The organism is Citrobacter sp. wls714 (assembly GCF_005281025.1).
Lineage (GTDB): Bacteria > Pseudomonadota > Gammaproteobacteria > Enterobacterales > Enterobacteriaceae > Citrobacter > Citrobacter werkmanii.
This window is the reverse complement of the sequence record NZ_SZWZ01000025.1, coordinates 115,344-173,014: the sequence shown is the minus strand read 5'-3', so window position 1 is coordinate 173,014 and position 57,671 is coordinate 115,344. Positions and strand designations below refer to the sequence as shown.

General features: G+C 53.3%; 49 protein-coding genes (2 of these 49 cut by a window edge). 30 read left to right on the top strand and 19 right to left on the bottom strand.

Features of this window, described 5'->3' with window-relative positions:
• A protein-coding gene (locus FDX11_RS03690) for a TerC family protein (RefSeq protein WP_042307443.1) crosses the window boundary here: on the top strand, positions 1-1,167 show its 3' portion. It extends 417 nt beyond the left edge of the window; only the last 1,167 of its 1,584 coding nucleotides appear in the window; its start codon lies beyond the left edge, outside the window; it ends in the stop codon at positions 1,165-1,167.
• Positions 1,168-1,211: 44 nt separating this feature from the next.
• Here FDX11_RS03690 and asmA read toward each other — a convergent pair whose 3' ends face one another.
• The 3 genes from asmA to udk all read right to left on the bottom strand — a co-directional run bounded on the left by asmA (position 1,212) and on the right by udk (position 4,405).
• A complete protein-coding gene (gene asmA / locus FDX11_RS03685) occupies positions 1,212-3,065 on the bottom strand; it encodes an outer membrane assembly protein AsmA (RefSeq protein ID WP_042307441.1) in 1,854 nt (617 codons plus the stop codon).
• 25 nt (positions 3,066-3,090) lie between these two features.
• Positions 3,091-3,672 (bottom strand): dCTP deaminase, encoded by a 582-nt coding sequence (gene dcd / locus FDX11_RS03680; RefSeq protein WP_003834269.1) that lies wholly within the window; start codon positions 3,670-3,672, stop codon positions 3,091-3,093.
• Between the two features lie 91 nt (positions 3,673-3,763).
• On the bottom strand, positions 3,764-4,405 hold the full coding sequence (gene udk / locus FDX11_RS03675) for a uridine kinase (protein WP_003036776.1): 642 nt from the start codon (positions 4,403-4,405) through the stop codon (positions 3,764-3,766).
• Positions 4,406-4,720: 315 nt separating this feature from the next.
• On the opposite strand from udk, the gene FDX11_RS03670 reads away from it, so the two are divergent.
• Entirely contained in the window at positions 4,721-8,050 is a 3,330-nt protein-coding gene (locus FDX11_RS03670; RefSeq protein WP_137397505.1) for a diguanylate cyclase, read from the top strand.
• Here the strand turns inward: FDX11_RS03670 and alkA are convergent.
• Positions 8,018-8,887 (bottom strand): DNA-3-methyladenine glycosylase 2, encoded by an 870-nt coding sequence (gene alkA / locus FDX11_RS03665; protein ID WP_137397526.1) that lies wholly within the window; start codon positions 8,885-8,887, stop codon positions 8,018-8,020. The genes FDX11_RS03670 and alkA overlap by 33 nt on opposite strands.
• Before the next feature lie 136 nt (positions 8,888-9,023).
• Here alkA and yegD point away from each other — a divergent pair, with 136 nt between their 5' ends.
• On the top strand, positions 9,024-10,376 hold the full coding sequence (gene yegD, locus FDX11_RS03660) for a molecular chaperone (RefSeq protein ID WP_079223517.1): 1,353 nt from the start codon (positions 9,024-9,026) through the stop codon (positions 10,374-10,376).
• Between the two features lie 99 nt (positions 10,377-10,475).
• On the opposite strand, the gene FDX11_RS03655 is transcribed toward yegD, so the two are convergent.
• Positions 10,476-10,535, bottom strand: coding sequence for a type I toxin-antitoxin system Ibs family toxin (locus FDX11_RS03655; protein ID WP_137350000.1), 60 nt, complete (start codon positions 10,533-10,535; stop codon positions 10,476-10,478).
• Positions 10,536-10,814: 279 nt separating this feature from the next.
• Here FDX11_RS03655 and FDX11_RS03650 point away from each other — a divergent pair, with 279 nt between their 5' ends.
• From FDX11_RS03650 to yegQ, 7 genes are all read left to right on the top strand, one after another.
• A complete protein-coding gene (locus FDX11_RS03650) occupies positions 10,815-12,062 on the top strand; it encodes an MdtA/MuxA family multidrug efflux RND transporter periplasmic adaptor subunit (RefSeq protein WP_137397504.1) in 1,248 nt (415 codons plus the stop codon).
• On the top strand, positions 12,062-15,184 hold the full coding sequence (locus tag FDX11_RS03645; RefSeq protein WP_137397503.1) for an MdtB/MuxB family multidrug efflux RND transporter permease subunit: 3,123 nt from the start codon (positions 12,062-12,064) through the stop codon (positions 15,182-15,184). The genes FDX11_RS03650 and FDX11_RS03645 overlap by 1 nt, the downstream gene beginning before the upstream one ends.
• Positions 15,185-18,265: a multidrug efflux RND transporter permease subunit MdtC gene (mdtC, locus tag FDX11_RS03640; RefSeq protein ID WP_137397502.1), complete on the top strand. Its 3,081-nt coding sequence runs from the start codon at positions 15,185-15,187 to the stop codon at positions 18,263-18,265.
• Entirely contained in the window at positions 18,262-19,674 is a 1,413-nt protein-coding gene (locus tag FDX11_RS03635; protein WP_137397501.1) for an MFS transporter, read from the top strand. Before mdtC ends, FDX11_RS03635 begins: the two co-directional genes overlap by 4 nt.
• A complete protein-coding gene (gene baeS, locus FDX11_RS03630; RefSeq protein ID WP_137397500.1) occupies positions 19,674-21,077 on the top strand; it encodes a two-component system sensor histidine kinase BaeS in 1,404 nt (467 codons plus the stop codon). Before FDX11_RS03635 ends, baeS begins: the two co-directional genes overlap by 1 nt.
• Positions 21,074-21,796, top strand: a complete 723-nt coding sequence (gene baeR, locus FDX11_RS03625; RefSeq protein WP_137397499.1) for a two-component system response regulator BaeR — start codon at positions 21,074-21,076, stop codon at positions 21,794-21,796. The genes baeS and baeR overlap by 4 nt, the downstream gene beginning before the upstream one ends.
• Before the next feature lie 165 nt (positions 21,797-21,961).
• Positions 21,962-23,323, top strand: a complete 1,362-nt coding sequence (gene yegQ, locus FDX11_RS03620) for a tRNA 5-hydroxyuridine modification protein YegQ (RefSeq protein WP_042307426.1) — start codon at positions 21,962-21,964, stop codon at positions 23,321-23,323.
• A 269-nt stretch (positions 23,324-23,592) separates the two neighbouring features.
• Here the strand turns inward: yegQ and clpA are convergent, their stop codons facing one another.
• Complete coding sequence (clpA, locus tag FDX11_RS03615; RefSeq protein ID WP_042307424.1) at positions 23,593-25,869, bottom strand: ATP-dependent Clp protease ATP-binding subunit ClpA; 2,277 nt, start codon at positions 25,867-25,869, stop codon at positions 23,593-23,595.
• Positions 25,870-25,899: 30 nt separating this feature from the next.
• Positions 25,900-26,220, bottom strand: a complete 321-nt coding sequence (clpS, locus tag FDX11_RS03610; protein ID WP_042307420.1) for an ATP-dependent Clp protease adapter ClpS — start codon at positions 26,218-26,220, stop codon at positions 25,900-25,902.
• Between the two features lie 323 nt (positions 26,221-26,543).
• Here clpS and cspD point away from each other — a divergent pair, with 323 nt between their 5' ends.
• Positions 26,544-26,768, top strand: a complete 225-nt coding sequence (gene cspD / locus FDX11_RS03605; RefSeq protein ID WP_003036813.1) for a cold shock-like protein CspD — start codon at positions 26,544-26,546, stop codon at positions 26,766-26,768.
• A 74-nt stretch (positions 26,769-26,842) separates the two neighbouring features.
• Here cspD and macB read toward each other — a convergent pair whose 3' ends face one another.
• Entirely contained in the window at positions 26,843-28,789 is a 1,947-nt protein-coding gene (gene macB / locus FDX11_RS03600) for a macrolide ABC transporter ATP-binding protein/permease MacB (RefSeq protein WP_042307417.1), read from the bottom strand.
• On the bottom strand, positions 28,786-29,901 hold the full coding sequence (macA, locus tag FDX11_RS03595; RefSeq protein WP_042307415.1) for a macrolide transporter subunit MacA: 1,116 nt from the start codon (positions 29,899-29,901) through the stop codon (positions 28,786-28,788). Before macA ends, macB begins: the two co-directional genes overlap by 4 nt.
• 160 nt (positions 29,902-30,061) lie before the next feature.
• Here macA and FDX11_RS03590 point away from each other — a divergent pair, with 160 nt between their 5' ends.
• Positions 30,062-31,009, top strand: a complete 948-nt coding sequence (locus tag FDX11_RS03590) for a VirK/YbjX family protein (RefSeq protein WP_137349922.1) — start codon at positions 30,062-30,064, stop codon at positions 31,007-31,009.
• On the opposite strand, the gene FDX11_RS03585 is transcribed toward FDX11_RS03590, so the two are convergent.
• Complete coding sequence (locus tag FDX11_RS03585) at positions 31,006-32,664, bottom strand: ATP-dependent endonuclease (RefSeq protein ID WP_079223501.1); 1,659 nt, start codon at positions 32,662-32,664, stop codon at positions 31,006-31,008. The two genes, FDX11_RS03590 and FDX11_RS03585, sit on opposite strands and share 4 nt — an antisense overlap.
• A gap of 371 nt (positions 32,665-33,035) precedes the next feature.
• Between FDX11_RS03585 and aqpZ the strand changes: the two genes are divergently transcribed.
• The 4 genes from aqpZ (at position 33,036) to hcr (ending at position 37,561) form a co-directional block, all read left to right on the top strand.
• Positions 33,036-33,731 (top strand): aquaporin Z, encoded by a 696-nt coding sequence (gene aqpZ, locus FDX11_RS03580; RefSeq protein ID WP_042307410.1) that lies wholly within the window; start codon positions 33,036-33,038, stop codon positions 33,729-33,731.
• Positions 33,732-33,874: 143 nt separating this feature from the next.
• Positions 33,875-34,774, top strand: coding sequence for a lysine exporter LysO family protein (locus tag FDX11_RS03575; protein ID WP_042307409.1), 900 nt, complete (start codon positions 33,875-33,877; stop codon positions 34,772-34,774).
• A 155-nt stretch (positions 34,775-34,929) separates the two neighbouring features.
• Entirely contained in the window at positions 34,930-36,582 is a 1,653-nt protein-coding gene (hcp, locus tag FDX11_RS03570; protein ID WP_042307407.1) for a hydroxylamine reductase, read from the top strand.
• A 10-nt stretch (positions 36,583-36,592) separates the two neighbouring features.
• On the top strand, positions 36,593-37,561 hold the full coding sequence (hcr, locus tag FDX11_RS03565; RefSeq protein WP_042307404.1) for an NADH oxidoreductase: 969 nt from the start codon (positions 36,593-36,595) through the stop codon (positions 37,559-37,561).
• Positions 37,562-37,628: 67 nt separating this feature from the next.
• Here hcr and FDX11_RS03560 read toward each other — a convergent pair whose 3' ends face one another.
• Complete coding sequence (locus FDX11_RS03560) at positions 37,629-38,063, bottom strand: DoxX family protein (RefSeq protein ID WP_042307402.1); 435 nt, start codon at positions 38,061-38,063, stop codon at positions 37,629-37,631.
• 153 nt (positions 38,064-38,216) lie between these two features.
• Here FDX11_RS03560 and poxB point away from each other — a divergent pair, with 153 nt between their 5' ends.
• The 4 genes from poxB (at position 38,217) to FDX11_RS03540 (ending at position 43,525) form a co-directional block, all read left to right on the top strand.
• Positions 38,217-39,935, top strand: a complete 1,719-nt coding sequence (gene poxB / locus FDX11_RS03555) for a ubiquinone-dependent pyruvate dehydrogenase (protein WP_137397498.1) — start codon at positions 38,217-38,219, stop codon at positions 39,933-39,935.
• Positions 39,936-39,971: 36 nt separating this feature from the next.
• Positions 39,972-40,973: a low-specificity L-threonine aldolase gene (ltaE, locus tag FDX11_RS03550; RefSeq protein WP_038641868.1), complete on the top strand. Its 1,002-nt coding sequence runs from the start codon at positions 39,972-39,974 to the stop codon at positions 40,971-40,973.
• A 10-nt stretch (positions 40,974-40,983) separates the two neighbouring features.
• A complete protein-coding gene (locus tag FDX11_RS03545; protein ID WP_121529269.1) occupies positions 40,984-42,414 on the top strand; it encodes an SDR family oxidoreductase in 1,431 nt (476 codons plus the stop codon).
• Positions 42,415-42,511: 97 nt separating this feature from the next.
• Positions 42,512-43,525, top strand: coding sequence for an NAD(P)-dependent oxidoreductase (locus FDX11_RS03540; RefSeq protein WP_038641874.1), 1,014 nt, complete (start codon positions 42,512-42,514; stop codon positions 43,523-43,525).
• On the opposite strand, the gene FDX11_RS03535 is transcribed toward FDX11_RS03540, so the two are convergent.
• The 4 genes from FDX11_RS03535 to FDX11_RS03520 form a co-directional block, all read right to left on the bottom strand.
• On the bottom strand, positions 43,522-44,352 hold the full coding sequence (locus tag FDX11_RS03535; RefSeq protein WP_137397497.1) for an N-acetylmuramoyl-L-alanine amidase: 831 nt from the start codon (positions 44,350-44,352) through the stop codon (positions 43,522-43,524). The genes FDX11_RS03540 and FDX11_RS03535 overlap by 4 nt on opposite strands.
• Positions 44,349-44,672 (bottom strand): heavy metal-binding domain-containing protein, encoded by a 324-nt coding sequence (locus FDX11_RS03530; protein WP_001160725.1) that lies wholly within the window; start codon positions 44,670-44,672, stop codon positions 44,349-44,351. The genes FDX11_RS03535 and FDX11_RS03530 overlap by 4 nt, the downstream gene beginning before the upstream one ends.
• A 205-nt stretch (positions 44,673-44,877) precedes the next feature.
• Positions 44,878-45,072 (bottom strand): cold-shock protein, encoded by a 195-nt coding sequence (locus FDX11_RS03525; RefSeq protein ID WP_137397525.1) that lies wholly within the window; start codon positions 45,070-45,072, stop codon positions 44,878-44,880.
• Between the two features lie 10 nt (positions 45,073-45,082).
• Entirely contained in the window at positions 45,083-45,295 is a 213-nt protein-coding gene (locus FDX11_RS03520; protein ID WP_137397496.1) for a cold shock domain-containing protein, read from the bottom strand.
• 523 nt (positions 45,296-45,818) lie between these two features.
• Between FDX11_RS03520 and FDX11_RS03515 the strand changes: the two genes are divergently transcribed.
• From FDX11_RS03515 to yegS, 7 genes are all read left to right on the top strand, one after another.
• Positions 45,819-46,334 carry a lipoprotein gene (locus FDX11_RS03515; protein ID WP_137397495.1) on the top strand — a complete coding sequence of 172 codons (516 nt, stop codon included), beginning with the start codon at positions 45,819-45,821 and terminating at the stop codon, positions 46,332-46,334.
• A 227-nt stretch (positions 46,335-46,561) separates the two neighbouring features.
• Positions 46,562-47,290: an arginine ABC transporter ATP-binding protein ArtP gene (gene artP / locus FDX11_RS03510; protein ID WP_003027295.1), complete on the top strand. Its 729-nt coding sequence runs from the start codon at positions 46,562-46,564 to the stop codon at positions 47,288-47,290.
• 16 nt (positions 47,291-47,306) lie between these two features.
• On the top strand, positions 47,307-48,038 hold the full coding sequence (gene artI, locus FDX11_RS03505; RefSeq protein WP_003027298.1) for an arginine ABC transporter substrate-binding protein ArtI: 732 nt from the start codon (positions 47,307-47,309) through the stop codon (positions 48,036-48,038).
• Between the two features lie 6 nt (positions 48,039-48,044).
• On the top strand, positions 48,045-48,761 hold the full coding sequence (gene artQ / locus FDX11_RS03500; protein WP_006683859.1) for an arginine ABC transporter permease ArtQ: 717 nt from the start codon (positions 48,045-48,047) through the stop codon (positions 48,759-48,761).
• Positions 48,761-49,429, top strand: a complete 669-nt coding sequence (gene artM, locus FDX11_RS03495; protein WP_003844364.1) for an arginine ABC transporter permease ArtM — start codon at positions 48,761-48,763, stop codon at positions 49,427-49,429. Before artQ ends, artM begins: the two co-directional genes overlap by 1 nt.
• 178 nt (positions 49,430-49,607) lie before the next feature.
• Positions 49,608-50,339 carry an arginine ABC transporter substrate-binding protein ArtJ gene (artJ, locus tag FDX11_RS03490; protein ID WP_042307394.1) on the top strand — a complete coding sequence of 244 codons (732 nt, stop codon included), beginning with the start codon at positions 49,608-49,610 and terminating at the stop codon, positions 50,337-50,339.
• 129 nt (positions 50,340-50,468) lie between these two features.
• Positions 50,469-51,368, top strand: coding sequence for a lipid kinase YegS (gene yegS / locus FDX11_RS03485; protein WP_042307392.1), 900 nt, complete (start codon positions 50,469-50,471; stop codon positions 51,366-51,368).
• A gap of 21 nt (positions 51,369-51,389) precedes the next feature.
• On the opposite strand, the gene fbaB is transcribed toward yegS, so the two are convergent.
• The gene (fbaB, locus tag FDX11_RS03480) at positions 51,390-52,442 is read right to left on the bottom strand and encodes a class I fructose-bisphosphate aldolase (protein WP_006683855.1); all 1,053 of its coding nucleotides are present in this window, start codon (positions 52,440-52,442) and stop codon (positions 51,390-51,392) included.
• A gap of 251 nt (positions 52,443-52,693) precedes the next feature.
• On the opposite strand from fbaB, the gene FDX11_RS03470 reads away from it, so the two are divergent.
• Genes FDX11_RS03470 through FDX11_RS03460 form a run of 3 tightly spaced genes read left to right on the top strand, consistent with a single transcriptional unit; the run spans position 52,694 to position 55,937 of the window.
• Positions 52,694-53,971, top strand: a complete 1,278-nt coding sequence (locus tag FDX11_RS03470; protein ID WP_137397494.1) for a nucleoside permease — start codon at positions 52,694-52,696, stop codon at positions 53,969-53,971.
• Positions 53,968-54,972: an ADP-ribosylglycohydrolase family protein gene (locus FDX11_RS03465; RefSeq protein WP_042307388.1), complete on the top strand. Its 1,005-nt coding sequence runs from the start codon at positions 53,968-53,970 to the stop codon at positions 54,970-54,972. Before FDX11_RS03470 ends, FDX11_RS03465 begins: the two co-directional genes overlap by 4 nt.
• Complete coding sequence (locus tag FDX11_RS03460) at positions 54,969-55,937, top strand: PfkB family carbohydrate kinase (protein ID WP_137397493.1); 969 nt, start codon at positions 54,969-54,971, stop codon at positions 55,935-55,937. Before FDX11_RS03465 ends, FDX11_RS03460 begins: the two co-directional genes overlap by 4 nt.
• On the opposite strand, the gene FDX11_RS03455 is transcribed toward FDX11_RS03460, so the two are convergent.
• The 3 genes in view from FDX11_RS03455 to thiM are tightly spaced (at most 41 nt apart) and all read right to left on the bottom strand, a layout consistent with a single transcriptional unit that may run on beyond the window.
• Positions 55,911-56,657, bottom strand: a complete 747-nt coding sequence (locus tag FDX11_RS03455; protein ID WP_042307383.1) for a GntR family transcriptional regulator — start codon at positions 56,655-56,657, stop codon at positions 55,911-55,913. The two genes, FDX11_RS03460 and FDX11_RS03455, sit on opposite strands and share 27 nt — an antisense overlap.
• 41 nt (positions 56,658-56,698) lie before the next feature.
• A complete protein-coding gene (gene thiD, locus FDX11_RS03450) occupies positions 56,699-57,499 on the bottom strand; it encodes a bifunctional hydroxymethylpyrimidine kinase/phosphomethylpyrimidine kinase (RefSeq protein WP_137397492.1) in 801 nt (266 codons plus the stop codon).
• A protein-coding gene (gene thiM, locus FDX11_RS03445) for a hydroxyethylthiazole kinase (RefSeq protein WP_042307380.1) crosses the window boundary here: on the bottom strand, positions 57,496-57,671 show its 3' end. Its footprint extends 613 nt past the window's final position; only the last 176 of its 789 coding nucleotides appear in the window; its start codon lies beyond the right edge, outside the window; the stop codon is at positions 57,496-57,498. Before thiM ends, thiD begins: the two co-directional genes overlap by 4 nt.

Genomic DNA, 57,671 nt, shown 5'->3' with positions numbered 1-57,671 from the left:
TCTCTGGATTCAGTCATTACAGCCGTCGGGATGGTCGATCACCTGGCGGTGATGATGGCGGCGGTGATTATTGCCATCAGCCTGATGGTGCTCGCCAGCAAGTCGTTGACTCGCTTTGTCAACAGCCACCCAACCATCGTTATTCTGTGCCTGAGCTTCCTGCTGATGATTGGTTTCAGCCTGGTCGCCGAAGGGTTCGGTTTCCACATCCCGAAAGGTTATCTGTACGCCGCTATCGGCTTCTCGGTCATGATCGAAGCCTTGAACCAGCTGGCAATCTTTAACCGTCGTCGCTTCCTGTCAGCCAATCATACCTTGCGCCAGCGCACCGCCGAGGCGGTGATGAGGTTGCTGAGCGGTCAAAAAGAAGATGCCGAACTGGATGCCGAAACCGCTGCTATGCTGGCGGATCACCAGGAAGGACAGATTTTTGCGCCTCAGGAACGGCGGATGATTGAGCGCGTACTGAATCTAAATCAGCGTACCGTCAGCAGCATCATGACCTCACGCCACGACATTGAACACGTCGATCTCAACGCACCCGAAGCAGAAATTCGCGCTTTACTGGAAAAAAACCAGCATACGCGTCTGGTCGTTACCGGGGAAGACGAGCAGGAAGAACTGCTGGGCGTAGTGCATGTCATCGATCTGCTGCAGCAGTCTCTGCGCGGTGAGCCGCTCGACTTACGCGTTCTGATTCGTCAGCCGCTGGTGTTCCCGGAAACGCTGCCGCTGCTTCCGGCGCTGGAGCAGTTCCGTAATGCCCGCACGCACTTCGCTTTTATTGCTGATGAATTTGGTTCTGTAGAAGGGATCGTGACGCTCAGTGACGTGATGGAAACCATCGCCGGTAATCTGCCAAATGAAGTAGAAGAGATTGATGCCCGCCATGATATCCAGAAAAATGCCGATGGTTCGTGGACGGCTAACGGTCACATGCCGCTGGAAGATCTGGTGCAGTACGTCCCTATTCCGTTAGATGAAAAACGTGAATATCACACCATTGCCGGGCTTTTGATGGAATATTTACAGCGTATTCCGAAAACCGGAGAGGAAGTTCAGGTTGGTGACTACCGACTAAAAACCTTGCAGGTGGAAAACCATCGCGTGCAAAAAGTCCAGTTGATACCGCTACACGGTGAAGAAGAGATGGATTACGAGGTGTAAATCACCCGCCGGATGGCGCATCAGTCGCCATCCGGCAATTTGAATCAGAGTTTATCCAGCAACTTCTTAACATCTTTACCGTTGCGGGAGTCTTTATTGCGATCGGCCCAATCGTTCAGACGACGTTTCGCTTCATCCTGCAGATGCTTACGCAACAGCTGATCAACCTGCAAGTTATAGTTCAGCGCCTGCCACTGGCCATAAACCCTGAGAGGAACCGGCGTGGCTTTCAGGAACTTAATCAGCTTGCTTTCGCCATCCCAGCCGCCCAGCACGCGAATGTTAAACTGCGTGTCGCAATTCTGCTTCACCAGATCCAACGTCCCCTTGCCCGTCAGCGCAAGCATCGCAGACTCACCGGCCATATTATCCAGCGTAAGCTCGCCGTTATCCAGCGTCAGATCGGTTACAAAGCGATCCAGTCGGGTGACGTTATCCAGGTTTTGCTGTGATTTAACATCACCGCCGCTGCGTTCTACGGCTTGTTGTATCATCTGCTGGAAGTTCATCCCTTCCATTCGCGTATCGCTCATTTCGACATGGGCCTGGCCTTGCCAGCTATGACGAAACGCCTGGGCGTCAATATCTGAACCGGAAAAATCTCCCGCCAGTGACAGCTTGCCGGTCAGCGCGATGGGGTAGTTGAAGGCTTTCAGGATTGTGCCAATTTCTACACCTTCCAGTCGCGGATGAAAGACTGCTCGCGGCTCATCTTTTCTGGCGTCCAACGTACCGGGAAGCGAAACATGTCCACCGTCATTTTTCCCTTCCAGTTGCACGACCTTCAGTAAGCCGAACTGGTTATCTATTTTTGCCGAGACATTCTCAAACGCCATTTTACGCCACAATACCTTGTCAGCCTGTAACGTGATGTCTGCCGAGAATCCCTTGAGTCCCTGGTAAGAGACAGCATCAACCTGCGAAGCAATGACGGGACGCGCCAGCGTCGCCTGACCCTGGCCTTGCTGCACCTCACCGTTTGTCGCTGCCACGGCATCGCGTTGCACAATCAGATTGTCCAGATTGAGCTGACCAAATTTCAGGTCGACGAGCCATTCGGGTTTATCTAACAACGACACCTGGGCTTGCCCGGCGAGAGAGCTGTCGTTAGCGGTCAAATGAATCTGGCTAAACGCGAGCTGTTTTTTCTCTTCCAGCCACTGCGCCTGAAGTTGCCCCTCACCTTTAATTCCCTGCGACGGCAAATCGGCCCCCTGCAGTTGCCAGCTTAACTGCTCAATATTAGCGGATAAATTATGCGGGTAGTCGGAGGCATCGACGGTGCCGTTTAAGGATAACGCAAGGTCACGCTGATCGCGGTTCACGCGCCCGGAGAAATCAAACGTACCGCGGTGTTGGCTATCCTGTTCCATCTCCAGACGAATATCGCGAACCGTAACCTGCTCGTCGTCTTCATGCTGGAATACCAGAACGCTGTCGGCCACGCGCAGACTGGCGATATCAAACGACCATCCTTTGTCTTCCGCCAGATCGGGCAACGTATTGTCTTTGGGAGCAACGGGCGCATCTTGTCCACGCACCGCCTCAGTTTGCGGGGTCAGTTGAATCACAGCCCCCTTGAGCATCACCTGCTTCACGCTGAGCTGATGACTCAACAACGGCCACAACGCGACGTCGAGACGCATATTGTCGGCACGAATCAGGGGTTCACTGGCGCCTTCAGCGGTTAACACCATGCGTCCCGAGAGGATGCTCAGCTGAGGCCATACGTGCCAACGCAGAGGACCATCCAACTGCAGCTGATATCCGCTACGCACAGCAACCTGCTTGACCATATACGCACGGAAATCATTCGGATTCACCAACAGTACTAACGCAGAAAAACCGGCCACCAGCACGACCAGAAGGATCATCAGCGTCGTCAGAAATCGTCTCATGCTATCCCCAATGGACTGAAAACATTCAGTCTTTATCGATCCGGCTGGCAACAGCGCCCTGCTGATCGCGATACTTTGCATCCTGACGACGGTTGTAAGGTCGCGCAGCCGGACCGGAAAGCGGTTCGAAACTCAACGCGCCAATCGGCATGCCCGGGCGCAGGGCCAGCGGTAATTTTCCGGAGTTGTAAAATTCCAGTACGATGCACCCTGACCAGCCCGGATCGATACGGTGTGCGGTAACGTGTACCATCAGTCCCAGACGCGCTAATGAAGAACGTCCATCTAACCAACCGACGAGATCGGAAGGCAACGTCACGGATTCGAACGTCACCGCCAGCGCAAGTTCACCCGGATGCAGGAAAAATGCCTCGCCGTCCTTGAGGACGATTTCATCGCTCATTACACGATCCAGCGCGGCGCTGACTTCATCTTTCGGTCCACTCAAATCGATATACGCCGCCGTATGACCGCGGAACGTACGGAATTTGTTACCAAGACGCACATCTACCGTGGCGCCATTGATTCGCTCGACAGGAGGGCGTGGAGTGATCGACAGGCGACCTTCATCCAACCAGGCTTCAATATCTCGGTCACATAAACGCATGGCACTTTCTCCTTTCGTGCTTCAACCCCTTAATGCCAGGTGCGTTAAGGGTGAACCAGGTTATCACTGAACGGTACACAATTCGCTGAACTTATTCAAAGAACTGGCTGATTTTAGCCTTCAGAATATCGATGGCGATGCGGTTTTTACCCCCGCGCGGCACGATGATGTCGGCGTATTGTTTTGAAGGCTCAATAAATTGCAGGAACATTGGACGTACGGTTTTTTGGTATTGCGCCATCACCGAATCCATAGAACGACCACGCTCGTTCACATCCCGTTTAATACGGCGCATCAGGCAAATATCCAGCGGCGTATCAACAAAAATTGAGAAGTTCATCTCGTCACGCAAACGCGCGTCTGTCAGCAGCAGAATGCCTTCCAGGATGATCACTTTCTTGGGTTCGATATGAATAGTGTCTTGCGTGCGCGTATGCTCAACATAGCTGTAAACGGGGAGTTCAATGGCGCTTCCGCGTTTAAGCGTTTGTAGATGTTGAAACAGCAGACTGTGATCCATCGCGTTCGGATGGTCGTAGTTGGTTTTTACACGTTCTTCCATCGACAGATGGCTTTGATCTTTGTAATAGCTGTCTTCGGGAATAACGCCAATATGTTCGTCACCGACTTGTTCACGTAATTCGCGATAAAGCGTGCTGGCAATAAGACTCTTGCCGGAAGCCGATGCGCCGGCGATGCCGATAATGACGCACTGATGGGACTGATCAGTCATAAATTTAGCGACCTGATTAACCTGGATGTAAGGAAGGGCGGCGTCGAAACGCCAAACGCGGCAATTATAGGGATTTCAGCGGCGCGATGCCAGTCCAGCCTGCACCAATGCTTTCCTTGTCGCAAATTAAAATGATCAGTTTTAAAGCAGGTGCTAAATTTATCTATCAGCCTTAGGAATTAATAGCTTGAGAGTGTTAATTTATGAGCAGCTGGCGTATAAATTGTAAATTGTTTGTACTAGCATAATCGCAGATTAAACATGATGTATCCGGCATATCTCCCGGACGACATCGGCTATTTGGGTAGAGTGGTAATGAGTAAACAATCCCAACATGTTTTAGTTACCTTACCTCATCCTCTACTGCGCATGGCCAGTTTAGGTCTGGTGGCTTTCATTTTTACGCTATTCTCGCTGGAACTGTCACGTTTCGGTGCGCAGCTGGCCCCGCTTTGGTTCCCAACGTCAATCATGATGGTGGCTTTTTACCGCCATGCGGGAAAGATGTGGCCGGGAATCGCGCTGGCTTGTTCATTTGGTAATATCGGCGCGTCTTTACTCTTCTTCCCCGGAGAATCGCTAAGCTTCACCTATACGACCATCAACATTATTGAGGCTATCGTTGGCGCAATGCTATTGCGTAAACTGCTGCCCTGGTACAACCCCTTACAAAATCTTAACGACTGGGCGCGCCTGGCATTTGGCAGCGCCGTGGTTCCCCCTGTGTTGGGCGGATTGTTACTGTGGTTATTGCTGCCAAAGGAAACCTCGTTAAATACTTTTCTTATTTGGGTTCTGTCAGAATCCATCGGCGCGCTGGCGCTGGTGCCGTTAGGTTTGCTGTTTAAGCCACATTATTTGCTCCGCCACCGCGACCCGCGGTTACTGCTGGAAACCGTCATCACACTTCTGGTGACCTTGACGTTCAGTTGGCTGTCCATGATGTATCTTCCATGGCCTTTTACCTGCGTTATCGTCCTGTTGATGTGGAGCGCTGTTCGCCTGCCGCGAATGGAGGCATTTTTAATTTTCCTCAGCACCGTGATGATGGTCTCGATGATGTTGGCCGCAGACCCTTCTCTGCTCTACATCCCCAAACCCAACTTGATGACCAGCCTGCCGTGGCTGCCGTTTTTGATGATCCTGCTGCCGGCCAATATGATGACGATGGTGATGTACGCGTTTCGGGCCGAACGCAAACATATCTCTGAAAGCGAATCGCGCTTTCGCAATGCCATGGAATATTCCGCGATTGGTATGGCGCTGGTGGGGACCGAAGGGCAATGGCTCCAGGCGAATAAAGCGTTGTGCCAGTTTCTGGGCTACAGCCAGGATGAGCTACGTTCGCTAACCTTCCAGCAATTAACCTGGCCGGAAGATCTGAACAATGATCTCGAACAGCTGGATATGCTGGCGCGCGGAGAAATCAACAGCTACTCCATGGAAAAACGCTATTACACGCGCTCCGGTGATGTCGTCTGGGCCTTGCTGGCCGTTTCGTTGGTGCGTCATAGCGACAATACCCCCCTCTACTTTATTGCGCAGGTTGAGGATATTAACGATCTGAAGCATACCGAGTGGATTAACAAGCGGCTGATGGAGCGCATTACCCTCGCCAACGAAGCCGGGGGAATCGGAATCTGGGAATGGGAGCTACAGCCTGACGTAATCAGTTGGGATAAGCGCATGTTTGACCTCTATGAAGTCCCTGCGCATATCAAACCCAGTTGGCAAGTCTGGTATGACTGCGTTGTGCCCGAAGATCGTGAACATGCTAAAAATGTCATTCGCGATTCGCTGGCCGCACGGGCCCCCTTTAAGCTCGAGTTTCGTATTGCGGTCAAAGATGGCGTGCGGCATATCCGCTCACTGGCAAACCGGGTACTGAATAAAGACGGTGAAGTTGAACGCTTCCTTGGCATCAATATGGATATGACCGAGGTGAAGCAGCTTAACGAAGCGTTGTATCAGGAAAAAGAACGTCTGCACATTACGCTGGATTCGATTGGCGAAGCGGTGATTTGTATTGATGTTGATATGAACGTGACCTTTATGAATCCGGTCGCAGAGAAAATGAGCGGCTGGCAGCAGGAAAGCGCAATCGGCATTCCGCTGCTGACGGTACTACGTATTACTTTCGGCGACAACGGTCCGCTGATGGAAAATATCTACAGTGCTGACATGTCGCGTACGGCCATCGAGCAGGAAGTCGTTCTGCATTGTCGCAACGGCAGCAGTTATGACATTCAGTACAGCATCACCCCCCTTAGTACTCTCGATGGCGGCAGCATTGGCTCGGTGCTGGTGATTCAGGATGTCACCGAATCACGTAAAATGCTGCGCCAGCTTAGCTATAGCGCCTCGCATGACGATCTGACGCAGTTGGCAAACCGCGTCAGCTTCGAAAATCATCTAAAGCAGTTACTGCATACGGTTCACGACACGCACCAACAGCATGCTTTGGTTTTTATCGATCTCGATCGTTTTAAAGCCGTAAACGATAGCGCCGGTCACGCCGCAGGCGATGCCCTGCTACGCGAACTCTCTTCACTGATGCTAAGCATGCTGCGTTCCAGCGATATGCTGGCGCGCCTTGGCGGCGACGAGTTTGGTCTGTTGCTACCAGATTGTAATATCGAAAGTGCCCGCTTTATCTCAGGTCGCATCATCAGCGCCATCAACGATTACCACTTTATGTGGGAGGGCCGGTTACACCGCATTGGCGCCAGTGCGGGGATTACGCTCATTGATGAAAAAAACCATGTCGCCAGCGACGTCATGTCTCAGGCGGATATTGCCTGTTATGCGGCGAAAAACAGTGGGCGTGGGCGAGTCTGCGTTTATGAACCCCAGCAAAGCGAGGCTCATGCTGCGCGAAGCCAGCTGTCATTGGATGAACAAAGACACACCATTACGCACAATCCAATGTTAATCATCGCCAGGGGCGTGGCCTCCCCGCGTATACCGGAGACGTTCAGCTTTTGGCTCCTCTCGCTACGTTTAGGGACAGCTGAAGGGGAGATTATTGAAGAACACGCTTTCCGTGCCGGGCTGGTCGATCCTACATTGAATCAGGCGCTTGACCGCCGGGTATTTACCGAATTCTTCCAGAGTGCTGCCCCGGCCGTCGCCAGTAAGGGACTCAGCATTGCCCTGCCCCTTTCCGCCGCCGGGCTGCTGAATACAGAACTTGTTGACGAGCTGCTGGGGCAACTGCAAAGAAGTCCGTTACCACCACGACTGCTGCACCTGACCGTTCCGTCTAACGTGATAAAAACAAACCCAACGCAGGCTATATCCACACTACATCGACTGCGTCAGTGCGGATGTCGAATTATTCTAAGTCATGTCGGTCGCGATTTAGATCTTTTTGACAACCTGAAATATCACATGGTTGATTACCTGCTGCTCGACAGCGAGCTAAGCGCCAGCGTCCACGGTAACTTGATTGACGAAATGTGGGTGTCCATTATCCAGGGCCATGCTCAGCGTCTGGACATTAAAACCATCGCCGGCCCGGTGCAGTTGCCGCTGATCATGGATGCGCTTTCTGGCATCGGGATTGATATGATTTATGGCGATATCATTGCCGACGCCCAACCGCTGGATCTGCTACTGAATACCAGTAATTTCGCCATCAACTGACGGCTGCCAGCCATCCGTATACCAGATATGTAATAACGCATAGGAGCGCCAGGGTTTCCAGCGCTCTGCATACCGCCGTATCTGGGCGGGCGTCATGCCGGCAAAACGTTGTTTAATCAGATAGTCATCCGGCAGAAAAACATCTTTCGCCTGCCAGCCCCGCAGCGCAAAGTAGTTGGCGGTCCAGCGCCCTATTCCGGGGAACGTTTGCAGATGTTTGACGCCTTGCTCGATATCGGCAGGCGCTTGCGTCGCAAGCGTTCCATCCAGCGTCGCGCGAGCCAGATGAATTAACGCTTCAGCGCGTTTGAGCGGCATCCCTAACGCTTTCAGGTGTAATGGTTCGGCATCAGCGAGCGATTCAGGGGTAGGGAAACACACATACTCTGGGGCATCCTCCAGCGTTTGCCCATAAGTATGCGCCACTTTCGCCGTCAGTTTCGCCGCCATAGCCACGCTGACTAACTGCCCTAAAATCGCTCGTACTCCTTGTTCAAAAGCATCGACACTGCCCGGCAAACGCAGTCCCGGACGCGCTGCTCCAAGGCTTCCCAGCGCGCTGGCTATTTGCTGCGGGCAACAGGTAAGATCGAATAAACGTGTCATTTTAGCCAGACACTCTGCGGCCACCGGCTGTAGCCCCTGACTCAACGTCACGTGTAGTTGATGGGTGTGTAGATCCGGTATCACGCGCACCAGACCACGATGATTCCCGACGGACAGGCTTCTGACATAACGCAGATCCCCCACGGTTTCTACCCCTTCCACCGCACGGGCGGCCAGGAACCCCAGCATCCAGGGCCAGTCGTAAGGCGGTTGCCAACTCAGCGTGAACATTGCATTTTCCTTTTCCAGCAAACCTACAGCATAAACGGTATTCAAACGATACGCCTTGCTTTCATATTCCAGTTGTCGGGACGTCAACATTTCGTTAAAGTCACGCCCCTTCTTCACTGGCATGGGGATTTTTACGGTGTTTATTGGTTTTGACTACGGTACGGCAAACTGTTCAGTGGCCGTTATGCGAGACGGGCAGCCACAGTTGCTCAAAATGGAAAATAACAGCACGCTTCTGCCCTCAATGCTTTGTGCGCCAACACGCGAAGCGGTCAGTGAATGGCTGTATCGGCATCACGACGTTCCAACCACGGATGATGAAACGCAGGCGTTACTGCGCCGTGCGATGCGCTATAACCGCGAAGAAGATATCGATGTTAATGCCAACAGCGTGCAGTTCGGTCTGGCTTCGCTGGGTCACTATATTGACGATCCGGAAGAGGTGTACTTCGTTAAATCACCAAAATCCTTTCTCGGTGCCAGCGGTCTGAAACCGCAGCAGGTTGCGCTGTTTGAGGATCTGGTCTGTGCCATGATGCTGCATATTCGTAATCAGGCACAAAGCCAGTTGCCGGAAGCCATCACCCAGGCCGTTATTGGTCGCCCAATCAACTTCCAGGGTTTAGGTGGCGATGACGCCAATATTCAGGCGCAAGGTATCCTTGAACGTGCGGCAAAACGCGCTGGTTTTCAGGATGTCGTCTTTCAGTACGAACCGGTAGCAGCTGGTCTGGATTACGAAGCCACGCTGCAGGAAGAAAAACGCGTATTGGTCGTGGACATTGGCGGGGGTACAACCGACTGTTCATTGTTGCTAATGGGACCACAATGGCATCAACGCGCCGATCGCGAAAACAGCCTGCTGGGGCACAGCGGCTGCCGCGTAGGTGGGAACGATCTGGATATTGCGCTGGCCTTTAAACACTTGATGCCGCTCCTCGGCATGGGTGGAGAAACGGAAAAAGGCATCGCCTTACCTATTCTGCCCTGGTGGAACGCGGTCGCGATTAACGATGTCCCCGCGCAAAGTGAGTTCTACAGTAGTGCCAACGGACGCTTATTAAACGATCTTGTACGTGACGCCCGGGAAGCCGATAAAGTCGCGCTGTTGCTCAAAGTCTGGCGCGAGCGTCTGAGCTACCGCCTGGTGCGCAGCGCAGAAGAGAGCAAAATCGCGCTGTCCGACCAGAACATAGTTACGGCGGCAATACCGTTTATCAGCGAAACGCTGGCCACCGATATCAGTCAACACGGACTGGAAACCGCGCTTAATCAGCCCCTGGCGCGCATTCTCGAGCAGGTGCAACTGGCGCTGGAAAACGCGCAGGAAAAACCGGACGTGATTTACCTGACCGGCGGCAGCGCGCGTTCACCGCTGATCAAAAAAGCTCTCGCAGAGCAGCTTCCGGGGATCCCAATTGCCGGTGGCGATGATTTCGGTTCCGTTACCGCTGGACTGGCCCGCTGGGCTGAGGTTGTTTTCCGCTAAGCCGCTCGCAAGCTGAAAGGTGTGCATATTGACATCACCGTTGCTGTGGCTTATTTTCAGGAGTGAGGGTTAGGGAGGGCTTCCCCTCCCCCTGGTGTCTTAGTAAGCCGCGAAGCTAATGACTAAGAATATCACCAGTATGATGACGTGCTTCATCATAACCCTTTCCTTATTTTGGCCCCTTCCTCGGGAGGGGCTTTCCCGTCCCAGCGTCCCGCTGAAATCTCTGGCTTACCTCCTTTTTGCCTTAAACGCACTCTAGCGCACTATTTCTTGTTCGCCGTTTTCAACGCTAAATGTTGCGTAACGCCTCGCAAAGCCGCATCAGCATTCAGACGAATCCCGACAGTGTTTCATAATTCCTCCATTTTTCTCCCTTGTTCGCTGGCTAAACTAGTATCATTCCGCGAATCGTTTCAGGATGAGAAACCCATAACAATGAAAGGCAGTAACAAATCCCGCTGGGTGATAGCAACTGTGATCGTCGTGACCACCATCGCCGCATTCTGGTTCTGGCAAAGCCGCAGTGAACCCCAGAGCACCGCACCCGGCGCGACCAAACCAGCGCAGCACTCGCCAGGGGCTGGGCGTCGTGGTATGCGTTCCGGGCCGTTGGCTCCCGTTCAGGCTGCTACCGCCACTGAGGAAGCCGTTCCGCGTTACCTGACGGGACTGGGCACCGTTACTGCCGCCAATACCGCTACGGTGCGAAGCCGGGTAGAGGGTCAGCTTATCGCGTTACACTTCGAGGAAGGGCAACAGGTAAAAGCTGGCGACCTGCTGGCAGAGATAGACCCCAGCCAGTTTAAAGTTGCTCTGGCTCAGGCGCAGGGGCAACTGGCAAAAGATAAAGCCACGCTGGCGAATGCTCGTCGCGACCTTGCGCGTTATCAGCAGTTGGTAAAAACCAATCTGGTCTCCCGCCAGGAGCTGGATGCCCAACAGGCGCTGGTAAATGAGACGTTAGGGACAATCAAAGCGGATGAAGCCAGCGTCGCCAGCGCCCAATTACAGCTCGACTGGAGCCGGATAACCGCGCCTGTCGATGGACGGGTCGGTCTGAAACAGGTGGATGTTGGCAACCAGATTTCCAGCGGTGATACCACCGGCATCGTCGTCATTACACAAACCCACCCAATCGACTTGATATTCACCTTACCCGAAAACGACATCGCCACCGTGTTGCGGGCGCAAAAATCGGGGAACCCGCTGAAGGTCGAAGCCTGGGACCGTACTAATTCGCAAAAACTCAGCGAAGGCGTCCTGCTGAGCCTCGACAATCAAATCGACGCAACCACCGGAACCATCAAAGTTAAGGCCCGGTTTAACAATCAGGATGATGCCTTATTCCCAAATCAGTTCGTTAATGCCCGCATGCTGGTCGACACGGAACAAAATGCCGTTGTTATCCCCACAGCAGCCCTGCAAATGGGTAATGAAGGTCACTTTATCTGGGTGCTTAACAGCGACAATAACGTCAGTAAACACCTGGTTAAACCGGGTATCCAGGATAGCCAGAAAGTGGTGATTGCCGCCGGACTGTCCGTGGGCGATCGCGTAGTGACCGACGGTATTGACCGCCTGACGGAAGGGGCCAAAGTTGAAGTCGTAGAGGCGCACGACACCTCTGTAACAGACGAAAAAACTACGCCGCGCGGCAACGGAAAAAAAGGAGCTAACTCCTGATGCAGGTGTTACCTCCTGGCAACTCAGGCGGCCCATCGCGCCTGTTTATTCTGCGCCCCGTCGCCACCACGCTGCTGATGGTCGCCATTTTATTGGCAGGTATTATTGGTTATCGCTTCCTGCCGATCGCCGCTTTACCAGAAGTGGATTACCCCACAATTCAGGTCGTAACGCTCTACCCCGGTGCCAGCCCGGACGTTATGACTTCGGCGGTGACCGCGCCGCTTGAGCGTCAGTTTGGACAAATGTCCGGCTTAAAACAGATGTCCTCGCAAAGCTCCGGCGGTGCTTCGGTCGTCACGTTGCAGTTTCAACTGACGCTCCCGCTGGATGTCGCCGAGCAGGAAGTTCAGGCCGCCATTAATGCCGCTACCAATTTATTACCGGGCGATCTGCCTAACCCGCCAGTCTACAGTAAAGTAAACCCGGCGGATCCACCGATCATGACGCTGGCTGTCACCTCCAGCGCGATGCCGATGACGCAGGTGGAAGATATGGTCGAAACCCGCGTCGCCCAGAAAATCTCTCAGGTTTCCGGCGTGGGTCTGGTGACGCTTTCCGGTGGGCAACGTCCGGCTGTCCGCGTGAAGCTTAATGCGCAGGCCATTGCCGCGCTCGGTCTGACCAGCGAAACCATCCGTACGGCCATTACCGGCGCCAACGTCAACTCGGCTAAAGGCAGTCTTGATGGCCCAACGCGCGCCGTCACGCTCTCAGCTAACGACCAGATGCAGTCTGCGGATGAATATCGTCAGCTTATTATTGCCTATAAAAACGGCGCGCCGGTTCGTCTGGGCGATGTCGCAAACGTTGAGCAAGGGGCAGAAAATAGCTGGCTGGGCGCATGGGCCAATAAGCAACAAGCCATTGTGATGAATGTTCAGCGCCAGCCGGGGGCAAACATCATTTCCACTGCTGACAGCATCCGCCAAATGTTGCCGCAGCTCACTGAAAGCCTGCCTAAATCAGTAAAGGTCAGCGTGCTTTCCGATCGTACAACCAATATTCGTGCATCCGTAGCCGACACCCAGTTTGAGCTGATGTTGGCGATTGCACTGGTTGTTATGATTATCTACCTGTTTCTGCGCAATATCCCGGCAACGATTATACCCGCGGTCGCCGTGCCGCTGTCGCTAATTGGCACCTTCGCGGTGATGGTTTTTCTTGATTTCTCTATCAATAACCTGACCTTAATGGCGCTAACCATCGCCACCGGCTTTGTGGTGGATGACGCCATCGTGGTGATTGAGAACATTTCACGTTATATCGAAAAAGGCGAAAAACCGCTGACCGCCGCCCTGAAAGGTGCGGGCGAGATTGGTTTTACCATCATCTCTCTGACATTTTCGCTGATCGCCGTGCTGATCCCACTGTTGTTTATGGGCGATATTGTCGGGCGATTGTTCCGCGAGTTTGCCGTAACGCTGGCCGTGGCGATCCTGATTTCTGCGGTAGTGTCGCTCACCCTCACGCCGATGATGTGCGTCCGCATGCTCAGTCAGGCATCGTTACGTAAACAGAACCGCTTCTCGCGCGCCTCGGAACGGATGTTTGATCGCGTTATCGCCGCGTACGGTCACTGGCTGGCAAAGGTACTCAACCATCCGTGGCTGACGCTCAGCGTGGCGCTTGGCACGCTGGCGCTAAGCGTCATGCTGTGGGTCTTTATTCCAAAAGGCTTCTTCCCGATACAGGATAACGGCATCATCCAGGGCACGCTGCAGGCACCGCAGTCCAGCTCGTTTGCCAGCATGGCCCAGCGTCAGCGTCAGGTCTCAGATGTCATCCTGCAAGATCCGGCGGTTGAGAGCCTGACCGCTTTTGTTGGCGTGGACGGCACCAATCCGGCATTAAACAGCGCACGTATGCAAATCAACCTTAAGCCACTGGATGAACGCGACGATCGCGTGCAAAAAGTGATCGCGCGGTTACAAGAGGCAGTAAACAACGTTCCCGGCGTCGACCTCTATCTTCAGCCTACGCAAGACCTGACGATTGATACTCAGGTCAGCCGGACGCAGTATCAATTCACGCTGCAAGCAACCTCCCTGGATGCGCTCAGCACCTGGGTTCCCCAACTGTTGGAAAAGCTACAACAGCTACCGCAGGTGTCTGATGTCAGCAGTGACTGGCAGGACAAAGGGCTGGTAGCCTATGTGAACGTCAATCGCGACAGCGCCAGCCGTTTAGGTATCAGCATGGCAGATGTCGATAACGCCCTGTACAACGCCTTCGGCCAACGCCTGATTTCAACCATCTATACGCAGGCAAACCAGTATCGCGTCGTGTTAGAACATGACGCCGACACGACGCCAGGGCTTGCGGCTATGGAGACTATTCGTCTGACCAGTAGCGACGGCGGCGTGGTGCCGCTCAGCGCTATCGCCAGCATTGAACAGCGTTTTGCCCCGCTGTCGATTAACCATCTCGATCAGTTTCCGGTGACAACCATCTCGTTCAATGTGCCAGACGACTATTCATTGGGCGATGCGGTACAGGCGATTCTGGATGCCGAAAAAACGCTTAACCTGCCAGCGAACATTACCACCCAGTTTCAGGGCAGTACGTTGGCCTTCCAGGCCGCGCTGGGTAACACTATCTGGCTGATTGTGGCGGCGGTTGTCGCGATGTATATCGTACTCGGCGTGCTGTATGAAAGCTTTATTCACCCGATTACCATTCTCTCCACGCTGCCCACGGCGGGCGTCGGCGCACTGCTGGCGTTAATGATTGCCGGCAGCGAACTGGACGTCATCGCGATTATCGGCATTATTTTGCTCATCGGTATCGTCAAGAAAAACGCCATCATGATGATCGACTTTGCCCTGGCCGCAGAGCGCGAACAAGGTATGGCGCCACGCGAAGCTATTTTCCAGGCTTGTCTGCTGCGTTTTCGCCCGATCCTGATGACCACGCTGGCGGCACTGCTCGGCGCGTTGCCGCTGATGTTAAGTACCGGCGTAGGTGCCGAATTACGCCGTCCATTAGGAATTGGCATGGTCGGCGGTCTGCTGGTAAGCCAGGTATTAACCCTGTTCACCACCCCAGTGATTTATCTGCTGTTTGACCGTTTATCGCTGTATGTGAAAAGCCGCTTCCCACGTCAGGAAGAGGAAGCGTAAATGAAATTTTTCGCGCTTTTCATTCATCGTCCGGTGGCGACTATTCTCATTTCTGTGGCCATCACTCTGTGCGGCATACTGGGCTTTCGTCTGCTACCGGTGGCCCCGCTGCCGCAGGTGGATTTCCCGGTGATTATGGTCAGCGCCTCATTACCCGGCGCGTCTCCCGAAACGATGGCCTCCTCTGTCGCCACCCCGCTGGAACGCTCTCTGGGCCGCATCGCGGGCGTGAACGAAATGACTTCAAGCAGTTCGCTTGGCAGCACACGCATTATTCTCGAATTTAAATTCGACCGAGACATCAACGGCGCTGCGCGAGACGTTCAGGCCGCAATCAACGCCGCACAAAGCCTGCTGCCTAGCGGAATGCCCAGTCGCCCAACGTACCGCAAAGCTAACCCTTCCGACGCGCCGATCATGATCCTGACGCTCACTTCTGATACGTATTCCCAGGGTGAACTGTACGATTTTGCGTCGACCCAACTGGCGCAAACCATCGCGCAAATCGACGGCGTGGGTGACGTGGACGTGGGAGGAAGTTCTCTGCCTGCCGTGCGCGTAGGACTCAACCCGCAAGCGCTGTTTAACCAGGGCGTATCGCTGGACGACGTGCGTAGCGCAATCGACAACGCCAACGTGCGTAAACCGCAGGGAGCTATCGAGAGTGACACCCATCGTTGGCAGGTACAAACCAACGATGAGCTGAAAACGGCAGCCGAATACCAACCCATTATCATCCACTACAATAACGGCGCTGCGGTGCGGTTGGGTGACGTTGCGTCGGTGAGCGACTCGGTGCAGGACGTGCGTAATGCGGGGATGACCAATGCCAAACCGGCCATTCTGCTGATGATCCGTAAGCTGCCGGAAGCCAATATCATTCAGACGGTAGACAGCATTCGGGCTAAATTGCCGGAATTACAAACGCTGGTCCCGGCCTCCATCGATCTGCAAATAGCCCAGGACCGCTCGCCGACCATTCGCGCCTCGCTGGAGGAAGTTGAACAGACGCTGATTATCTCCGTGGCGCTGGTTATCCTGGTGGTCTTTGTCTTTCTGCGTTCCGGACGTGCAACACTCATCCCCGCCGTCGCGGTTCCGGTCTCGCTAATCGGCACATTTGCCGCCATGTATTTGTGCGGATTCAGCCTGAACAACCTGTCGTTAATGGCGCTAACCATTGCCACGGGTTTTGTCGTCGATGACGCCATCGTGGTACTGGAAAACATAGCCCGCCACCTCGAGGCGGGAATGAAACCACTTCAGGCCGCGCTACAGGGCACGCGCGAGGTGGGCTTTACGGTTCTCTCCATGAGCCTGTCGCTGGTCGCGGTATTCCTACCGCTGTTGCTGATGGGCGGCCTGCCGGGGCGATTGCTGCGCGAATTTGCCGTCACGCTGTCGGTGGCAATCGGCATTTCCCTGCTGGTGTCACTGACATTAACGCCAATGATGTGTGGCTGGATGCTCAAATCCAGCGCCCCGCGCGAACAAACGCGTAAGCGGGGATTTGGTCGCGTGTTAGTGGCGCTGCAACAGGGCTACGGCACATCGCTTAAATGGGTGCTGCGCCATACGCGGCTGGTGGGCGTGGTATTACTCGGCACCATTGCGCTGAACATTTGGCTCTACATTTCCATCCCAAAAACCTTCTTCCCTGAGCAGGATACAGGCGTATTGATGGGCGGGATCCAGGCTGACCAAAGCATCTCTTTCCAGGCGATGCGCGGCAAACTGCAAGACTTTATGCAGATCATCCGCGACGATCCGGCGGTGAATAACGTCACCGGCTTTACCGGTGGTTCCCGGGTCAATAGCGGGATGATGTTTATTACCCTCAAACCACGCGATGAACGCCGTGAAAGCGCTCAACAGGTGATCGACCGCCTGCGCGTCGCGCTGGCCAAAGAGCCGGGCGCGAATCTGTTTCTGATGGCGGTGCAGGATATTCGCGTCGGTGGACGCCAGGCCAACGCCAGCTATCAGTACACACTGCTGTCCGACGATCTGGCGGCGCTGCGTGAATGGGAACCTAAAATTCGCAAGGCGTTAGCCGCCCTGCCCCAACTGGCTGATGTCAACTCCGATCAACAGGACAATGGCGCGGAGATGAATCTGATTTACGATCGCGACACCATGTCGCGTCTGGGAATCGATGTTGCCGCCGCCAACAGCCTGTTGAATAACGCTTTCGGACAACGGCAGATTTCGACTATTTATCAGCCGATGAACCAGTACAAAGTGGTGATGGAGGTTGATCGACGTTACACCCAGGACATCAGCGCGCTGGACAAAATGTTCGTCATCAACAATGACGGTAAGGCGATCCCGTTATCGTACTTTGCCAAATGGCAACCGGCGAATGCCCCGCTGTCGGTGAATCATCAGGGCTTGTCCGCCGCGTCAACGGTGTCGTTTAACCTGCCGACTGGCTCTTCACTTTCTGAAGCGACGGAGGCCATCAACAGAACGATGACCCAGCTTGGAGTTCCCTCGACGGTTCGCGGCAGTTTTGCCGGTACGGCACAGGTCTTTCAGGACACCATGAACTCGCAGGTGATCCTGATTATCGCCGCCATCGCAACGGTCTACATCGTGTTGGGCATGTTGTATGAAAGTTATGTTCACCCGCTGACTATTCTTTCCACCCTGCCTTCAGCGGGCGTTGGGGCTTTACTGGCGCTGGAGCTGTTCAATGCCCCGTTCAGCCTAATCGCCCTGATAGGGATCATGCTATTAATTGGCATTGTGAAGAAAAACGCCATCATGATGGTCGATTTTGCGTTGGAAGCGCAGAGAAACGGTAAGTTGCCACCGGAGGAAGCCATTTTCCAGGCTTGCCTGTTACGCTTTCGCCCAATAATGATGACCACGCTGGCTGCGCTGTTTGGCGCGCTGCCGCTTGTGTTATCAGCAGGTGATGGCTCCGAACTGCGCCAGCCTTTGGGGATCACCATCGTCGGCGGGCTGGTGGTAAGTCAACTCCTGACGCTGTACACCACACCCGTGGTCTATCTCTTTTTCGACCGTCTGCGTCTGCGTTTTTCACGTAAAAATAGCAAACCGGTAGCAGAGTTATGACAGAACTTCCCGACAGCACCCGCTGGCAACTTTGGATTGTGGCATTCGGCTTTTTTATGCAGTCGCTGGATACCACCATCGTCAATACCGCGCTTCCTTCGATGGCCGCCAGCCTCGGAGAAAGCCCGTTACATATGCATATGGTCATTGTGTCATATGTATTAACCGTTACCGTAATGCTGCCCGCCAGCGGATGGCTGGCGGACAAAGTTGGCGTGCGCAATATCTTCTTCACCGCCATCATCCTGTTTACGCTTGGCTCGCTGTTTTGCGCCTGGTCCAGCACGCTCAACGAGCTGGTGATGGCGCGCGTCTTACAAGGCGTTGGTGGCGCGATGATGGTGCCGGTTGGCAGACTAACGGTGATGAAAATCGTCCCGCGTGAGCAATATATGGCGGCGATGACGTTTGTCACGTTACCCGGCCAGATTGGCCCATTGCTGGGTCCGGCGTTAGGCGGCGTTCTGGTTGAGTATGCCTCCTGGCACTGGATATTTTTGCTGAACATTCCGGTTGGCATTGTCGGCGCGATAGCAACGTTAATGCTGATGCCCAACTACACCATGCAAACGCGACGCTTCGATCTTTCGGGATTCGCGATGCTGGCGGTCGGCATGGCGGTGCTAACGCTGGCGCTCGATGGCAGTAAAGGAACCGGCATCTCCGGTATCACGCTGACGGTGCTGGTTATCTGCGGGGCGTTGGCTATTGCGCTATATCTGAAACACGCCCATCGTAATCCACGCGCGCTGTTTAGTCTGAATCTGTTTCACACACCAACCTTCTCGTTAGGTCTGCTCGGCAGTTTTGCCGGACGTATCGGCAGCGGTATGCTGCCGTTTATGACGCCAGTGTTTTTACAGATTGGACTCGGTTTTTCACCTTTTCATGCCGGGCTGATGATGGTCCCGATGGTGCTCGGCAGTATGGGCATGAAGCGCATTGTGGTACAGGTCGTTAACCGCTTTGGCTACCGCCGCGTACTGGTCACTACCACGCTTGGCCTGTCGCTGGTCAGCCTGTTGCTGATGACCACCGCGCTGCTCGGCTGGTATTACGCCCTGCCCTTTGTGCTGTTCTTACAGGGAATGGTCAACTCAACGCGTTTTTCATCCATGAATACCCTTACGCTAAAAGACCTGCCAGACGATCTCGCCAGCAGCGGCAACAGCCTGCTGTCGATGATCATGCAATTGTCGATGAGTATCGGGGTGACTATCGCTGGCCTGTTGCTAGGTATGTTTGGTCAGCAGCATATCGCTATCGACAGCGGCAGTACGCATACCGTCTTTATGTATACCTGGCTGTGCATTGCATTCATTATTGCGCTGCCCGCCATTATTTTTGCCCGCGTGCCGAACGACACGCAAACTAACGCGGTGATCTCACGGCGCAAAAGGAGCACCTGATGACGTTCTGGCGGCCCGGTATCACCGGCAAACTGTTTCTGGCGATTTTCGCCACCTGCATTGTGTTGCTGATCAGTATGCACTGGGCCGTACGCATTAGCTTCGAACGTGGTTTTATTGACTATATCAAACACGGTAACGAGCAGCGTCTGCAAATGCTCAGCGACGCGTTGAGCGAGCAGTATGAGCAGCATGGCAACTGGCGGTTCTTACGCAATAACGATCGCTTTGTTTTTCAGATCCTGCGCTCTTTTGAACACGACAACGACGATGATAAACCCGGTCCCGGCATGCCGCCGCACGGCTGGCGTACCCAGTTTTGGGTAGTTGATCAAAACGCTCGCGTGTTGGTCGGTCCGCGCGCTCCGGTCCCTCACGACGGTATGCGCCATCCTATCCGCGTCAACGGTAGCGAAGTGGGTGCCGTGATTGCTTCTCCCGTAGAGCGCTTAACGCGAAATACGGATATCAATTTCGACATGCAGCAAAGACGCTCCAGTTGGCTTATCGTCGCGCTCTCCACGATTCTGGCGGCGCTGGCAACATTTACGCTGGCGCGCGGCCTGTTGGCCCCGGTCAAACGACTGGTGGAAGGCACGCATAAACTGGCTGCAGGCGATTTCACCACCCGCGTTGCGCCGACCAGTACCGATGAGCTGGGCAAACTGGCGCAAGATTTCAACCAGCTTGCCAGTACGCTGGAAAAAAACCAGCAGATGCGGCGTGATTTTATGGCCGATATTTCTCACGAACTGCGTACGCCGTTGGCGGTGCTACGCGGCGAGCTGGAAGCTATTCAGGATGGCGTACGCCAGTTTACCCCCGACTCCGTGACCTCTTTACAGGCCGAAGTCGCAACGCTCACCAAACTGGTGGACGATCTTCATCAGCTCTCCATGTCCGATGAAGGCGCGCTGGCCTACCAGAAAACATCGCTGGATCTTATTCCCCTGCTGGAAGTGGCAAGCGGTGCATTTCGTGAACGCTTTGCCAGCCGGGGATTGACGATACAACTTTCTCTCCCGGACAGTATGACGGTATTTGGCGACAGGGATCGTCTGATGCAGCTGTTCAACAATCTGCTGGAAAACAGCTTGCGCTACACCGACAACGGCGGCGGGCTGCATATCAGCGCTGAACAACGTGAACGAATGGTGTTATTAACCTTCGCTGATTCCGCTCCCGGCGTGAGTGAAGAGCAGTTGCAGAAGCTGTTTGAACGGTTTTATCGCACTGAAGGCTCGCGTAACCGAGCCAGCGGTGGTTCCGGCTTGGGGTTGGCGATTTGCGTCAATATTGTACAGGCGCATAATGGCCTGATCCGCGCCGCTCATTCGCCTTTTGGCGGGGTTAGCATTACAGTAGAGCTACCGCTCGAACGCGATTTACAGAGAGATGTATGACAGAGTTACCCATTGATGAAAACACGCCGCGTATTCTGATCGTGGAAGACGAGCCCAAGCTGGGACAACTGCTTATCGACTATCTGCGGGCGGCAAGCTACGCGCCTACGCTCATCAGCCATGGCGATCTGGTCCTGCCTTACGTACGTCAAACGCCGCCCGATCTGATCTTGTTGGATCTGATGCTGCCCGGCACCGATGGCCTGACACTGTGTCGGGAAATTCGCCGTTTCTCTGAAGTTCCCATCATGATGGTAACCGCAAAAATCGAAGAGATTGACCGTCTGCTGGGACTGGAGATTGGTGCGGATGATTATATTTGTAAACCCTACAGCCCGCGCGAAGTCGTTGCTCGCGTGAAGACGATCCTGCGCCGTTGCAAGCCAAAGCGCGAACTGCAACAAATGGATGCAGACAGTCCGCTGATCGTCGACGAAGGTCGTTTTCAGGCGTCGTGGCGGGGGAAAATGCTCGACTTAACGCCCGCGGAATTTCGCTTACTTAAAACGTTGTCACATGAGCCGGGAAAGGTGTTCTCCCGCGAGCAGTTGCTTAACCATCTGTATGACGACTACCGCGTCGTTACCGACCGCACCATCGACAGCCACATTAAGAACCTGCGACGTAAGCTGGAGTCGCTGGATGCGGAGCAGTCCTTTATTCGCGCGGTGTATGGCGTAGGGTATCGCTGGGAAGCCGATGCGTGCCGAATTGCGTAATCAGCGATAGTCCAAATGATATCGGGTAAGGCGAAGCGACCACCAGCACAATGACTTTACCTGCCCGCCCCTCAGCGCTACAATGCCCGCCCTTAATATGGGGGCACTCCCCTAACCGCCTCATTAAGTGAGGCGAGTCTGACCTGTCATCAGAACGAGATAATTATGTTTAAACCGGAACTCCTTTCCCCGGCGGGAACGCTGAAAAATATGCGTTACGCTTTCGCCTATGGCGCAGATGCTGTGTATGCGGGCCAACCGCGTTATTCACTGCGCGTACGCAACAACGAATTCAACCACGAAAACCTGCAGCGCGGCATTAATGAAGCCCATGAACTGGGTAAAAAATTCTATGTGGTGGTTAACATCGCCCCGCACAACGCCAAGCTGAAGACCTTCATTCGTGATCTGAAACCGGTGGTGGAAATGGGGCCGGATGCGCTGATCATGTCGGACCCGGGTCTGATTATGCTGGTGCGCGAGAACTTCCCTGATATGGATATTCACCTGTCGGTGCAGGCTAATGCCGTTAACTGGGCGACAGTCAAATTCTGGAAGCAGATGGGGCTGACCCGCGTGATCTTGTCTCGCGAACTGTCGCTGGAAGAAATTGAAGAGATCCGTACCCAGGTGCCCGATATGGAGATTGAGATCTTCGTTCACGGTGCATTGTGCATGGCCTATTCCGGGCGCTGCCTGCTCTCTGGTTACATCAACAAGCGCGACCCGAACCAGGGCACCTGTACCAATGCCTGCCGCTGGGAATACAACGTGCAGGAAGGGAAAGAAGACGTGGTGGGCAATATCGTACATAAGTACGAGCCGATCCCGGTACAAAACGTCGAACCCACATTGGGTATTGGCGCGCCGACAGATAAAGTCTTTATGATTGAAGAAGCCCAGCGACCAGGTGAGTACATGACCGCGTTTGAAGACGAACACGGCACTTACATCATGAACTCGAAAGATTTGCGTGCTATTGCCCACGTTGAGCGTCTGACGCAAATGGGCGTGCATTCGCTGAAGATCGAAGGCCGTACCAAGTCATACTATTACTGCGCACGTACCGCGCAGGTTTATCGCAAAGCAATTGATGATGCCGCTGCCGGCAAACCGTTCGACCCGCAACTGCTGGAAACGCTGGAAGGTCTGGCGCATCGCGGTTACACCGAAGGGTTCCTGCGCCGCCATACGCATGACGACTATCAGAACTACGAATACGGCTTCTCTGTGTCAGAGCGTCAGCAGTTTGTTGGCGAATTTACCGGCGAACGTAAAGGCGAACTGGCAGCCGTGCTGGTGAAAAACAAATTTACCGTCGGCGACAGCCTGGAATTGATGACCCCACAGGGCAATATCAACTTTACCCTTGAGCAGATGGAAAACGCGAAAGGCGAAGCCATGCCGGTTGCTCCGGGCGATGGCTACACCGTGTGGATGCCGGTACCTGAGGATATCGATCTGAATTATGCCTTGTTAATGCGTAATTTTGCCGGTGAGTCCACACGCAACCCGCATGCTAAGTAGTTAATTACGGTTATTTTTCAGCGTTCGGAAGATTCTTAGAAATCGATCACATACCGTTTCGTTCATTAAGGGTATTATCCCACCCGCTGAAAAACATAACCCATAAATGCTAGCTGTACCAGGAACCACCTCCTTAGCCTGCGTAATCTCCCTTACGCAGGCTTATTTTTTGCCTGCCGTTTAAACTCCCCCGAATATCCCAATTCAAATCACTTTTATCAGGCGAAAAAAAACCGGGCATTACGCCCGGCTGATTAGGTGATTAAAGATTAATGTGCGGCTTCTGGCTTGTGCTTTTGCGCACTCTGGAAACCATAGGTCAGCTCATTTTTCTCTTTATCCAATTCAACGGTTACCTGACCACCATCCACAAGCGAACCGAACAGCAGTTCGTTGGCCAATGGTTTTTTCAGGTTGTCCTGAACAACACGCGTCATCGGACGTGCGCCCATTGCGCGGTCATAGCCTTTCTCAGCCAGCCAGTTACGTGCTTCCTGGCTTACTTCCAGCGAGACGCCTTTCTGATCCAGCTGTACCTGCAACTCGACAATAAACTTATCTACAACCTGATGAATCACCTCGGTAGAGAGATGGTCGAACCAGATAATGTTGTCGAGACGGTTACGGAATTCCGGCGTAAACACTTTTTTGATTTCGCCCATCGCATCAGTGCTGTTGTCCTGATGAATAAGCCCAATCGATTTACGTTCGGTCTCACGTACCCCGGCGTTGGTGGTCATGACCAGCACCACATTACGGAAGTCTGCTTTACGGCCATTATTGTCGGTCAGCGTACCGTTATCCATTACCTGCAGCAGCAGGTTAAAGACATCCGGGTGCGCTTTTTCGATTTCATCCAACAGCAGGACCGCATGCGGGTGTTTAATGACCGCGTCGGTCAGCAAACCGCCCTGGTCATAACCGACATATCCCGGAGGCGCACCAATCAGACGACTGACGGTGTGACGTTCCATATACTCAGACATATCAAAACGCAGCAGCTCAATGCCGAGCGCTTTGGACAGCTGCACCGTGACTTCGGTCTTACCAACGCCAGTCGGTCCGGCAAACAGGAATGAACCGACAGGTTTATGCTCATGTCCGAGACCGGCACGGCTCATTTTGATCGCTTCAGTCAGCGCCTCAATAGCTTTATCCTGTCCGAATACCAGCATTTTCAGACGGTTACCCAGATTTTTCAGCGTATCACGATCGCTCTGCGACACGCTCTTCTCCGGGATACGCGCGATGCGGGCCACCACGGACTCAATATCGGCTACGTTAACGGTTTTCTTGCGTTTGCTGACCGGTAACAGACGCGCACGCGCGCCCGCTTCATCGATCACGTCAATGGCTTTATCCGGCAGATGACGATCGTTGATGTATTTCACCGCCAGTTCGACCGCGGCACGTACCGCTTTAGCGGTGTAGCGAACGTCATGGTGCGCTTCGTATTTCGGTTTCAGACCGTTGATGATCTGCACGGTCTCTTCTACCGACGGCTCAGTGATATCAATTTTCTGGAAACGGCGCGCTAACGCACGGTCCTTCTCAAAAATATTGCTGAATTCCTGATAGGTTGTGGAACCTATTACACGGATTTTACCGCTGGAGAGCAGAGGCTTGATTAAGTTAGCCGCATCCACCTGGCCGCCCGAGGCCGCACCCGCACCGATAATGGTGTGGATCTCATCAATAAACAGGATGCTGTTGGTATCCTGTTCCAGCTGTTTCAACAGCGCCTTAAAGCGTTTTTCAAAATCGCCGCGGTATTTGGTGCCCGCCAGCAGCGACCCGATATCCAGAGAGTAAAGGGTGCAGTCCGCCATGACTTCCGGCACGTCGCCCTGGACAATGCGCCAGGCAAGACCTTCGGCAATCGCGGTTTTACCGACGCCAGATTCCCCCACCAACAGCGGGTTGTTTTTTCTGCGACGGCACAGTACCTGAATGGCGCGCTCCAGCTCTTTGTCCCGGCCAATGAGCGGATCAATCCCGCCCACACGGGCAAGCTGGTTAAGGTTAGTCGTGAAGTTCTCCATACGGTCCTCCCCGCCAGCTTGCTCTTCGTTATTTGGCTGATTCCCGGAGTCAGAAGACTGACTTGGTTCGTCTTTGCGCGTGCCATGAGAAATAAAATTCACCACGTCCAGACGACTCACTTCATGCTTACGCAGCAGATAGGCCGCCTGAGATTCCTGCTCGCTAAAGATAGCTACCAGAACATTTGCGCCGGTAACTTCATTGCGCCCGGAGGACTGAACATGAAAGACCGCACGTTGCAGTACACGCTGAAAACTCAACGTTGGCTGCGTGTCGCGCTCTTCTTCACTGGCAGGCAATACGGGTGTGGTTTGTTCAATGAAGGCTTCGAGTTCCTGACGGAGCGCCACCAGATCCACAGAACACGCTTCCAGCGCTTCGCGGGCCGATGGGTTACTGAGCAACGCCAGTAACAAGTGCTCGACGGTCATAAACTCATGTCGGTGCTCGCGCGCTCTGGCGAAAGCCATGTTTAAACTGAGTTCCAGTTCTTGATTGAGCATAGGCACCTCCCCCAATATTTATGCCTGCATTCAGGCTTTTTCCAGCGTACACAGCAACGGATGCTCGTTCTCCCTCGCATATTTGTTCACCATCGATACTTTGGTTTCAGCCACTTCGGCAGTAAACACGCCGCAAATAGCTTTACCTTGATAGTGAACTGCAAGCATCAGTTGCGTTGCACGTTCTACATCATAAGAAAAGAATTTTTGTAACACGTCAATAACAAACTCCATCGGAGTGTAATCATCATTGATTAATATCACTTTATACATAGATGGCGGTTTTAGCGCGTCGCGCAATTTGTCTTCCGCCAGCAGATCGAAATCCAGCCAGTCGTTCGTCTTACTCATTGTCAGTCGTCATCTTCAGTTACGGTTTCCGGCAGAAAATGTTGCCGCTGACAAGCAGCCTATGCACACACTCAATCTACCTCAAGTATTAGATAACTATCATCTATTAGTGTCATCCGCGACATCTGTCACAGAACCGACAATAGCGTTAACTGCTTCAAATTTTGATGCATTTTTACCCTATTCCATCCGTCTGACGCTTGACGCCCCGCCTGATTTCTCTAAATTGTAGTTTCGAGAGTTGGCGAGGTTTTGAACAGCCCCCACTCCGCAACCGGTTCATTCCATCTTACTTATATAAGATCTACGAAGGATGTCGAAGTATGGAAACGGGTACTGTTAAGTGGTTCAACAACGCCAAAGGGTTTGGTTTCATCTGCCCCGAAGGCGGCGGCGAAGACATTTTCGCCCATTACTCCACCATTCAGATGGATGGTTACAGAACGCTAAAAGCCGGACAGTCTGTCCAGTTTGATGTCCACCAGGGGCCAAAAGGCAACCATGCCAGTGTCATCGTGCCTGTCATTGAAGCAGAAGCCGTCGCATAACCCTTCTGTCTCATTGTGTACATCCCGCAGTCAAAATGCCAGCCCTTGCGGCTGGCATTTTTATCTCGACAGTATTACTCCCGCGCCAGCGCATCTACCGGATCGAGCCGGGCCGCATTACGCGCCGGTAACCAGCCAAACAAAATGCCGGTAGCGGTTGAGCACAGGAATGCCGTAAGCAGCGCAACGGGTGAGAAGCCAATTTCCCAGCCGGGCAGGAATAACTGTAGCGTAAAGGCGATCAGCATCGACAACGTGATACCCAACGCGCCGCCAACCAGACATACCAGCACCGCTTCAATGAGGAACTGTTGCAGCACATCACTGGCGCGCGCGCCAACCGCCATACGAATGCCAATCTCGCGCGTTCGTTCGGTTACCGAAACCAGCATAATATTCATCACGCCGATTCCACCTACCACCAGCGAAATGACCGCCACCAGCGTCAGGAAGAGTTGTAATGTACGTGTGGTCTTTTCGGCGGTTTTCAAGACGCCGTCCATATTCCAGGTAAAGAAATCTTTCTTCCCATGGCGTAACGACAACAGGCGGGTAAGCTGCTGTTCAGCCTGAGCACTATCAAAACCGTCCTTCACCCGCACGGTGATTGAGTTCAGCCACGATTGCCCCATAATTCGCCCGGACATGGTGCTGTAAGGCAGCCAGACCCGCAGGATCTTACTACTGCCGAACATCGACTGTTTCTCCTCTGCAACGCCAATCACCGTAGCAGGCATATTTCCCACCAAAATGACTTCGCCCACCACCTTCGCTTTATTGGGGAACAACTGACGTCGGGTATTACTGTCGAGCACCACCACCTGCGCCCGACCTGCAAGCTGCTCAGCGTTAAAGGTGGTCCCTTCGCTAAACGTCATGCCATAGACATTGAAATAGTCGCCGCTAACGCCGTTCGCACTGGCAGCCACGTCAATATTACCGTAGCGTAGCCGCAGGTTCTTCGACACCGCAGGCGTCACCGAACTTACCCAGGGCTGTTTCTGCAGCGCGGTTAAATCGTCATATTTCAGCGCCTGTTGATACTGCGGATCGTCATCGCCGAAATCTTTGCCGGGATAGATATCAATGGTATTGGTACCGATAGCGCGAATGTCTGCCAGCACCAACTGTTTTGCCGCATCCCCCACCACCACAATCGAAACCACCGAAGCAATACCGATGATGATCCCTAGCATGGTCAGCAGCGTACGCATCTTATTCGCAGCCATTGCCAGCCAGGCCATGGTGAGCGCTTCGCGAAAACCACTGATAAACTGACTCCAGCCCGACACTGTTTTCACTGTCGGCACGGAGATTTCGCGTCCGCCAGGAGATTTGTGCGGCGGCGGGTTGCGTACAATCTCTCCGTCGCGAATTTCAATTACGCGCTCGGCCTGCGCGGCCACCTGCGGGTCGTGCGTAACGATAATCACCGTATGTCCGCGATCGCGAAGCTGATGCAAAATCGCCATCACCTCTTCGCCAGAATGGCTATCCAACGCCCCGGTGGGTTCGTCGGCAAGAATCACCTGCCCACCGTTCATCAACGCACGCGCAATGCTGACCCGCTGCTGCTGGCCACCGGAAAGCTGGGATGGCTGATAATCAACCCTGTCGCCCAGCCCCAGCCGCTGGAGTAATTCCTGCGCACGAGCCAGACGTTGCTTACGTTCTGTCCCGGCATAGACCGCTGGCACCTCAACGTTTTGCGCGGCGGTCAAATGCGACAGCAAATGATAACGCTGGAAGATAAAACCAAAATGCTCGCGTCGCAGTTGCGCTAACGCATCGCTATCGAGGGTGGAGACATCGCGCCCGGCCACCCGATACGTGCCGCTGGTAGGCTTATCGAGACAGCCGAGAATGTTCATCAGCGTCGATTTACCCGAACCAGACGCGCCGACAATCGCCACCATTTCACCGGCCTGAATGCTCAAGGAAACGTCCTTTAACACCTCGACCTGCCCTTCGCCTGACGGGTAACTACGGCGGATATTGCTCAGCTCAAGCAATGCCGTCATTTCGCTGCCCCAGGATTGCCCTCGCCAGTAATGACTTCATCTCCCTCTTCCAGCCCCTTCACAATCTCCACATCGGTGTCATTGCGCGCGCCGATCACCACCTCACGCTCGCGGGTTTCACCGTTACGCAGCAGCCTGACGTTATAGCGATTATTGCCAATAGGATCGCCCAGCGCCGATAGCGGGATGGTCAGGACATTTTTGACATCCGTGAGCTGAATATGGACCTGTGCGGTCATATCCAGACGCAGGATCCCTTTCGGGTTAGGCACTTCAAAGCGGGCATAGTAGAAAATCGCGTCATTCACTTTTTCCGGCGTCGGCAGGACATCTTTCAGCGTACCTTCGTAGCGCGTCTGCGGATCGCCGAGGACAGTGAACCAGGCTTTTTGTCCGGGATGCAGGTGAATAACATCCGCCTCGGAAACCTGCGCTTTCACCAGCATGGTACTCATGTCTGCTAACGTCAGAATGTTAGGTGCCTGCTGGGCGGCAATAACGGTTTGTCCTTGCAGAGTGGTTATTTGCGTAACCTCACCCGCCATTGGCGCTACAATGCGGGTGTAATCAAGGTTGGTCCTGGCTGTATCAAGAGAGGCTTGATTACGCTTAATCTGTGCATCAATGGTGCCAATTTGCGCCTGTTTGACCGCCATCTCGGTAGCCGCGGTATCGAGATCCTGTTGTGAAACCGCCTGGGTTTTCGCCAACTGCTGCTGACGGGAAAGCGTCACTCGCGCCAGCTTCCACTCGGCTTCAGCCTGTAAACGCTGGGCGCGTAATTCCATCAGCGTCGCTTCAACCTCTTTGATCTGGTTTTGCGCCTGTTCAGGATCGATAACGCCAAGCAGTTGATCTTTTTTTACTTTATCGCCAATCGCGACCGACAGCGTTTTTAACTGCCCACTGACCTGCGCCCCGACGTCAACTTTACGCAGCGCATCCAGTTTTCCGGTAGCCAGTACACTCTGCTGGAGATCGCCGGGACGAACAATTAACGTTTGATACTGAGGTAAAGGCGCATTAAGCGTACGCCATAGCGCAATTATCGCCACAATAAGGATGATGGCGAAGATAAAATAGCGTTTTTTGATTTTTCCCTTGAGCTTCATAAATGTCCCAATTTCCCCCAATACGTCCATCAGAGTGGAGTGTTAAACGTCAACGTTAAATAAATAGCCGTTGAAAAGCGCAAGAATAACAGAGTTATTGATGAATGGTTAAGATCCACTGTGCTGAAATTAATGCCAGGGTATCAATCGGATTTATATTATGAGTCAACTAACTGAAAGCGCTTTTCTTTCCACCAAACCCATCACCAGCCTTGGCCTTTTTTACAGCCTGAGCCGCGGTCAGTTACGGCCTGCACAGTGTTGGGATAAACGGAGCTTTCGGCGTAAGTTTATCTGGCGTTCATTACTGATACCTCGCCTTACCCGGGAATGGATGACTGAACTGGCGCAGTGGCCGGAGCTTGAAAACGTCCTCGCCCGTCAACCCCGGCTACCCGTTCGTCTGCATCGTCCTTACCTTGCCGCCAACTTCGATCGTAGAATGCGATTAGATGCGGTGCGTTTTCATTACCATGTTATCCGCAATGCATTCTTGCCTGGTGAATTTAACGCCTTATTAAGTCATGACGGCTTACAGTTGGCGCAAATTGAAGGCAAAGATAACGAGATATTTACCGTGACCATGATGATGTTTCCGGTACTCGATAAAGAGGGTGAAAGTACCATTCTGGTGCGAAATGGCGAGGGTGACGAACTGACTAAAATGACATTTACGTTCTGCGAATATAATGGGAAAAGTACATTATTTATTGGCGGCATGCAGGGCAATTCACAACTTCCGCACGAAGCAACACAAAAAGCGACCAAATCCTGCCACGGAATATTCCCCAAACGCCTTGTTATGGAAGCCATTTGTCGTTTGGCAGAACAATTGAATATCGAAAAGGTAATGGCTGTCAGTAATGAACAGCATATCTTTCGCAGTCCGCGTTACCACGATCAAAACAAAGTGATTCTTTCCGACTACAACGCATTTTGGGCGTCGCTTGGCGGCGAGTGCGACAGCCGCGGGTACTATCATATTCCGCGTGCGCTGGCTCGAAAAAGCGAAGCGGAGATTGCCAGTAAAAAACGCGCAGAATACCGCCGTCGCTATCAGCTACTGGACAGCATCCACGCGCAGCTGTCGTCGATGTTTCGTCACTAATCCGCTCTGCCGCGTGCCAGCCACAGCACGCGGGAAAACATTTTACGCAGCAAAGTAGGGACGGCGTCTACGCCACGCCGCCCTGCTTCCATCGCCACCTCGATCGCCAGATCCGGTTTTGACGACCGATGAATCGCCTTGGAGATAATTTTGCGCATATTCATTGGCACGTTTTCCGGGATCTGCGCAACGCGATGAAAGACATCGGCGAACCCCTGGCGATACATAAAGTGTTCCATATCCAGCGCGGGGAGCATGGTTAAATGATCGCGCTCCTCCTCTCGGTCGTTATTCAATAAACCGCGCACCGTGGCGGCATACTTTTTCCCGGCTTCATCGCCATCGACCAGCACGTGCCATTCAATTCCCATCCGGCGGGCAAACTTAACCAGTGGTTTGAGACCTGACTGAGCAAATTCAATGACTTTAATACCTTCCGCATCAAAGTGATGTCCGCACTGGCGGGCCAGCTCGTTAATGACCCAGGTTTCCGTTTCGCCTTCCACCAGCAGCCAGCAGCGGGCAAACAGCGAAGATGCACGATTGAAACGAATATGGAAAGCGATACGCCGACCGTCCTCCGCGCTGATCCCACCCGGTCCCAGCCGCCAGGCGGCTACCCGGGATGATTCACGTACCAGACGGACAACATGTTCCACCGGCGTGAGAGACAGCAACTCACCGGAGTTGGTGGTCGCCACCCGCTGGAGAGGAAGTAGATTCAGCAAGTGCCAGGCAACCGACAACATGATGGGATGTAAACGCGTTTCCGGGTCTTCTATCAGCAATAAAGGCCGGGCATCTTTATCAAGCCTTAACGTGCCTTTGGCCTGCAACAGCGTCGAGAACAGTCCCAACAGAATAACGCGATGCGTTCGTCCGCCGGGCTTATCAATCATGCGGTTAATGATATCCAGATAGCGCCAGCTACGTTGTTCGTTATTGGAGCGGCGACGCATCAGGCGATAGCGGGACTGACCAGAACCCTGCTCAGAAAAATAGTGCTCCAATAGCTGCACCATGGCCGACAGCCCCTGACGAATCTGCCCATCAGTGAGGTTTTGTGGTCGGGTAGCCAGTTCACGCGCCAGAAAATCCAGCTGGCGGGCGGTCACTTCAACATCCGCCGAATCCGGCACCGTACCGTTACGAATGCGCCGCATAAAACGCGCGTCACGCAGACGCAACACAGGCATCAGGCGCACGAGATGACGCGCCAGATCGTTAATGTCGTCGAGCTCTAACGGATGACCATCGCCATCAAGAAAACTACGTAGCGTCAGGACAGTCCCGTCATCCGCACACTCGCCCTCCAGACGATAGAATATACGGTGATAACTATCGTTACACGGCGTCCAGCAGGCTTCCAGAGGACGGTACCGACGAACCCGATGACGACCCGGTTGAGATTCTCGAAACGTCAGGATAATGTGCAAATGATGTTCCCGGCCCTGTATATCCCCCGGCGGGAACCAAAAATCCTCACGATCAAAATGGTACAAATCAGATTCCGGCGACAGCAGCAAGGTTAGAGCATCCAGCAGACTGGACTTACCCCACGCGTTCTCCCCAATCAGCACGTTACTCTGCTCAAGCATCAACGACAGGCGGTTAATACCACGAAATCCAACAATCTCAACGCGTTCGAGAATCATATAGCCTCCGGAAATGCTAACTTTTTCCTTCAAGTTATCAGGAGTATAACGTTAACCGGGCGCTCAGAGCACCCGATATCATCAGGAGGTTAATCGCAGAAACCAAAAAAATTAAGAATATTCTTCTTATGTTTCCCTGTGATTATAATTTCTAAGCTCAATCATCATTTTTAGCTAATTGAACTATGCTTCATTCATCGAATATTCAAAAAGGAATCACGACATATTGCCTTAAATCAAATTTTTTCATCAATTTAACTGGCGAAGGGATGATGTTTTTTTCTAAAATACCCGCTCTTTCATCATCGTCCCTTTAAGCGATGAATTACCGGGCAAGGAACACAAACCCGGAACTTTTAATTGAGGTGGTTATGTTCAGGAAATTAGCAGCCGAATTCTTCGGTACGTTTTGGCTCGTCTTTGGTGGGTGCGGTAGCGCAGTACTGGCCGCAGCATTCCCGGAATTGGGAATTGGATTTGCCGGTGTCGCATTGGCATTTGGTCTGACCGTATTAACTATGGCCTATGCCGTAGGCCATATTTCAGGTGGCCATTTTAACCCGGCAGTGACCTTCGGTTTATGGGCTGGCGGTCGCTTCCCGGCGAAAGACGTTATTGGATATGTTATTGCGCAGGTTGTGGGCGGTATTGTTGCAGCAGCGGCCCTGTATCTTATTGCCAGCGGTAAAGCAGGTTTTGATGCAACCGCCAGCGGTTTTGCCTCGAACGGCTTTGGTGATCATTCACCAGGCGGTTATTCCATGCTTTCTGCTGTTGTAATTGAAATTATTCTTACCGCTGGCTTCTTATTAGTGATCCACGGCGCAACCGACAAACATGCTCCGGCAGGTTTTGCACCTATTGCGATTGGTCTGGCGTTAACATTAATCCACTTGATCAGCATTCCAGTCACTAATACCTCCGTAAACCCGGCACGTAGTACTGCAGTTGCCATCTTCCAGGGCGGCTGGGCATTGCAACAATTGTGGTTCTTCTGGGTTATGCCGATTATCGGTGGGGTTCTCGGCGGTCTTATTTACCGCACTCTGCTGGAAAAACGTGATTAATCGATAACAAAAAGGCCTGGCGAAAGTCAGGTCTTTTTTTTCCTCTCTATATTTCCTTTTATTTGCAACTTTACTCCCCTCTTTGCATTGAGTAGTGTGTGCTGGCGCATTTCGTCTTACATCTCAGCAAGGATCGGGCTTTCATGTTTTCAGGGCTGTTAATCATTCTGGTTCCCCTTATTGTGGGCTACCTTATTCCACTTCGGCATATGGGCGCATTAAAACTCATCAATCGCCTGTTGAGTTGGATCGTCTACCTTATTCTCTTTTTTATGGGCATCAGCCTGGCGTTTCTGGATAATCTCGCCAGTAACCTGTTAGCCATACTTCATTATTCTGCTGTCAGCGTGACGGTCATTTTGCTGTGTAATATCGCCGCGCTATTCTGGCTGGAGCGTTCACTGCCCTGGCGGCATAACCACCAGCAAGAGAAACTCCCGTCGCGAATCGCGATGGCGTTTGAGTCGCTCCAGCTTTGCGGGGTTGTTGTGGTGGGTTTCCTGCTGGGTCTCACCGGTCTTTCCTTTTTGCAGCACGCCACCGAAGCCAGCGAATATACATTAATCTTTTTACTGTTCCTGGTGGGGATTCAACTTCGCAACAGCGGCATGACCCTCAAGCAAATCGTGTTGAATCGCCGGGGCATGATTGTGGCCGTCGTCGTCGTCGCCAGTTCGATGCTGGCGGGGGTTATCAATGCGTTGATCCTCGGCCTGCCGGTAAAAACCGCGCTGGCGATGGCGTCAGGTTTTGGCTGGTATTCGCTGTCCGGTATTCTGTTAACCGAGTCGTTCGGGCCGGTGATTGGGAGTGCCGCCTTTTTTAATGACCTGGCGCGTGAACTGATTGCCATTATGTTGATTCCCGGCATGGTGGGCCGCAGTCGCTCTACCGCGTTGGGGCTATGCGGGGCCACATCGATGGATTTCACCCTGCCAGTTTTACAACGCAGCGGCGGACTGGAAATGGTTCCGGCAGCCATCGTGCACGGTTTTATCCTGAGTCTGTTAGTCCCTCTGCTGATGGCATTTTTCTCCGCCTGACCCTCACTCAAATACCTCTCTGGCGGTAGTCAGCTACCGCCAAAATTGCGCTAAATCAATCTCCTTGCAAGTTGTAGCAGAAATCCCTTTTATCCCTGCGCGCACAGGCATAACCTTAAACATGTATATTAAATATAACTTTAAAAGGTGTGACCATGTTTTGTGTGCAATGTGAACAAACCATCCGTACTCCGGCAGGGAACGGCTGCTCTTACGCGCAGGGTATGTGCGGTAAAACGGCTGAAACCTCCGATTTGCAGGATCTGCTGATTGCTTCCCTACAAGGTCTGTCTGCATGGGCTGTTAAAGCGCGTGAATACGGCATCATCGACCATGAAATTGATAACTTTGCCCCGCGCGCGTTCTTCTCTACCCTGACCAACGTTAACTTCGACTCCCCGCGTATCGTCGGCTATGCCCGCGAAGCGATTGCCCTGCGTGAAGCGCTGAAAGCACAATGTCTGAACATTGATGCGAACGCAGCGGTCGACAACCCGATGGCGGACCTGCAACTGGTCAGCGACGATCTGGGCGATCTGCAACGTCAGGCAGCGGAATTTACCCCGAACAAAGACAAAGCGACGATTGGCGAGAACATTCTCGGCCTGCGCCTGCTGTGCCTGTACGGTCTGAAAGGTGCGGCGGCCTATATGGAACACGCGCACGTTCTCGGCCAGTACGACAACGACATCTATGCTCAGTACCACAAAATCATGGCGTGGCTGGGAACCTGGCCTTCCGACATGAACGCTCTGCTGGAGTGTTCTATGGAAATCGGCCAGATGAACTTCAAAGTAATGAGCATCCTGGACGCCGGTGAAACCACCAAATACGGTCACCCGACGCCGACTCAGGTCAATGTTAAAGCAACCGTTGGTAAATGCATCCTGATCTCCGGTCACGACCTGAAAGATCTTTACAACCTGCTGGAGCAGACTGAAGGTACCGGCGTTAACGTCTATACCCACGGTGAAATGCTGCCAGCACACGGCTACCCGGAACTGCGTAAGTTCAAACACCTGATCGGTAACTACGGCAGCGGCTGGCAGAACCAGCAGGTTGAGTTCGCTCGCTTCCCAGGCCCAATCGTGATGACCTCTAACTGCATCATCGACCCGACAGTGGGTGCTTACGACGACCGTATCTGGACCCGTAGCATCGTCGGCTGGCCGGGCGTGAGCCACCTCGAAGGCGACAACTTCGGTCCGGTTATTGCTCAGGCGCAGCAGATGGCTGGCTTCCCGTACAGCGAAATCCCGCACCTGATCACCGTAGGTTTCGGTCGCCAGACGCTGCTGGGCGCTGCTGATACCTTAATCGACCTGGTCAGCCGTGAAAAATTGCGTCACATCTTCCTGGTCGGCGGCTGCGACGGCGCGCGCGGCGAACGTAACTACTTCACCGACTTCGCCACCAGCGTACCGGACGATTGCCTGATCCTGACCCTGGCGTGCGGTAAATACCGTTTCAACAAACTGGAGTTCGGCGATATCGAGGGTCTGCCGCGTCTGGTCGATGCCGGTCAGTGTAACGATGCTTACTCTGCCATCATCCTGGCGGTCACTCTGGCAGAGAAGCTGGGCTGCGGCGTAAACGATCTGCCGCTGTCTCTGGTGCTCTCCTGGTTTGAACAGAAAGCGATTGTGATTCTGCTGACCCTGCTGTCGCTGGGCGTGAAAAACATCGTCACTGGCCCGACTGCGCCTGGCTTCTTTACGCCGGATCTGCTGGCTGTGCTCAACGAAAAATTCGGCCTGCGTTCCGTAACCACCGTTGAAGAAGACATGAAGCAGCTGCTGAGCGCGTAAGGAGTAAAGAATGACAATGCCAACTCATCAGTGCCCATGGCGGATGCAGGTGCATCACATCCATCAGGAAACGCCGGATGTATGGACAATTTCGTTGCTGTGCCACGACTATTATCCGTACCGCGCCGGGCAGTATGCACTGGTCAGCGTACGTAATTCAGCGGAGACCCTGCGTGCTTACACCATTTCATCTACACCGGGAGTAAGCGAGTACATCACGCTGACTGTTCGCCGGATTGACGATGGTGCAGGCTCACAGTGGCTGACCCGCGACGTGAAGCGCGGCGACTATATCTGGCTGTCCGATGCCATGGGTGAATTTACCTGTGAAGATAAGGCGGAAGATAAGTTCCTGATGCTGGCTGCCGGTTGCGGCGTTACGCCAATCATGTCAATGCGTCGCTGGTTGGCAAAGTACCGCCCACAGGCCGATGTGCAGGTGATCTTTAACGTTCGTTCACCGCAAGATGTTATTTTTGCCGACGAATGGCGCGAATATCCGGTGACCTTAGTCGCTGAAAACAATGCCACCCACGGTTTTGTTTCTGGCCGACTGACGACCGATCTGCTGAAAAGCGTGCCGGATCTGGTCTCTCGTACCGTGATGACCTGCGGCCCGGCGCCGTATATGGATCTGGTCGAAAAAGAAGTCAAAGCGCTGGGCGTGACGCGCTTCTTTAAAGAGCAGTTCTTCACGCCGGTTGCCGAGGCCGCCACCAGCGGTCTGAAGTTCACCAAGCTGCAACCGGCAAAAGAGTTTTACGCGCCGGTGGGCAGTACGCTGCTGGAAGCGCTGGAAAGCAATAAAGTGCCGGTCGTTGCCGCATGTCGTGCGGGCGTTTGCGGCTGCTGCAAAACCAAAGTGGTTGACGGTAACTACACGGTCAGCAGCACCATGACGCTGACGGATGCAGAAATAGCCGAAGGCTATGTACTGGCCTGCTCCTGTCATCCGCAGGGTGATTTAGTACTCGCTTAACCTATAAAATACCCCTTCGTAGCTGCTCCAGGCCGGATAATGCGTTTACGCCATATCCGGCCTTTTTTTACCGCCAGGCCGAATTCCTTGCCACCGAGAAACGCCCCGCCCCTAAAAACGCGACAGCCAGCGCACCGATAAAAAAGTACACCAGACTCTCAATCGCCCATGCGCCAGTTTTATCCAGTGACCAGGTTTCGCCCATCCCGACCATCAGCCATGCCACCACCATCGTAAAGGCCAGCCCCAACGCCGCCGGACGGGTCAGGATCCCAAGGATAATCAGGCAAGGCGCAACGACTTCCCCCAACAGAACGCCGTAAGCAATAAAGCCCGGAAAACCTTTCGCTACCAGCATGCCGCTGATGCCATCAATACCGGAGAACAATTTATGTAAGCCATGAAACAGCATCAATCCACCAACGGCGATGCGTAACAGAAACTTGCCAAAGTCTTCATGAGTCAGCGTTCGGTTAACTGCATTTAATAGTTTAGTAACCATTTGAATTCATTCCTTGTTTCACCATGCCAGATATCAAACTACGCGTTATCTGCTCGAAATGTAAGCTGCCGAAAATAAGGGGGAAATGAGAAGCATAACTATCATCTTCATCTAAACTTGTAACCGGTATCACATTAAAGGAGATGGAAAACCATGAAACAAACGGTTGCCGCTTTTATTGCTAAAACCCTCGAACAAGCTGGCGTTAAACGCATTTGGGGCGTAACGGGTGATTCATTAAATGGCCTCAGTGACAGTCTCAACCGCATGGGAACGATTGACTGGATGCCGACCCGTCATGAAGAAGTTGCCGCCTTCGCCGCTGGCGCAGAAGCGCAACTAACCGGCGAACTGGCCGTCTGTGCCGGTTCATGTGGACCGGGCAACCTACACCTGATCAATGGTCTGTTTGATTGCCACCGCAACCATGTTCCGGTCCTGGCGATTGCCGCACATATCCCTTCCAGTGAGATCGGCAGCGGTTATTTTCAGGAGACCCACCCGCAAGAGTTGTTCCGCGAATGTAGCCACTATTGCGAGCTGGTTTCCAGCCCTGAACAGATCCCGCAGGAACTCGCCATTGCCATGCGTAAAGCCGTATTAAATCGTGGCGTCTCGGTGGTGGTATTACCCGGCGACGTCGCGCTGAAGCCCGCGCCGGAAAGCGCCAGCACGCACTGGTATCATGCGCCACTCCCGGTCGTCACCCCGGAAGAAGAAGAACTCAGAAAACTGGCGCAACTACTGCGTTATTCCAGCAATATCGCCCTGATGTGCGGCAGCGGCTGTGCCGGTGCGCATCAAGAACTGGTAGAGTTTGCGGCAAAAATCAAAGCGCCGATTGTCCACGCCCTGCGGGGTAAAGAGCACGTCGAATACGACAACCCGTACGACGTCGGTATGACCGGGCTGATTGGCTTTTCATCCGGATTCCACACCATGATGAATGCCGACACGCTGATCCTGCTCGGCACCCAGTTTCCCTATCGCCCGTTCTACCCTACCGACGCCAAAATTATTCAGATTGATATCAATCCGGCGAGCATCGGCGCGCACAGTAAAGTTGATATGGCGCTGGTGGGCGATATTAAATCCACTCTCCGCGCCCTGTTGCCGTTGGTGGAGGAAAAAACCGAGCGGAAGTTTTTAGACAAAGCGCTGGAGCACTATCGTGAGGCGCGCAAGGGTCTGGATGATTTAGCCAAACCGAGCGATAAAGCCATTCATCCGCAGTATCTGGCGCAGCAGATCAGCCATTTTGCCGCTGACGACGCTATCTTTACCTGCGATGTTGGTACCCCAACGGTTTGGGCTGCACGCTATCTGAAAATGAACGGCAAACGTCGCCTTCTCGGGTCGTTTAATCACGGGTCGATGGCGAACGCTATGCCACAGGCACTCGGCGCACAAGCGACCGAACCGGGACGCCAGGTCATCGCCATGTGCGGTGACGGTGGTTTTAGCATGCTGATGGGCGATTTTCTGTCGGTTGTCCAGATGAAGCTGCCAGTAAAGATTATCGTCTTCAACAACAGCGTACTGGGATTTGTGGCGATGGAGATGAAGGCTGGCGGTTATCTGACCGACGGTACGGAGCTGCACGACACCAACTTCGCGCGGATTGCCGAAGCCTGCGGCATTACGGGCATTCGTGTGGAGAAATCCTCAGAGGTCGATGAGGCACTGCAAAGGGCGATGTCGATTGACGGTCCGGTACTGGTTGATGTGGTGGTGGCGAAAGAAGAGTTAGCCATCCCGCCGCAGATCAAACTCGAACAAGCGAAAGGTTTTAGCCTGTATATGTTGCGCGCAATCATCAGTGGACGCGGTGATGAAGTGATGGAACTGGCGAAAACTAACTGGCTCAGGTAAAACAGAGGGCATTACCTCACTAAAAAAGGAATGCCCGTGATTGATTTACGCAGTGATACCGTAACCCGGCCGAGCCGCGCCATGCTGGAAGAGATGATGGCGGCCCCGGTCGGGGACGACGTATACGGAGATGACCCTACCGTTAACGCTCTCCAGCAATACGCTGCTGAGCTTTCTGGCAAAGAAGCTGCTATTTTCTTACCTACCGGCACTCAGGCGAACCTGGTTGCGCTGCTCAGCCACTGTCAGCGCGGTGAAGAGTATATCGCAGGCCAGGGCGCACATAACTATCTCTACGAAGCGGGTGGCGCTGCGGTGCTCGGCAGCATCCAGCCGCAGCCTATCGATGCCGCGCCGGATGGCACCTTACCGCTGGACAAAGTGGCGGCAAAAATCAAAGCGGATGATATCCATTTTGCCCGCACACGTCTGCTTAGTCTGGAAAACACCCACAACGGCAAAGTGCTGCCACGCGAGTATCTGAAAGATGCCTGGGAATTCACTCGTGAGCGCAATCTGGCTCTGCACGTTGATGGCGCGCGTATTTTTAACGCCGTCGTTGCTTACGGCTGTGAGCTGAAAGAGATCACGCAATACTGCGACTCGTTCACCATTTGTCTCTCCAAAGGTCTGGGGACGCCGGTAGGCTCACTGCTGGTCGGTAGTCACGACTACATCAAACGTGCTATCCGCTGGCGTAAAATGACCGGCGGCGGAATGCGTCAGGCCGGGATTCTGGCGGCGGCCGGACTGTATGCGTTGAAAAATAACGTGGCGCGTTTACAGGAAGACCATGACAATGCGGCCTGGATGGCGGAACAGCTGCGCGAAGCAGGCGCAGACGTCATGCGTCACGATACCAACATGCTGTTTGTCCGCGTTGGCGAAGAGCACGCTGCTGCGCTGGGCGAGTATATGAAGGCGCAAGGCGTACTGATTAACGCCTCCCCAATTGTACGCCTGGTGATGCATCTGGACGTATCGCGTGAACAACTTGCCGAAGTCGCCGCCCACTGGCGCGCTTTTTTAACTCGCTAAGGAGATGGGCGTGCCGCAACGGATTTTGGTTCTTGGCGCCAGTGGCTACATTGGTCAGCATCTGGTACAGGCGCTCAGCCAGCAAGGGCACCAGGTGCTGGCTGCGGCACGCCGTATTGAACGTCTGGAAAAACTGCAACTGGCTAACGTCAGTTGCCACAAAGTCGACTTAACCTGGCCTGATAACCTGACGCCGCTGCTGACGGATGTTGATACGGTTTATTACCTGGTCCATGGCATGGGTGAAGGCGGTGATTTTATCGCTCATGAGCGCCAGGTCGCGATGAACGTGCGTGATGCGCTACGTAGCATCCCCGTCAAACAGCTTATTTTCCTGAGCTCATTACAGGCTCCGCGACATGAACAATCCGATCATCTGCGTGCGCGGCAGATAACCGCAGACATCCTGCGCGAAGCAGGCGTGCCGATGACCGAATTACGGGCAGGCATTATCGTCGGGGCGGGTTCCGCCGCTTTTGAAGTGATGCGCGATATGGTCTACAACCTACCGGTACTTACGCCTCCGCGCTGGGTACGTTCGCGTACCACGCCCATCGCGCTGGAAAATTTGATGTACTATCTGGTGGCGCTGTTGGACCATCCCACAAGCCATCACCGCGTACTCGAAGCCGCAGGGCCGCAGATATTAAGCTATCAGGAACAGTTCGAGCATTTCATGGCCGTCAGCGGCAAACACCGCTTGTTGATCCCTATCCCGTTTCCGACCAGTTGGATTTCGGTGTGGTTTTTGAATGTTATTACATCGGTACCGCCCACTACAGCAAAGGCGCTGATACAAGGCTTAAAGCATGACCTGCTGGCCGATGACGCTGAGCTACGCGCGCTGATCCCGCAAAAGCTGATCGCCTTTGATGACGCAGTGCGCAGCACGCTGAAAGAAGAAGAGAAGCTGGTTAACTCCAGCGACTGGGGGTATGACGCTCAGGCATTCGCCCGTTGGCGTCCCGAATATGGCTATTTTGCCAAACAGGCTGGCTTTAGCGTCGACACCTCCGCCAGTCTGAAAGCGCTGTGGCAAGTGGTGAACCGACTCGGCGGGAAAGAAGGCTATTTCTTTGGCAATTTTTTGTGGAAGACGCGCGCCGCGCTGGACCTGCTGGTCGGCCATAAGCTGGCAAAAGGCCGCCCGGAAAACCCGTTGTTGCAGGTTGGCGATGCCGTGGATAGTTGGAAAGTGATCATCGTTGAGCCAGAAAAACAGCTCACGCTGCTGTTTGGCATGAAAGCGCCGGGATTAGGCCGTTTAAGCTTTACACTGGAAGATAAAGGCGATCATCGGCGCATCGATGTACGCGCCTGGTGGCATCCGCACGGCATGCCTGGTCTCTTCTACTGGTTGTTGATGATCCCGGCTCATCTGTTCATTTTCAGAGGGATGGCGAAGCGTATCGCCAAACTTGCAGAACAAATCACAGACTAATGACAAAAAGAGACTGTATTCTTTCACGTTTCCCATTGCATACAGGCGTATTTCACGGAAGAATGCGCACGATGTTTTTTAAACACAGTGGATTGATATGAAGGTACTGGTTACCGGAGCCACCAGCGGCTTGGGCCGAAACGCGGTTGAGTTTCTATGCAGCAAAGGCGTCAGCGTCAGAGCCACCGGTCGCAACGAAGCGATGGGCAAGCTGCTGGAGAAAATGGGCGCAGAATTTGTGCATGCGGATTTGACCGAACTGGTCTCTTCGCAGGCAAAAGTCATGCTCGCAGGTATCGACACGCTGTGGCACTGCTCCAGTTTTACCTCACCATGGGGAACGCAGGAAGCCTTCGATCTGGCCAACGTTCGTGCTACCCGCCGTCTGGGCGAATGGGCCGTTGCCTGGGGCGTACGTAACTTTATCCATATCTCCTCTCCGTCGCTCTATTTTGACTATCACCACCATCGGGATATCAAAGAAGACTTCCGACCACATCGCTTCGCCAATGAATTCGCCCGCAGTAAAGCGGCTGGTGAAGATGTGATTGCGCTGCTCGCACAGGCTAACCCGCAGACTCGCTTCACGGTGTTACGCCCACAAAGTCTGTTCGGACCTCACGATAAAGTTTTTATCCCCCGTCTGGCCCACATGATGTACCACTACGGCAGCATCCTGTTGCCGCACGGTGGAAGTGCGCTGGTGGATATGACCTATTATGAGAACGCGGTACACGCGATGTGGCTGGTAAGCCAGGAAGCTTGCGATAACCTGCCGTCAGGCCGCGCATACAACATTACTAACGGTGAGCATCGAACGCTGCGCAGCATCGTGCAGAAGCTGATCGACGAGTTGAATATTGATTGCCGAATCCGCTCGGTGCCCTACCCGATGCTGGACATGATTGCCCGCAGCATGGAGCGTCTGGGCAATAAATCGGCGAAAGAGCCAAAACTTACGCACTACGGCGTATCGAAGCTGAATTTTGACTTTACTCTGGATACCACCCGCGCGCAGGAAGAGTTAGGTTATCAGCCCATCGTCACGCTGGATGAAGGGATTGAGCGTACCGCAGCCTGGCTGCGCGACCACGGTAAGCTACCGCGTTAACCCTGCCCGTATTTCTCCAGTAACGCTTCGGCAATCGCCTGAGTTTCTGCGTCCGCCACGCCGTTCCACAACGTCGGGCGGAAGTGCATCTGGAACGCCATAATCACCCGCTGCTGTTCACGCGGCGTCATTTCGGGTTTCACCTCATAACCATAGCGCGACAGCAGATCGAGTAACGATGCGGTTTCCACCGGCGCATGGGGCGCTCGGCCGGCAAGATAAAACGCCACGCGCTGGGCGTCTGGCCATGCGCCGATTCCCTGTGCAGCCAGCTGTTTCCATGGAAACAATGGGCCTGGATCGTCCTTACGCTGCGGTGCGACGTCCGCATGAGCCACCACGTTTTGCGGCTTGATGTCGTAGCGAGCAATAATGTCCTTCGCCAGTGGGATCAACGCCTGAATCTGCGCTGGCTCAAAGGGGGAAAAATATTTCGTTCCCGCCGCTTTTTGCCAGCCGCGGTTTTCCAGCTCAATGCCAATCGAGGTATCGTTAATCCGCGTCGCGCCGCGCCAGAAGCTAATCCCGGCATGCCAGGCCAAATCTTTTTCCGGCACCAGTTGCCAGATACGTGGCTTGCCATGGTAGAGCGGCGGCACAGCCGGGATCAGATAGTGCGAACTGACGTTTTTATCGGTCAGCGTAGCCAGAGAAGCGTCAAAATCATCGGCCGTGTAATGGATAACCAGCACTTTAATGCGCGGGTAAGCGGCCTGCGCCTGACGGCGGGTATCCAACTGATATCCGTCTTTATCGACAATCCCTTTTTCGCCAGCACAGCCCGCCAGCAGCAGCGTCAATGCCAGCAGCCACAACAGACGCTTCATCGGCGAGTTTTCACCGCAGTACCGCTGACGCTCACCATCAACATGCTGCCATCTTTACCCACGGTTTCGTAATCAATGTCGATACCGACGACCGCATCAGCACCCAGCGCTTTCGCCTGTTCACCCAGCTCCTGAAAAGCAATTTCGCGCGCTTTGCGCAACTCTTTTTCATATGCGCCGGAGCGGCCGCCGACAATATCGCGAATGCCAGCGAAGAAATCACGGAAGATATTCGCGCCTAAAATGGCTTCACCCGTCACCACACCGCAGTATTCCACGATGCTCTGCCCTTCAAGCGTTGGGGTAGTTGAAAACTGCATGATTAATCTCCTTTTTGCGCTAACAACGCTGCCTTAACAACGTTTTCAAACCAATATACTATGACACTCAAAGGAGAACCCGCCAAATAAAACTGCTATCCGTGTCGATGTGTAGCGGTTTCAGGTGGCACGTTTTATTTATTTTTATTTGACCGGCATTCCGCCAGAAATAAAAAAGGCCCCTGATACTGGGGGCCTGAAGTTATTATTTTCTGAAATCTAATGGTGTCGGTGTCTGACCGGACTGAATGTACATTGCGACGTTATCGAATGTAATCATTTTAGATTTACAAAAAATACATTTTGCCCCGAATGGATTTCCTTCAGTAACATCAAAGGTTGATGTTCTGTATTGGGAACCATGGCAACATGGGCAGCGAAAGTGAATATGATTAGTAATAATAGTTACCTCACAGTGCCACAACACTAACTGCGGATGGACCTTTAGGCCCCTGCTCCACACCGAATTCAACTTTCTGGTTTTCATTCAGCGTCTTGAAATCATTACTTTGAATCGCTGAAAAATGGACAAAGACATCTTTACTGCCATCTGCAGGCGTGATGAAGCCAAAACCTTTTTCAGGATTGAACCATTTAACTAAACCAGTCATTTTAGTAGACATATATTTTATTCCTTAATTTGAGCCTTTCGGCAAGCTTGGTTTTTATGACAGAAACTTCGTAGTGCTTAATGAAGAGACTCAAAGAGGGGGATAAATGGATTACACCTAAAAATGAGAACTGCTTGAGTAAACTACTTTGTATATCGTCTGTTATTCAAACCGACCAGATCATTAACGCACGGGCACTGAGATTAATCAACTCTTATTTTAGCCATCCGGAGTCCCTTATAGCCAACAACGCGGCACGGGGGTATGTTTGGCCAGGTGTAAAGCGCGGCAAATGGAACATGCAAATGCGCAGATGGTCTATACAGTATAAGAAGCATGAATGGCCGCCAACGCCCCGTTGCAGGTTGATATACTGAAGCTGAAGTTGGCAACAAACGCCACCAACCTGCTTCAGGTGGGGTGCCCGCGAATTTGCTTTAGCAAAAACAATGTGTTAATCGATCATACAATCTTTAACGAGACAGAATTGTTCATCGTAGAACACTATTAGTAGGAAGCTTATAAGGAAATCATTATGCGCTACTCGAAACTCTCTCTGCTGGTTCCATGTGCACTACTTCTCAGCGCCTGTACTACCGTGACTCCGGCCTATAAAGATAACGGCACGCGGAGCGGTGCATGCGTAGAAGGCGGGCCAGACAGCGTGGCTCAAAAATTCTATGATTACCGTATTCAGCATCGAAACAATGACATCACCTCCCTTCGTCCGTACCTCAGCGACAATCTGGCTAAACTGCTGACCGATGCCAGCCGTGATAACGCGCATCGCGATCTGTTTAACAGCGATCCGTTCTCTAGCCGCTCTACGTTACCAGATAGCGCCAGCGTCGCCAGCGCATCGACTATTCCGAATAGTGATGCACGCAACATTCCGCTGCGCGTAGAGCTGAAACAGGGTGACCAAAGCTGGCGTGACGAAGTGCTGATGATCCGCGAAGGCCAGTGCTGGGTAGTAGACGACGTCCGCTATCTGGGCGGCAGCGTACACGCGCCAGCCGGGACGCTGCGCCAGTCTGTGGAAAACCGCTAGTCGCCCCCATTCACCCGCCTGTTTCATAAACCCCATAAATTGTCTGGCATTCTGCATAGAATGCCGACAATTATTCTTGCCCACTGGTGGCCCCGCTATTTTGTGCTATGTTTAGATAAGAATGCGGTTTGCATTTAACTTTTAACGCATAAATATTGCATAACTATTCTGTCAAAGGTAGTATCTGCGGCTTCAATAGCTATCAGACTGCCAGCATACGAGTGTCAATGAGTATTCAATTAAACGGCATTAACTGCTTCTACGGCGCACATCAGGCGCTGTTCGATATCACGCTGGATTGCCCTCAGGGTGAAACACTGGTGTTACTTGGCCCTAGTGGAGCCGGGAAAAGCTCGCTACTGCGCGTACTCAACCTGCTTGAGATGCCGCGCTCGGGCACGCTCTCTATTGCGGGTAACCGTTTCGACTTCACGAAAACGCCGTCAGATAAAGCTATTCGCGATCTGCGCCAGAACGTGGGTATGGTTTTTCAGCAATATAATCTTTGGCCGCACCTCACGGTTGTACAGAATCTGATTGAAGCGCCCTGCCGTGTGCTCGGTCTGACAAAAGAGCAGGCAATGGCGCGCGCCGAGAAACTGCTCGAACGTCTGCGTCTGAAGCCCTACAGCGATCGTTATCCGCTGCATCTCTCCGGCGGCCAGCAGCAGCGTGTGGCAATTGCCCGCGCGTTGATGATGGAACCACAGGTACTGCTGTTTGACGAACCGACCGCCGCGCTTGATCCGGAAATTACCGCGCAAATCGTCAGCATCATTCGTGAGCTGGCGGAAACCAACATTACTCAGGTGATCGTCACCCACGAAGTGGAAGTTGCTCGTAAAACGGCCAGTCGTGTGGTGTATATGGAAAACGGTCATATCGTCGAGTTTGGGGATGCGAGCTGCTTTGCCAACCCGCAAACCGAAGCGTTTAAAAACTATCTTTCTCACTAAGATTCGGGACAATACAATGAAAAAAGTTCTGATTGCCGCGCTAATCGCAGGTTTTAGCCTTTCCGCTACCGCAGCCCAAACCATTCGTTTCGCTACCGAAGCGTCTTATCCTCCGTTTGAATCTATCGATGCGAATAACAAGATCGTAGGTTTTGACGTTGATCTGGCGAACGCGCTGTGTAAAGAGATCGATGCTACCTGTACGTTTACCAATCAGGCATTCGACAGCCTGATCCCAAGCCTGAAATTCCGTCGTTTTGACGCAGTGATGGCAGGCATGGACATCACGCCTGAGCGTGAAAAACAGGTCCTGTTTACCACCCCTTACTACGACAACTCTGCGCTGTTTGTTGGCCAGCAGGGTAAATACACCAGCATTGATCAGCTGAAAGGCAAAAAAGTTGGCGTACAAAACGGGACTACGCACCAGAAATTCATCATGGATAAGCATCCGGAAGTGACCACCGTACCGTATGACAGCTACCAGAATGCCAAACTCGATCTGCAAAACGGTCGCATTGACGGTGTATTCGGTGATACCGCAGTGGTAACCGAGTGGCTGAAAGACAATCCAAAACTGGCTGCGGTTGGCGACAAAGTGACGGATAAAGATTACTTCGGTACGGGTCTGGGCATCGCGGTGCGTCAGGGCAACACTGAGCTGCAGCAGAAATTTAACGCTGCACTGGAAAAAGTGAAGAAAGATGGGACTTACGAGACCATCTACAACAAATGGTTCCAGAAGTAATATTTGATGAATGAATTTTTTCCGTTAGCAAGCGCCGCCGGGATGACCGTCGGCCTTGCGGTTTGTGCGCTAATCATTGGCCTCGCGCTCGCCATGTTTTTTGCCGTCTGGGAGTCCGTAAAATGGCGTCCGGTGGCATGGGCAGGTTCAGCGCTGGTTACCATTCTGCGCGGGTTACCAGAAATTCTGGTGGTTCTGTTTATCTATTTCGGCTCCTCGCAACTGCTGCTGACGCTGGCCGATGGTTTTACGATTAATCTCGGGTTTGTAGACATCCCGGTACAGATGCAGATCGAAAACTTCGACGTCAGTCCGTTCCTGTGCGGTGTGATTGCGCTGTCTTTGCTGTACGCCGCCTATGCGTCGCAAACGCTGCGTGGCGCATTGAAGGCCGTACCACTCGGACAATGGGAATCGGGTCAGGCGTTGGGTTTATCTAAAGCCGCGATCTTCTTTCGCCTGGTGATGCCGCAGATGTGGCGTCACGCTCTGCCGGGACTGGGTAACCAGTGGCTGGTATTGCTGAAAGATACCGCACTGGTCAGCCTAATCAGCGTGAACGATCTGATGCTGCAAACCAAAAGCATTGCCACGCGTACCCAGGAGCCATTTACCTGGTACATTGTGGCGGCGGCTATTTACCTGGTGATTACGCTGGTGAGTCAGTACATTCTCAAACGCATTGACCTGCGCGCGACACGTTTTGAGCGGAGACCAGGCTGATGCTCGAGTATTTACCTGAATTGTTGAAAGGGCTGCATACCAGCCTGACGCTGACGGTCGCCTCCATCGTGGTTGCTCTGGTGCTGGCACTGATTTTCACCGTCATCCTGACGCTAAAAACGCCGGTACTGGTCTGGCTGGTCCGCGCCTATATCACGCTGTTTACCGGTACGCCGTTGCTGGTGCAAATCTTCCTGATCTACTACGGGCCAGGACAGTTCCCGACGCTGCAGGAGTATCCGGTACTGTGGCATCTGCTCTCCGAACCGTGGCTGTGCGCGTTAATTGCGCTGTCGTTAAACAGTGCGGCTTACACCACGCAACTGTTCTACGGCGCTATCCGCGCCATCCCGGAAGGCCAGTGGCAGTCATGCGGTGCATTGGGGATGAGCAAAAAGGATACGCTGGCGATTCTGTTGCCATATGCCTTTAAACGCGCCCTCTCCTCGTATTCCAACGAAGTGGTGTTGGTGTTTAAAAGTACCTCACTGGCTTACACCATCACGCTGATGGAAGTCATGGGTTATAGTCAGCTGCTCTATGGTCGCACTTATGACGTCATGGTCTTCGGCGCGGCGGGCGTGATTTACCTGATCGTCAACGGTTTGCTGACGCTGATGATGCGCTTAATCGAACGTAAAGCGCTGGCGTTTGAACATAGAAATTAAGCCGATAACTGCATAAAGCGAAAAACAAAAGACGGGCAAGTCTAACAACCGCCCGTCTTTTTTTATACCAATAAAATACTTAATCATTTTTATTGCATATAAATTCATTAAATGGCATTGTTAATTCACGCCGCAGACACGGTAAATCATCATAAGATTGACAGACGGGAGTTCCACCATGAAAAAGTTAGTACTGGCCGCATTACTGGCTACTTTCGCCGCTGGCGCCTCAGCCGCTGATAAAATTAGCTTTGGTGTATCAGCGACTTATCCGCCATTTGAATCGCTGGACGCAAGCAACAAAATTGTTGGTTTTGACATTGACCTGGCAACGGCGCTGTGCAAACAAATGCAGGCGGAATGTACTTTTACCAATCATGCTTTCGACAGCCTGATCCCCGCGCTGAAATTCAAAAAATATGATGCAGTGATTTCCGGAATGGATATCACGCCTGAGCGTAGCAAACAGGTTGCGTTCACTCAGCCTTACTATGCTAACTCCGCGCTGGTTATTGCCAAAAAAGATACCTATAAAACCTTTGCCGATCTGAAAGGAAAACGCATCGGTATGGAAAACGGCACCACGCACCAGAAATACCTGCAGGACAAACATCCTGAAGTGAAAACCGTGGCCTATGACAGCTATCAGAATGCGATTATCGACCTGAAAAATGGCCGTATTGATGGCGTATTTGGCGATACCGCCGTCGTTAACGAGTGGCTGAAAACTAACCCGCAATTAGGCGTGGCTACCGACAAAGTGACCGACCCACAATACTTCGGTACCGGTCTTGGCATTGCGGTTCGCCCGGATAACAAAGCCCTGCTGGAAAAACTGAATAACGCGCTGGCCGCCATCAAAGCGGACGGCACCTACCAAAAAATCAGCGATCAGTGGTTCCCGCAGTAATTTCCGCTCAATCTGAAAAGCCGCAACCGCGGCTTTTTTATCTCTTCTCCTGCGCTTTCAGTCAGTTCTTACGCCAGAAATGCATTCATGGCATACACTAATTAAAACGATAAAGAATGAGGCATAAGGATGATAGCGTTTCCTGCCAGCTTGCTGATCCTCAATGGAAAAAGTGCTGATAATCTTCCCCTACGTGACGCCATTGCAAATCTGCGTGATGAGGGTGTGGAAATCCATGTTCGCGTTACCTGGGAAAAAGGCGACGCTCAACGTTACGTGGATGAAGCGCGTCGATTAGGCGTTGCAACGGTGATTGCCGGCGGCGGCGACGGCACGATCAACGAAGTCTCGACAGCGCTAATCCAGTCACAGGGGGGCAATATTCCCGCCCTGGGTATTTTACCGTTGGGAACGGCGAATGACTTTGCCACCAGCGTGGGTATACCCGACGACCTTGATAAAGCGTTAAAGCTGGCTATTGCCGCAAATGCCGCTGAAATAGATATGGTACAGGTCAATGATAAAACCTGTTTTATCAATATGGCGACCGGCGGCTTCGGTACACGCATCACCACCGAAACGCCAGAAAAACTCAAAGCCGCGCTGGGCGGCGTATCGTATTTTATTCACGGTTTAATGCGCATGGATACGCTCAAACCCGACGTCTGCGACATCCGTGGAGAAGATTTTCACTGGCAGGGCAAAGCGCTGGTGATTGGGATTGGTAATGGCCGCCAGGCCGGTGGTGGACAACAGCTTTGCCCGACGGCGCTGATTAACGACGGTCTGCTGCAACTGCGCATTTTCACCGGCGAGGAGTTGCTGCCTGGGCTGCTTTCAGCGTTAACGCAATCTGAAGACAACCCTAATATCATTGATGGCGCTTCATCGTGGTTTGATATCCGCGCCCCACACGAAATTACCTTTAATCTTGATGGCGAACCGCTCAGCGGACAGGAATTTCATATTGAAATCCTGCCCGCGGCGCTACGTTGCAGACTGCCGCCGGGTTGCCCGTTGTTGCGCTAACAAAACGGCACCCCGCCGGAATCAGGCAATGGTGACTTTGCTATCCAGATAAACATCCTGCACGGCGTTAATCAGCTTAACGCCGTCGGCCATGGTTTTCTTGAAAGCTTTGCGTCCAAGGATCAGCCCCATACCGCCAGCGCGTTTATTAATGACCGCCGTACGTACCGCATCGCTCAGATCGGTTTCTCCACCGGCAGCGCCGCCAGAGTTAATTAATCCAGCGCGCCCCATATAGCAGTTCGCCAACTGATAGCGTACCAGGTCAATCGGGTTATCGCTGGTCAGCTTGCTGTAGACGCGATCGTCGGTGTAGCCAAAGTTAACGGCTTTGTATCCGCCGTTATTTTCCGCCATTTTCTGCTTCACAATATCCGCCCCAATGGTGGCTGCCAGATGGTTAGCCTGACCGGTGAGATCGGCGGAGACGTGATAATCCACGCCGTCTTTCTTAAACGCGGAGTTACGCAGATAAGCCCACAGTACGGTGACCATACCCAGTTCATGGGCACGCTCAAACGCGGCAGAAATCTCTTCAATCTGACGGCGAGACTCCTCAGAACCGAAATAGATTGTCGCCCCGACCGCAACCGCGCCCATATTGAACGCCTGCTCGACGCTGGCGTATAGCGTCTGGTCAAACGTATTGGGATAACTGAGAGTTTCGTTGTGGTTAATCTTCACAAGGAACGGAATGCGGTGCGCGTAACGGCGGGAAACAGAAGCCAGCACGCCATAGGTCGATGCCACGCAGTTACACCCTGCTTCGATTGCCAGTTCCACGATATTCTTTGGATCAAAGTACAACGGGTTAGCCGCAAACGATGCCCCGGCAGAATGCTCCACGCCCTGGTCCACCGGAAGAATCGACAGGTACCCTGTTCCGGCCAGACGGCCCGTGTTATACAGCGTCTGCATATTACGCAGTACGGCTGGCGGACGGTTGTTATCAACCATTACGCGATCGACGTAATCATGTCCTGGCAGGTAAAGTTGGTCAGAAGGAATGGTCATACAACGATGCTGTAAAAGGCTGTCGGCATCTTTGCCAAGCAACTGCGCAATATCAGTCATAGCTATGCTCCCGTAAGTTCCGATTAATAATCGGAATGTGAATTATCCTGACCCGCTTTTTGCGGGCAGCAATAAGCCTGGTACCGACTGCGCTTTTTTTCCATCTTTAGCGCACTTTTCAGCGATTTCCGCTGGAACGATTCAGGAAGAAATAGTGTTAAGGCGGTCAAATTTAGACCATAAAGGTATTTTAAAGGTATTATCAGGTGGTACTATCAACGCGTACCTTACCTGTCATGAAGGATTTAAAGATGAAAACTACAGTTAAGCTGTCGTTCATGATGTTTGTTGAGTGGTTTATCTGGGGCGCCTGGTTTGTCCCACTTTGGCTGTGGCTCAGCAAAAGTGGCTTTACCGCGGGTGAAATTGGTTGGTCTTACGCCTGTACCGCCATTGCCGCGATCCTGTCGCCGATTCTGGTTGGCTCTATCACTGACCGCTTCTTCTCAGCGCAAAAAGTCCTCGCCGTGTTGATGTTTGTCGGCGCTATCCTGATGTACCTCGCCGCGCAGCAAACCACCTTCAGCGGATTCTTCCCGCTGTTACTGGCCTATTCACTGACCTACATGCCGACAATTGCGTTAACCAACAGTATCGCTTTTGCCAACGTGCCGGACGTGGAACGTGATTTCCCACGCATTCGCGTGATGGGCACCATTGGCTGGATTGCGTCTGGTTTGGCCTGCGGCTTCTTGCCGCAAATGCTCGGCTATAGCGATATTTCCCCCACCAATATTCCCCTGCTTGTCACGGCCGGAAGTTCCGCGCTGTTAGGCGTTTTTGCGTTCTTTTTACCGGATACGCCGCCGAAAAGTACCGGCAAGATGGATTTCAAAGTCATGCTGGGGCTGGATGCGCTGATCCTGCTGCGGGATAAGAACTTCCTCGTCTTTTTCTGTTGCTCATTCCTGTTTGCCATGCCGCTGGCGTTTTATTACATCTTCGCCAACGGTTATCTGACAGAAGTTGGGATGAAAAATGCCACCGGTTGGATGACGCTGGGCCAGTTCTCTGAAATCTTCTTTATGCTGGCGCTGCCGTTCTTCACCAAACGCTTTGGCATTAAAAAGGTATTATTGCTTGGTCTTATTACTGCGGCTATCCGCTACGGATTCTTCGTTTACGGCGGTGCGGAAGAATATTTCACTTATGCCCTGCTGTTTCTCGGCATTCTGCTACACGGCGTCAGTTACGACTTCTACTACGTTACGGCCTATATCTATGTCGATAAAAAAGCGCCAGTACACATGCGCACCGCAGCGCAAGGGCTTATCACGCTCTGCTGTCAGGGATTCGGCAGCCTGCTGGGTTATCGTCTGGGCGGCGTAATGATGGAAAAAATGTTTGCCTATAAGGAACCGGTTAATGGTCTCACCTTCAACTGGGCGGGCATGTGGGGATTTGGCGCGATCATGATCGCCGTCATTGCCGTGCTGTTTATGATTTTCTTTCGCGAATCAGACAAAGAAATTACCGCCATTAAGGTGGATGATCGCGATGTAGCGTTGAAACAAGGGGAAGTGAAATGAAAGCAGAACGTATTCTCGGTGCTCTTTATGGGCAGGCGTTAGGGGATGCGATGGGCATGCCGTCGGAACTGTGGCCAAGAACCCGGGTAAAAGCACACTTCGGTTGGATCGACCGTTTCTTGCCTGGACCTGCGGAAAATAATGCCGCCTGCTATTTTAACCAGGCGGAATTTACCGATGACACATCCATGGCCTTGTGTCTGGCTGATGCCCTGCTTGAATGTGACGGAAAGATAGTCCCAGACGTTATTGGCCGCAATATTCTGGCCTGGGCCGAACGTTTCGATGCTTTTAATAAAAACGTGCTTGGTCCAACATCAAAAATTGCGCTAAATGCCATTCGCAACGGCAAACCTGTTGCCGAACTGGAAAATAATGGCGTCACTAACGGGGCGGCAATGCGCGTTTCGCCGCTGGGATGTCTGCTGCCCGCGCGCGATCTCGATACCTTTATTGATGACGTGGCACTGGCCTCCAGCCCGACGCATAAATCGGATCTGGCTATCGCCGGCGCAGTCGTCATCGCATGGGCGGTGTCGCGTGCTATCGACGGAGGAAAATGGTCGGAGATTGTTGACGCGCTACCTGCCATTGCCCGACATGCGCAGCAAAAACGGATCACCACCTTTAGCGCCTCGCTCTCTGCCCGCCTTGAACTGGCGCTAAAAATCGTCCGTCATGCCGATGGTATAGAGTCCGCCAGCGAGCAGTTGTACCAGGTCGTTGGGGCCGGAACCAGCACCATTGAGTCCGTGCCCTGCGCCATCGCGATGGTCGAACTGTCGCAGACCGATCCTAACCGCTGCGCCATTCTGTGCGCGAATCTTGGCGGCGATACCGACACCATCGGAGCAATGGCGACCGCTATTTGCGGTGCATTGCACGGCGTAAGCGCGATTGACCCGGCATTGAAACAGGAACTGGATGCGGTAAATCAGCTGGACTTTACCCGCTATGCCAGCGGATTACTGCGACTGCGCGGACAACGGGAGGCGCTATGAACAGCACCTCGCGTCTGCAACAACTTATCCCGCAGTTAGGTTCACACAGGCCGGTCACGGTGGTGGGGGCAGCGGTCATTGATGTGATTGCCGATGCGTATGCCCTCCCCTGGCGCGGATGTGATATCGAGCTTAAACAGCAAGGCGTTAACATTGGCGGCTGCGCGCTCAATATTGCCGTGGCGCTCAGGCGTTTAGAGATCAACGCCAGCAATGCGCTACCGCTGGGTCAGGGGGTATGGGCCGATATTATCCGCAACCGGATGGCAAAAGAGGGATTGCATAGCCTGATCGACAACGCGGAAGGCGATAACGGCTGGTGTCTGGCGCTGGTGGAACCGGATGGCGAACGTACCTTTATGTCTTTTAGCGGCGTCGAAAACCAGTGGAACGCCGACTGGCTGGCGCGTCTGAACATCCCGCGTAACAGCCTGGTCTATCTGTCAGGCTATCAGTTAACCTCTCCATGTGGCGAGCTGCTGGTACAGTGGCTGGAAGGTCTGGAAGACGTGACGCCATTTATCGATTTTGGTCCGCGAATCGGCGATATTTCAGACGACTTAATGGCGCGAATCATGGCCTGCCGCCCGCTAGTATCGCTCAATCGACAGGAGGCCGAAATTGCCGCCGAGCGGTTTGCATTAAGCCAGGATGTAGAGGTTTTTGGAGCAGAGTGGGTGCGCCGTTTCGCCGCGCCGGTGGTGATACGCCACGATAAAGACGGCGCGTGGTATTTCAGCGCGCAAACATCCGGTTGCGTGCCAGCATTTAAGACCACCGTCGTTGATACCATTGGCGCGGGCGACAGCCACGCTGGCGGCATGCTGGCCGGACTGGCGTCAGGCTGGCCGCTGGCTGATGCGGTACTGCTGGGCAATGCGGTGGCTTCCTGGGTAGTCGGGCATCGCGGCGGCGATTGCGCCCCCTCGCGAGAGGCGTTACTCCTCGCACACAAAGACGTATAGATCGCTTCGGCAATAGCTGATGCTGTATTCAATGGGCCGTTGCTGCTGGTCAAGCGCTACCTGCTTGATCACCAGCACCGGCACTTTGCTGTCCATTTGAATGTGAGCCTGGAACTCCGCGTCTGGCATCCGGGCGCTGACGCGTGAACGCGTACGCTGCGGGAAGATATGCTGGCTGCGAAAATAGTCGTACAGCGAAACGCCGATGGCATCCACATCATGGATTAGTTGGGCCGGTACCCATGACTCTTCAATAGAAACGGCTTCTTCATCGACATAGCGAATACGTTTGAGCAGGAAGACCTCACTCCCGACAGCAACAGCCAACTGCTGCGCCACCTCTTCCGGGCAAGGCACAATGCGCTTGTTGACCCACAGCGTATCTGGTTTTTTTCCGCGTAAAACGACCTGCTGCGAAAAACCCCGCGCTTCTTTGAGCGAATACTCGAAGATGTTGTTGATCTGCGTCCCGTAACCGCGGGCGCGTGTCACCACGCCTTCTTCCTCCAGAGCCTGCATCGCCTTGCGTACCGTAATCCGCGACACGCCAGTCAACTGGCTGAGATCACGCTCGCCGGGCAGGATATTGCCATGCTCCAGAATCCCGCTGCGCACAGCGTTTTTCACCGTTTGCGCAAATTTCATATACAGCGGCGTGTTATCTGCCGCTGCAATGCGTTCATTCAGTTGCGCGATAAGCTGGGTATGCGCTTGTTCCATTTATCTTTTTCCTGCAGCCGTTTCTGCAGCCAGTATACTCATTACCACCACGCGTGGAAATGATGCACCGGACCAATTCCCTCACCCACTTCCAGCGTGTCAGCCTGTGCCAGCGCCGCCGAAAGCCACAGTTTGGCTTCCTGTACCGTATCAGCCCAATTGTTATGCCGTGGACGCAGCGCCGCCAGCGCTGCGGAAAGAGTACAACCGGTACCGTGGGTATTTTTGGTCATCACCCTTGGCGCAGTAAAACGCTGTTCGCCATCACGGGTAAACAGCCAGTCCGGACTTTGCGCATCCTCCAGATGACCGCCTTTCATCAGCACCGCCTCACAGCCCAGCGCTCGCAGCTCCCTTCCCTGTTCTAACATCTCTTGCTCAGTTTGCGCATGCGATGCGCCGAGCAATGCCGCTGCCTCCGGCAAATTTGGGGTGATAATTGAAACCTGCGGCAACAAACGGGTACGCAGCGTTTCTACAGCCGCGGGCGACAGTAACGGATCGCCGCTTTTCGCCAGCATCACCGTATCCAGCACCACATTTTGCACCCGATGGCGGTGCAAACGTTCGGCCACCGCTTCAACAATATCCTCTTCCGCCAGCATGCCGATTTTGGTGGTATCGATACGTACATCGCTGAACACCGAGTCCAGTTGTGCGGCAACAAAGTCAGGTTCAATGCGATACACCGACTGCACCCCGCGCGTATTTTGTGCCACCAACGCGGTGATCACCGAACAGCCGTAAGCGCCAAGCGCGGAGAAAGTTTTTAAATCAGCCTGAATACCCGCGCCACCGCTGGGATCGGTTCCGGCGATCGTTAATGCGTTAATCCGTTTCATGCTTGCTCCTGCGCGTTCAGGTTATAGAGGGCGTCGAGAAATGCCGGGACAAAACTGCCCGGTCCGGTCGATTGTTGCGTGGCGATTTGTCCGGCCTGTTTCATCCAGCTACAGGCGGAAGCGACGTTATCAAGCCGGTCGCCGGGCAAGGCACAGCTGGCCGCAACGACCG

What these genes read in the sequence shown, in the direction of transcription:
- cspD (WP_003036813.1), top strand. Translation starts at nt 26,544, where the DNA reads ATGGAAACGGGTACTGTTAAGTGGTTCAACAACGCCAAAGGGTTTGGT.
- baeR (WP_137397499.1), top strand. Translation starts at nt 21,074, where the DNA reads ATGACAGAGTTACCCATTGATGAAAACACGCCGCGTATTCTGATCGTG.
- dcd (WP_003834269.1), bottom strand. Translation starts at nt 3,672, where the DNA reads ATGCGTTTATGTGACCGAGATATTGAAGCCTGGTTGGATGAAGGTCGC.
- hcp (WP_042307407.1), top strand. Translation starts at nt 34,930, where the DNA reads ATGTTTTGTGTGCAATGTGAACAAACCATCCGTACTCCGGCAGGGAAC.
- FDX11_RS03540 (WP_038641874.1), top strand. Translation starts at nt 42,512, where the DNA reads ATGAAGGTACTGGTTACCGGAGCCACCAGCGGCTTGGGCCGAAACGCG.
- FDX11_RS03470 (WP_137397494.1), top strand. Translation starts at nt 52,694, where the DNA reads ATGAAAACTACAGTTAAGCTGTCGTTCATGATGTTTGTTGAGTGGTTT.
- clpA (WP_042307424.1), bottom strand. Translation starts at nt 25,869, where the DNA reads ATGCTCAATCAAGAACTGGAACTCAGTTTAAACATGGCTTTCGCCAGA.
- artP (WP_003027295.1), top strand. Translation starts at nt 46,562, where the DNA reads ATGAGTATTCAATTAAACGGCATTAACTGCTTCTACGGCGCACATCAG.
- fbaB (WP_006683855.1), bottom strand. Translation starts at nt 52,442, where the DNA reads ATGACTGATATTGCGCAGTTGCTTGGCAAAGATGCCGACAGCCTTTTA.
- FDX11_RS03455 (WP_042307383.1), bottom strand. Translation starts at nt 56,657, where the DNA reads ATGGAACAAGCGCATACCCAGCTTATCGCGCAACTGAATGAACGCATT.
- FDX11_RS03535 (WP_137397497.1), bottom strand. Translation starts at nt 44,352, where the DNA reads ATGAAGCGTCTGTTGTGGCTGCTGGCATTGACGCTGCTGCTGGCGGGC.
- FDX11_RS03590 (WP_137349922.1), top strand. Translation starts at nt 30,062, where the DNA reads ATGAGTCAACTAACTGAAAGCGCTTTTCTTTCCACCAAACCCATCACC.
- aqpZ (WP_042307410.1), top strand. Translation starts at nt 33,036, where the DNA reads ATGTTCAGGAAATTAGCAGCCGAATTCTTCGGTACGTTTTGGCTCGTC.
- artQ (WP_006683859.1), top strand. Translation starts at nt 48,045, where the DNA reads ATGAATGAATTTTTTCCGTTAGCAAGCGCCGCCGGGATGACCGTCGGC.
- poxB (WP_137397498.1), top strand. Translation starts at nt 38,217, where the DNA reads ATGAAACAAACGGTTGCCGCTTTTATTGCTAAAACCCTCGAACAAGCT.
- FDX11_RS03635 (WP_137397501.1), top strand. Translation starts at nt 18,262, where the DNA reads ATGACAGAACTTCCCGACAGCACCCGCTGGCAACTTTGGATTGTGGCA.
- clpS (WP_042307420.1), bottom strand. Translation starts at nt 26,220, where the DNA reads ATGAGTAAGACGAACGACTGGCTGGATTTCGATCTGCTGGCGGAAGAC.
- FDX11_RS03465 (WP_042307388.1), top strand. Translation starts at nt 53,968, where the DNA reads ATGAAAGCAGAACGTATTCTCGGTGCTCTTTATGGGCAGGCGTTAGGG.
- FDX11_RS03520 (WP_137397496.1), bottom strand. Translation starts at nt 45,295, where the DNA reads ATGTCTACTAAAATGACTGGTTTAGTTAAATGGTTCAATCCTGAAAAA.
- FDX11_RS03530 (WP_001160725.1), bottom strand. Translation starts at nt 44,672, where the DNA reads ATGCAGTTTTCAACTACCCCAACGCTTGAAGGGCAGAGCATCGTGGAA.
- FDX11_RS03515 (WP_137397495.1), top strand. Translation starts at nt 45,819, where the DNA reads ATGCGCTACTCGAAACTCTCTCTGCTGGTTCCATGTGCACTACTTCTC.
- asmA (WP_042307441.1), bottom strand. Translation starts at nt 3,065, where the DNA reads ATGAGACGATTTCTGACGACGCTGATGATCCTTCTGGTCGTGCTGGTG.
- FDX11_RS03585 (WP_079223501.1), bottom strand. Translation starts at nt 32,664, where the DNA reads ATGATTCTCGAACGCGTTGAGATTGTTGGATTTCGTGGTATTAACCGC.
- mdtC (WP_137397502.1), top strand. Translation starts at nt 15,185, where the DNA reads ATGAAATTTTTCGCGCTTTTCATTCATCGTCCGGTGGCGACTATTCTC.
- artJ (WP_042307394.1), top strand. Translation starts at nt 49,608, where the DNA reads ATGAAAAAGTTAGTACTGGCCGCATTACTGGCTACTTTCGCCGCTGGC.
- macB (WP_042307417.1), bottom strand. Translation starts at nt 28,789, where the DNA reads ATGACGGCATTGCTTGAGCTGAGCAATATCCGCCGTAGTTACCCGTCA.
- FDX11_RS03560 (WP_042307402.1), bottom strand. Translation starts at nt 38,063, where the DNA reads ATGGTTACTAAACTATTAAATGCAGTTAACCGAACGCTGACTCATGAA.
- FDX11_RS03670 (WP_137397505.1), top strand. Translation starts at nt 4,721, where the DNA reads ATGAGTAAACAATCCCAACATGTTTTAGTTACCTTACCTCATCCTCTA.
- macA (WP_042307415.1), bottom strand. Translation starts at nt 29,901, where the DNA reads ATGAAGCTCAAGGGAAAAATCAAAAAACGCTATTTTATCTTCGCCATC.
- FDX11_RS03650 (WP_137397504.1), top strand. Translation starts at nt 10,815, where the DNA reads ATGAAAGGCAGTAACAAATCCCGCTGGGTGATAGCAACTGTGATCGTC.
- udk (WP_003036776.1), bottom strand. Translation starts at nt 4,405, where the DNA reads ATGACTGATCAGTCCCATCAGTGCGTCATTATCGGCATCGCCGGCGCA.
- baeS (WP_137397500.1), top strand. Translation starts at nt 19,674, where the DNA reads ATGACGTTCTGGCGGCCCGGTATCACCGGCAAACTGTTTCTGGCGATT.
- artM (WP_003844364.1), top strand. Translation starts at nt 48,761, where the DNA reads ATGCTCGAGTATTTACCTGAATTGTTGAAAGGGCTGCATACCAGCCTG.
- yegQ (WP_042307426.1), top strand. Translation starts at nt 21,962, where the DNA reads ATGTTTAAACCGGAACTCCTTTCCCCGGCGGGAACGCTGAAAAATATG.
- FDX11_RS03460 (WP_137397493.1), top strand. Translation starts at nt 54,969, where the DNA reads ATGAACAGCACCTCGCGTCTGCAACAACTTATCCCGCAGTTAGGTTCA.
- alkA (WP_137397526.1), bottom strand. Translation starts at nt 8,887, where the DNA reads ATGTTCACGCTGAGTTGGCAACCGCCTTACGACTGGCCCTGGATGCTG.
- FDX11_RS03645 (WP_137397503.1), top strand. Translation starts at nt 12,062, where the DNA reads ATGCAGGTGTTACCTCCTGGCAACTCAGGCGGCCCATCGCGCCTGTTT.
- hcr (WP_042307404.1), top strand. Translation starts at nt 36,593, where the DNA reads ATGACAATGCCAACTCATCAGTGCCCATGGCGGATGCAGGTGCATCAC.
- artI (WP_003027298.1), top strand. Translation starts at nt 47,307, where the DNA reads ATGAAAAAAGTTCTGATTGCCGCGCTAATCGCAGGTTTTAGCCTTTCC.
- thiD (WP_137397492.1), bottom strand. Translation starts at nt 57,499, where the DNA reads ATGAAACGGATTAACGCATTAACGATCGCCGGAACCGATCCCAGCGGT.
- yegS (WP_042307392.1), top strand. Translation starts at nt 50,469, where the DNA reads ATGATAGCGTTTCCTGCCAGCTTGCTGATCCTCAATGGAAAAAGTGCT.
- FDX11_RS03575 (WP_042307409.1), top strand. Translation starts at nt 33,875, where the DNA reads ATGTTTTCAGGGCTGTTAATCATTCTGGTTCCCCTTATTGTGGGCTAC.